This window comes from Paraburkholderia sp. WS6, assembly GCF_030464835.1.
GTDB lineage: Bacteria > Pseudomonadota > Gammaproteobacteria > Burkholderiales > Burkholderiaceae > Paraburkholderia > Paraburkholderia madseniana.
The window spans coordinates 114,604-172,274 of the sequence record NZ_JALQCK010000002.1 but is presented as its reverse complement, the minus strand read 5'-3'; the positions used below and the strand labels follow the sequence as shown (position 1 = coordinate 172,274).

Annotated in this window: 43 protein-coding genes (2 of these 43 only partly in view); 14 read left to right on the top strand and 29 right to left on the bottom strand. The window is 62.2% G+C overall.

The window, feature by feature from the left end; all coding sequences use genetic code 11:
• The 4 genes in view from M0D64_RS03255 to M0D64_RS03240 are tightly spaced (at most 16 nt apart) and all read left to right on the top strand, a layout consistent with a single transcriptional unit that may run on beyond the window.
• Positions 1–162, top strand: the 3' end of a protein-coding gene (locus M0D64_RS03255) for an efflux RND transporter periplasmic adaptor subunit (RefSeq protein ID WP_233464821.1). The gene continues 939 nt to the left of window position 1, outside the view; the window shows 162 of its 1,101 coding nt (coding positions 940–1,101); its start codon lies off the left edge, out of view; the stop codon is at positions 160–162.
• Positions 159–3,290, top strand: a complete 3,132-nt coding sequence (locus M0D64_RS03250; RefSeq protein ID WP_266256594.1) for an efflux RND transporter permease subunit — start codon at positions 159–161, stop codon at positions 3,288–3,290. The genes M0D64_RS03255 and M0D64_RS03250 overlap by 4 nt, the downstream gene beginning before the upstream one ends.
• 16 nt (positions 3,291–3,306) lie before the next feature.
• Positions 3,307–4,020 carry a response regulator gene (locus M0D64_RS03245; RefSeq protein WP_154559991.1) on the top strand — a complete coding sequence of 238 codons (714 nt, stop codon included), beginning with the start codon at positions 3,307–3,309 and terminating at the stop codon, positions 4,018–4,020.
• Positions 4,017–5,408 carry an ATP-binding protein gene (locus M0D64_RS03240; protein ID WP_266256593.1) on the top strand — a complete coding sequence of 464 codons (1,392 nt, stop codon included), beginning with the start codon at positions 4,017–4,019 and terminating at the stop codon, positions 5,406–5,408. The genes M0D64_RS03245 and M0D64_RS03240 overlap by 4 nt, the downstream gene beginning before the upstream one ends.
• On the opposite strand, the gene M0D64_RS03235 is transcribed toward M0D64_RS03240, so the two are convergent.
• Both M0D64_RS03235 and M0D64_RS03230 read right to left on the bottom strand, forming a co-directional pair.
• Positions 5,353–5,619, bottom strand: coding sequence for a hypothetical protein (locus M0D64_RS03235; RefSeq protein ID WP_154559989.1), 267 nt, complete (start codon positions 5,617–5,619; stop codon positions 5,353–5,355). The two genes, M0D64_RS03240 and M0D64_RS03235, sit on opposite strands and share 56 nt — an antisense overlap.
• 294 nt (positions 5,620–5,913) lie before the next feature.
• Positions 5,914–6,939 (bottom strand): SGNH/GDSL hydrolase family protein, encoded by a 1,026-nt coding sequence (locus M0D64_RS03230; RefSeq protein ID WP_171927498.1) that lies wholly within the window; start codon positions 6,937–6,939, stop codon positions 5,914–5,916.
• A 546-nt stretch (positions 6,940–7,485) separates the two neighbouring features.
• On the opposite strand from M0D64_RS03230, the gene M0D64_RS03225 reads away from it, so the two are divergent.
• Positions 7,486–9,045 carry a diguanylate cyclase gene (locus M0D64_RS03225; protein WP_308101714.1) on the top strand — a complete coding sequence of 520 codons (1,560 nt, stop codon included), beginning with the start codon at positions 7,486–7,488 and terminating at the stop codon, positions 9,043–9,045.
• Positions 9,046–9,367: 322 nt separating this feature from the next.
• Here M0D64_RS03225 and M0D64_RS03220 read toward each other — a convergent pair whose 3' ends face one another.
• From M0D64_RS03220 to bcsD, 10 genes are all read right to left on the bottom strand, one after another.
• Positions 9,368–9,814, bottom strand: a complete 447-nt coding sequence (locus M0D64_RS03220; protein WP_266256592.1) for a hypothetical protein — start codon at positions 9,812–9,814, stop codon at positions 9,368–9,370.
• Positions 9,815–10,009: 195 nt separating this feature from the next.
• Positions 10,010–10,930 (bottom strand): DUF72 domain-containing protein, encoded by a 921-nt coding sequence (locus tag M0D64_RS03215; RefSeq protein ID WP_266256591.1) that lies wholly within the window; start codon positions 10,928–10,930, stop codon positions 10,010–10,012.
• A gap of 36 nt (positions 10,931–10,966) precedes the next feature.
• Positions 10,967–13,678 (bottom strand): response regulator, encoded by a 2,712-nt coding sequence (locus tag M0D64_RS03210; RefSeq protein WP_266256590.1) that lies wholly within the window; start codon positions 13,676–13,678, stop codon positions 10,967–10,969.
• Between the two features lie 1,148 nt (positions 13,679–14,826).
• Complete coding sequence (locus M0D64_RS03205; protein ID WP_266256589.1) at positions 14,827–19,632, bottom strand: cellulose synthase subunit BcsC-related outer membrane protein; 4,806 nt, start codon at positions 19,630–19,632, stop codon at positions 14,827–14,829.
• A complete protein-coding gene (gene bcsZ / locus M0D64_RS03200) occupies positions 19,623–20,831 on the bottom strand; it encodes a cellulose synthase complex periplasmic endoglucanase BcsZ (protein WP_266256588.1) in 1,209 nt (402 codons plus the stop codon). The genes M0D64_RS03205 and bcsZ overlap by 10 nt, the downstream gene beginning before the upstream one ends.
• 10 nt (positions 20,832–20,841) lie before the next feature.
• A complete protein-coding gene (gene bcsB / locus M0D64_RS03195; protein WP_266256587.1) occupies positions 20,842–23,403 on the bottom strand; it encodes a cellulose biosynthesis cyclic di-GMP-binding regulatory protein BcsB in 2,562 nt (853 codons plus the stop codon).
• 3 nt (positions 23,404–23,406) lie between these two features.
• On the bottom strand, positions 23,407–25,611 hold the full coding sequence (gene bcsA / locus M0D64_RS03190; RefSeq protein ID WP_266256586.1) for a UDP-forming cellulose synthase catalytic subunit: 2,205 nt from the start codon (positions 25,609–25,611) through the stop codon (positions 23,407–23,409).
• A complete protein-coding gene (gene bcsQ, locus M0D64_RS03185; RefSeq protein WP_266256585.1) occupies positions 25,608–26,396 on the bottom strand; it encodes a cellulose biosynthesis protein BcsQ in 789 nt (262 codons plus the stop codon). The genes bcsA and bcsQ overlap by 4 nt, the downstream gene beginning before the upstream one ends.
• A complete protein-coding gene (gene bcsP / locus M0D64_RS03180; protein WP_266256584.1) occupies positions 26,393–27,400 on the bottom strand; it encodes a cellulose biosynthesis protein BcsP in 1,008 nt (335 codons plus the stop codon). The genes bcsQ and bcsP overlap by 4 nt, the downstream gene beginning before the upstream one ends.
• An 84-nt stretch (positions 27,401–27,484) precedes the next feature.
• Positions 27,485–27,940, bottom strand: a complete 456-nt coding sequence (gene bcsD, locus M0D64_RS03175; RefSeq protein ID WP_266256583.1) for a cellulose biosynthesis protein BcsD — start codon at positions 27,938–27,940, stop codon at positions 27,485–27,487.
• 560 nt (positions 27,941–28,500) lie between these two features.
• Here bcsD and M0D64_RS03170 point away from each other — a divergent pair.
• Positions 28,501–30,834: a bifunctional diguanylate cyclase/phosphodiesterase gene (locus M0D64_RS03170; protein WP_266256582.1), complete on the top strand. Its 2,334-nt coding sequence runs from the start codon at positions 28,501–28,503 to the stop codon at positions 30,832–30,834.
• A 366-nt stretch (positions 30,835–31,200) separates the two neighbouring features.
• On the opposite strand, the gene hpaI is transcribed toward M0D64_RS03170, so the two are convergent.
• The 7 genes from hpaI to M0D64_RS03135 all read right to left on the bottom strand — a co-directional run bounded on the left by hpaI (position 31,201) and on the right by M0D64_RS03135 (position 37,363).
• Positions 31,201–32,004: a 4-hydroxy-2-oxoheptanedioate aldolase gene (hpaI, locus tag M0D64_RS03165; RefSeq protein ID WP_266256581.1), complete on the bottom strand. Its 804-nt coding sequence runs from the start codon at positions 32,002–32,004 to the stop codon at positions 31,201–31,203.
• Between the two features lie 20 nt (positions 32,005–32,024).
• Positions 32,025–32,828 carry a 2-oxo-hept-4-ene-1,7-dioate hydratase gene (gene hpaH, locus M0D64_RS03160; RefSeq protein ID WP_266256580.1) on the bottom strand — a complete coding sequence of 268 codons (804 nt, stop codon included), beginning with the start codon at positions 32,826–32,828 and terminating at the stop codon, positions 32,025–32,027.
• 76 nt (positions 32,829–32,904) lie between these two features.
• Positions 32,905–33,303 carry a 5-carboxymethyl-2-hydroxymuconate Delta-isomerase gene (locus tag M0D64_RS03155; protein WP_266256579.1) on the bottom strand — a complete coding sequence of 133 codons (399 nt, stop codon included), beginning with the start codon at positions 33,301–33,303 and terminating at the stop codon, positions 32,905–32,907.
• Between the two features lie 21 nt (positions 33,304–33,324).
• Positions 33,325–34,188 (bottom strand): 3,4-dihydroxyphenylacetate 2,3-dioxygenase, encoded by an 864-nt coding sequence (gene hpaD, locus M0D64_RS03150; protein WP_266256578.1) that lies wholly within the window; start codon positions 34,186–34,188, stop codon positions 33,325–33,327.
• Between the two features lie 61 nt (positions 34,189–34,249).
• Positions 34,250–35,707: a 5-carboxymethyl-2-hydroxymuconate semialdehyde dehydrogenase gene (hpaE, locus tag M0D64_RS03145; protein WP_266256577.1), complete on the bottom strand. Its 1,458-nt coding sequence runs from the start codon at positions 35,705–35,707 to the stop codon at positions 34,250–34,252.
• A gap of 127 nt (positions 35,708–35,834) precedes the next feature.
• Positions 35,835–36,593, bottom strand: a complete 759-nt coding sequence (locus tag M0D64_RS03140) for a fumarylacetoacetate hydrolase family protein (RefSeq protein WP_266256576.1) — start codon at positions 36,591–36,593, stop codon at positions 35,835–35,837.
• Entirely contained in the window at positions 36,590–37,363 is a 774-nt protein-coding gene (locus M0D64_RS03135; protein WP_266256575.1) for a fumarylacetoacetate hydrolase family protein, read from the bottom strand. Before M0D64_RS03135 ends, M0D64_RS03140 begins: the two co-directional genes overlap by 4 nt.
• A 177-nt stretch (positions 37,364–37,540) precedes the next feature.
• On the opposite strand from M0D64_RS03135, the gene hpaR reads away from it, so the two are divergent.
• Positions 37,541–37,948, top strand: a complete 408-nt coding sequence (hpaR, locus tag M0D64_RS03130) for a homoprotocatechuate degradation operon regulator HpaR (protein ID WP_169488206.1) — start codon at positions 37,541–37,543, stop codon at positions 37,946–37,948.
• A gap of 166 nt (positions 37,949–38,114) precedes the next feature.
• Here hpaR and M0D64_RS03125 read toward each other — a convergent pair whose 3' ends face one another.
• From M0D64_RS03125 to M0D64_RS03115, 3 genes are all read right to left on the bottom strand, one after another.
• Positions 38,115–39,251 (bottom strand): DSD1 family PLP-dependent enzyme, encoded by a 1,137-nt coding sequence (locus tag M0D64_RS03125; protein WP_266256574.1) that lies wholly within the window; start codon positions 39,249–39,251, stop codon positions 38,115–38,117.
• Positions 39,252–39,255: 4 nt separating this feature from the next.
• Positions 39,256–39,933, bottom strand: a complete 678-nt coding sequence (locus M0D64_RS03120) for an HAD family hydrolase (protein ID WP_266256573.1) — start codon at positions 39,931–39,933, stop codon at positions 39,256–39,258.
• Between the two features lie 130 nt (positions 39,934–40,063).
• Positions 40,064–40,969 carry a LysR family transcriptional regulator gene (locus M0D64_RS03115; RefSeq protein ID WP_266256572.1) on the bottom strand — a complete coding sequence of 302 codons (906 nt, stop codon included), beginning with the start codon at positions 40,967–40,969 and terminating at the stop codon, positions 40,064–40,066.
• Positions 40,970–41,178: 209 nt separating this feature from the next.
• Here M0D64_RS03115 and M0D64_RS03110 point away from each other — a divergent pair, with 209 nt between their 5' ends.
• Positions 41,179–42,258 carry a hypothetical protein gene (locus M0D64_RS03110; RefSeq protein ID WP_266256571.1) on the top strand — a complete coding sequence of 360 codons (1,080 nt, stop codon included), beginning with the start codon at positions 41,179–41,181 and terminating at the stop codon, positions 42,256–42,258.
• Positions 42,259–42,429: 171 nt separating this feature from the next.
• The gene (locus tag M0D64_RS03105; RefSeq protein WP_266256570.1) at positions 42,430–43,953 is read left to right on the top strand and encodes a CoA-acylating methylmalonate-semialdehyde dehydrogenase; all 1,524 of its coding nucleotides are present in this window, start codon (positions 42,430–42,432) and stop codon (positions 43,951–43,953) included.
• Between the two features lie 103 nt (positions 43,954–44,056).
• Here M0D64_RS03105 and M0D64_RS03100 read toward each other — a convergent pair whose 3' ends face one another.
• The 6 genes from M0D64_RS03100 to M0D64_RS03075 form a co-directional block, all read right to left on the bottom strand.
• Entirely contained in the window at positions 44,057–45,421 is a 1,365-nt protein-coding gene (locus M0D64_RS03100; protein WP_266256569.1) for a glutamine synthetase family protein, read from the bottom strand.
• 363 nt (positions 45,422–45,784) lie between these two features.
• Positions 45,785–47,137, bottom strand: a complete 1,353-nt coding sequence (locus M0D64_RS03095; protein WP_266256568.1) for an MFS transporter — start codon at positions 47,135–47,137, stop codon at positions 45,785–45,787.
• Between the two features lie 52 nt (positions 47,138–47,189).
• Complete coding sequence (locus tag M0D64_RS03090; protein ID WP_266242473.1) at positions 47,190–47,753, bottom strand: isochorismatase family protein; 564 nt, start codon at positions 47,751–47,753, stop codon at positions 47,190–47,192.
• Positions 47,754–47,769: 16 nt separating this feature from the next.
• The gene (locus tag M0D64_RS03085; RefSeq protein ID WP_266242471.1) at positions 47,770–48,237 is read right to left on the bottom strand and encodes a MarR family winged helix-turn-helix transcriptional regulator; all 468 of its coding nucleotides are present in this window, start codon (positions 48,235–48,237) and stop codon (positions 47,770–47,772) included.
• A gap of 144 nt (positions 48,238–48,381) precedes the next feature.
• Positions 48,382–49,527, bottom strand: a complete 1,146-nt coding sequence (locus tag M0D64_RS03080; protein WP_266256567.1) for a porin — start codon at positions 49,525–49,527, stop codon at positions 48,382–48,384.
• A gap of 571 nt (positions 49,528–50,098) precedes the next feature.
• A complete protein-coding gene (locus M0D64_RS03075) occupies positions 50,099–51,013 on the bottom strand; it encodes a LysR substrate-binding domain-containing protein (RefSeq protein ID WP_266242467.1) in 915 nt (304 codons plus the stop codon).
• 121 nt (positions 51,014–51,134) lie between these two features.
• Here M0D64_RS03075 and M0D64_RS03070 point away from each other — a divergent pair, with 121 nt between their 5' ends.
• From M0D64_RS03070 to M0D64_RS03050, 5 genes are all read left to right on the top strand, one after another.
• Positions 51,135–52,019, top strand: coding sequence for a hypothetical protein (locus M0D64_RS03070; protein WP_266256566.1), 885 nt, complete (start codon positions 51,135–51,137; stop codon positions 52,017–52,019).
• A gap of 40 nt (positions 52,020–52,059) precedes the next feature.
• Positions 52,060–53,286, top strand: coding sequence for a Xaa-Pro peptidase family protein (locus M0D64_RS03065; RefSeq protein WP_266256565.1), 1,227 nt, complete (start codon positions 52,060–52,062; stop codon positions 53,284–53,286).
• A gap of 136 nt (positions 53,287–53,422) precedes the next feature.
• On the top strand, positions 53,423–54,418 hold the full coding sequence (locus tag M0D64_RS03060; protein ID WP_308101761.1) for an ABC transporter substrate-binding protein: 996 nt from the start codon (positions 53,423–53,425) through the stop codon (positions 54,416–54,418).
• Between the two features lie 105 nt (positions 54,419–54,523).
• Positions 54,524–55,492: a proline/glycine betaine ABC transporter permease gene (locus M0D64_RS03055; protein ID WP_266256563.1), complete on the top strand. Its 969-nt coding sequence runs from the start codon at positions 54,524–54,526 to the stop codon at positions 55,490–55,492.
• 32 nt (positions 55,493–55,524) lie between these two features.
• Positions 55,525–56,358, top strand: a complete 834-nt coding sequence (locus M0D64_RS03050; RefSeq protein WP_266256562.1) for a glycine betaine/L-proline ABC transporter ATP-binding protein — start codon at positions 55,525–55,527, stop codon at positions 56,356–56,358.
• A 37-nt stretch (positions 56,359–56,395) separates the two neighbouring features.
• On the opposite strand, the gene M0D64_RS03045 is transcribed toward M0D64_RS03050, so the two are convergent.
• Positions 56,396–57,671, bottom strand: partial view of a tetratricopeptide repeat protein gene (locus tag M0D64_RS03045; RefSeq protein WP_266256561.1) — the 3' portion only. 314 nt of this gene lie beyond the right edge of the window; the window shows 1,276 of its 1,590 coding nt (coding positions 315–1,590); its start codon lies off the right edge, out of view; the stop codon is at positions 56,396–56,398.

Below are 57,671 nucleotides of genomic sequence, written 5' to 3'. Positions count from 1 at the left end.
ATCGAAAAACGCGCGGTGGTCATTGGTGGCTTGTACGGTTCGCAGCGGGCGGTCACCTCGGGTCTCACCGCGAACGACCAGGTCGTGACCGGCGGTGCGCTGGCTGTCGCGCCCGGCGCCAAGGTGCAGGTGGTCGCCGCGGCGGCGCAGGGCCAGTCATGATCCGCTTCTTCGTCGAGCGCCCGGTCCTCGCCAATGTGATCGCGTTGATCGTGATGCTGCTCGGCGCTGTCGCGCTGATCAACCTGCCGATCGCGCAATATCCGCCGATCACGCCGCCGACCGTGCAGGTTGTCGCACGCTTTCCGGGTGCGAGCGCCGCGACCGTGATCGACCGCGTGGCGCTGCCAATCGAAACGCAGGTCAATGGCGTGGAAAACGCGCTGTACATGCAATCGACCAGCACCAATGACGGCACCTACACGCTCACGGTCACCTTCGCGGTCGGCACGGATGTCGATAAAGCGCAGGTGCTGGTGCAAAACCGCGTGTCGGCCGCCACCGCGCAATTGCCGCAAGCGGTGCAGCAGCAGGGCGTGACCGTGCGCAAACGCTCCACGGCGATTCTGCAGTTGTACACGCTGCAGTCGCCTGATCCAAAATACGATTCGCTGTTCCTGAGCAACTACGCGGTGATTTATCTGCGCGACACGCTCGCGCGTTTGCCGGGTGTCGGCGACGTCACCGTGTTCGGCACGGGGCAGTACAGCATGCGCGTGTGGCTCGATCCGCAAAAGTTGAGCGAGCGCGATCTGACCGCCGCCGATGTGATGCAGGCGATCCAAAGCCAAAGCAAGGACGTGAGCGCCGGCCAACTCGGTTCGGAGCCGAACGCGGGCGGCCAGGCGTTCCAGCTCACGGTGACGATGCAAGGCGCGCTGTCCGATCCGCACGAGTTCGACGACATCATCGTTAAAGCCGATCCCAACGATGGTGGCCACTTCGTGCGCATTCGCGATGTGGGTCACACTGAACTGGGTTCGTCGAGCTATGGGCAGTTCTTCAATCTCGACGGCAAACCGGCTGCGGGCATTGCCATCTATCAACTGCCGGAAGCCAACGCGCTGGAAGTCGGCAATGCGGTGAAAGCGACCATGGCGCGGCTGGCCAAAGATATGCCGAAGGGCGTCAGCTATCAATTGCCGTTCGACACGACGACCTTCGTGCGGCAGTCGGTGATCGACGTGTACAAGACGCTGTTCGAGGCCGCACTGCTGGTGCTTGCGGTGATCCTGCTGTTTCTGCAGAACTGGCGTGCGATGCTCGTGCCCGCCACGACGATTCCGGTGACGATCATCGGCACGTTCGGCGCGATCTACATGCTCGGCTTCTCGATCAACCTGCTGACGCTGTTCGCGATCGTGCTGGCAATCGGCGTCGTGGTGGACGACGCAATCGTGGTGGTGGAAGGGATTACGCAGCATATCGAGCAGGGCAAGACGCCGAAGCAGGCCGCCATCGACGCGATGCACGAGTTGCTCGGGCCGATCGTCGGCATCACGCTGGTACTGATCTCGGTGTTCCTGCCCTCGGCGTTTCTCGGCGGCGTCACGGGCCAGATGTACCGGCAGTTCGCGCTGGTTGTCGTCGCAACGACCATCATCAGCGCGATCAACGCGGTGACGCTCAAGCCAGTGCAAAGCGTGCGCTGGTTGCGGCACGCGCGGCCCGGCAAGCCGAACATCGTGTATCGCGTGTTCGACAAGGGGTACGCCCGTGTCGAAAAGGGCTATGTGCGCATTGTTTCGTGGTTCGTGCAGCGCTGTGGCCTCGCGCTCGGCATCGCGCTGGTGCTCGGCGCGGCGTCTGCGTTTTTGCTGACGCGTGTGCCCACCAGCTTCATTCCGCTCGAAGATCAGGGCTATATCCTGATCGCCGCGCAACTGGCCGATGCCGCTTCGCTCGGCCGCACGCGCGAGGCGAGCACGCAGATAGAAAAGCGCATCGGCGCGATTCCTGGCGTGAATCATGTGGTGTCGATCGGTGGCATCTCGCCGCTCGATAACAACGCATCGCTGCCGAATTCCGCGCTGATCTACGTCACACTCGACGACTGGAGCAAGCGCGGCAAAGGCGAGGATCTGCGTTCGCTGTATTTGCGCATGAATAGCGAACTCGCGAAACTGCCTGACGTGCGCTCCGTGGTGATCGTGCCGCCGCCGATCCAGGGCCTCGGCAATAGCGGCGGCGTGCAGATGCAGGTGATGCTCACAGACGGCTCGCAGAACTATCGGCGTTTGCAGGATGCCGCCGATGCGCTGATCACCAGCGTTTCGAAGCGGCCCGAACTGCAGCGCGTGTTCAGCCCGTTTCGCGCGTCGGTGCCGACCGTCGAACTTACGCTCGATCGCGCCAAGGCCGAGTCGCTGCAGGTGCCGGTCGGCAATGTGTTCGACCTGCTGCAGGATTACGTCGGCTCGAGCTATGTGAACCAGTTCACGACGTTCAACCATACGTTCCCCGTGTTCGTGCAGGCCGACGGCGCGTTTCGCCGCGAAACCGACGATATCCGCCGTTTGCAGATTCGCAGCAACAGTGGCCATATGGTGGAGCTGGGCACCTTCATCGATGCGCATACGAGCGTCGGCCCGGCCGTGGCGACGCTGTATAACCTCGCGCCGGCAGCGGCCATCAACGGCAATCCGGCGAACGGCTATAGCACCGGCCAGGCGATCGCCGCGTTCGAGCAGGAAGCCGCGCGCATACTGCCCGCGGGTATCGGTTACGAATGGACCGCGATGTCGTATCAGGAGAAACTGGTCGGCAATTCGGCCTATTGGGTGTTTGCCGTGGGTGTGTTGCTGGTGTTCTGCGTGCTGGCCGCGCAATACGAAAGCTGGTTGCTGCCGGTGGCGGTGGTGCTCGCCGTGCCGCTGGCGTTGCTCGGTACAGCCGGTACGCTTGCCATCCTGGGGGCTGCCAACAACCTCTACACGCAGATCGGCCTCGTATTGCTGATCGCGCTGTCGGCGAAGAACGCGATTCTGATCGTCGAGTTCGCACGGCATCTGCGCGCGCAGGGCGTGAGCATCGCCGAGGCCGCGGTGGAAGCGGCGCGCTTGCGGTTCCGGCCGATCATGATGACCTCGTTCGCGTTCATTCTCGGCGTGGTGCCGCTCGTGATCGCCACCGGCGCGAGTGCGAGCGCGCGCCGTTCGCTTGGGATTGCGGTATTTTCGGGGATGCTCGCTTCAACGTGCATTGCCGTGCTGTTCATTCCGTCGTTCTACGTGCTGTTGCAGCGCCAGGCCGAACGGCACGCGGCGCGGCATGCACCGCCCGACGCTTAAACCGAGGAGCTTTCGTATGGATCGCCCCGCAAAAATCATCGTGCTCGACGACGAAGCCGAACTGCGCAATATGCTGCAGCGTTTTCTGCGCGGGCATGGCTTCGACGTCCGGATCGCGGAGGACGGCAAACGGCTCGACCGCTATCTGGAACGTGAGCCATTCGATCTGCTGGTGCTCGATCTGATGATCGGCGAAGAGGATGGCCTCGCCATCTGCGCCCGTTTGCGCGAGCAAGGGCAGACGCTGCCGATCCTGATGCTGACCGCGAAGGGCGATCCGCTCGACAGGGTGCTCGGCCTCGAAACCGGCGCCGACGACTACCTCGCCAAACCCTTCCTGCCGCGTGAACTGGTCGCGCGGATCAATGCGCTGCTGCGCCGCCAGAAGATCGCCTCGGGCGATGTCACCGTGACCTCGCAGAGCGTGCGTTTCGGCGATTTCAGTCTCGATGTCGGCAAGCAGCAGTTGTCGCGTACCGGCGAACTGCTGGAGATTCATTCTGCGCAGATGCTGCTGCTGGTCGCGTTGGCCTCGTCGCCGAACCGGCCCGTGAGCCGTGACAATCTGCTGGCGCGCGCCCGTGGGCGTGATCACGATGCGCTCGATCGCAGCATCGACGTGCAGGTGCTGCGGCTCAGGCAGATTATCGAGGACGACCCGTCGAAGCCGCGCTTCATCAAGACCGTGTGGGGCGTCGGCTACATGCTGGTCGCGGACGTCGACTCATGACGCGCGCGTGGCTGCAGAGGGCGCTGCCGAAAACGCTGCTGGCGCGCAATATCGTCTTGCTGATCGTGCTGGTGATGCTGAGCCAGCTCTGCGCGCTTGCGGTGTTGCTGCACTATGTGCAGCGGCCCCGCGTCGAACGGGCGGCCACGGTGTTCGCCACTTACGTGACGACGCTCGATAGCCTGCTTCAAGCGACGCCGCCGGGCGCGCGCGCTCAATTGACGGCACGTCTCGACGCTCGCACGCAACTACCCGCCGATGCCGCCCTTGAACCGCCGCCCAGTCTGATGCGCGCTTACCGCACGTATCAGCGCAATGTGTTTCTCGACAGCTTGCGCGAGCATCTGCCCGCCGACATGCCCGCGCTTTGGCAGTCCGAAGGCGGTCAACGCTTGTGGATTCGCATGCATGCTCCGGCCGATGCGCCGCACACGCCGTACTGGATCGCGCTGCCGATTCCCGAGGACGCGCAAGGCAACGGACTCGACGCCGCGATTCTGCTATCGCTCGGTTTGGGCGCACTGGCGGCGCTGACCGGCTATGTGATCCAGCGCCACCTCAACCAGCCGCTCCAGGCGTTGACGCAGGCGGCGCGTCGCGTGAGTGCCGGTGAAACGCCCGCGCCGTTGTCGACCGACGGTCCTGTCGAGATCGCCACGGTAAGCAACGCTTTCAATCAGATGACGCATGCGTTGCAGCAGGCCGAGGCGACGCGCGCGCTGATGCTGGCGGGCATCTCGCACGACATCCGCACGCCGCTCACCAAACTGCGGCTCTCGATGGCCATGGCGATGCCCGACGGCAGCGACAGCAGCTTCGTGGTCGCCGCCGAGTCATACCTGGACCAGATCGAGACGATCTTGCAGCAGTTCATGGATTACGCCGGCAGCGGCGAGCGTGAAGCGGCGGAGCCCGGCGACCTCAATGCGTTGGTCGAGCGACTTGCCGGCGATTTCGCCGGGCTGGGCCATGAGTTCGAGCTGTCGCTCGCGGTTCTGCCCGCGATTCTCTACCGGCCGATCAGCATGATGCGGCTCCTGATGAACCTGATGCAGAACGCGATCGTCTATGGCGGCAGCGGACTCGCTGTGCGGAGTTGGGCTACAGGTGAAGCCGTGTATGTCGCGGTGGGCGATCGCGGCAAAGGTCTGTCGGCAGAGGAGCTGGAGCAACTGAAAGCGCCGTTTCAGCGTGGCCGCAATGCTCGCGCGCATAGCGGCGGCACCGGGCTGGGGCTGGCGATAGTCGAGCGGATCGCGCGGCTGCACGGCGGCAGCCTGCAGTTTCACGCGCGCGAGGGCGGCGGGCTGGAAGTGTGGGTGGTGTTGCCGCTCATTCCCGGTCCAGCCACGCATCCAGTCCCACCCGGAAGGCCACGCCCGCGATGACCGGCACGGTCAGCATGAGGATGATGCCGAAGTTGGGAATCTCGTCGCCGTAAGTGATCGGACCGTAGAGCACGACGGTCGCAACGATCGCGAAGACGATGACGCCGACGGCAACCATCAGAAGATTGCGCGCCACAATGGACAGATCCTTGCGCTTAGCCTTGCCCGGCGTGGTGCTGGTAGTGGGGACTTCGTCGTGTTGGGCGGGCATGATGGTTCTCGAGGCTGGAAGACCTGCCGCGCAAAACGCGGCTGGAAATGCAATTACAAAACGCTGCGGCGAAACGTGGCGATGAATCGAACGCCGACCGGCGTGCGATTGGCATCATACCAGGGGACGTTCGTGCCGCACACGAACGTCCCTAGCACTAACGTATCACACGCCAGACGAAGCGCAAGTCGCCGGAATTCAGCGAGAAAGCCTGACGTCGGCGCGGCGTCGCCCTCGCGCCCCGTTACAGCGAACCTGACGATTCTGTCGGCGAGTCGTCATCGTCCTGAAGGCTCAGTGCCCAAGACCGCTGCTGGCGATCTGCTGCTCGACGAATTGGGCGAACAGCGCGTGCAGATGCGTCGTCGGATGAAGGTCGTCGGCGAACATGTACGTCTGATCGGCATTGGCCGTCACATAGGTTGCCGACGAGCACAGCAATGCTGTGTCATCCGGCGTTTTCTTGGGGTCGCAGGCTTGGGCCGTGTTTGCCACGACGAAGCCATTAGCCTGAAAGTTCGCGATGATCTGGTCTACCCATGTATAGGAATCGATCTGGATGACCTTGCCCTGCAGGCCATCGGCCTGCAGGGCAGCGTTCAGGTCCTGGTTGAAGAGTTGCGATAGCTGGGTCAGATTGGCCCCGCCGTCGGCCGCGGCGAGGCCTTTGGGCGACAGGCCGACATTTGGAACATTGACCACCACCACATGCGTGGCGCCGTTCTGAACGATCTGCCCGACAAGCTGAGCGAGGGTGGTTGCCGCCGTTTGCACCGTCGGCGCCGCGGCCGGCAGCGAACCGGCGCGAAGCACGTCGTTCGCGCCGGCCCACATCAGGACCAGTTGACCGGAATTGAAACTCCCGTGCGTGGCCAGATAGCTCGAAACCTGCTGATTGACCGGCATTTCGACATTGCCGATCACGTCGGTAAGAAAGTCGTTCTGGTTTGCCGGCGTCGCCACTGTGGAGCCGCCCTCGGCATAGCCGAGACCGTTTTGCGCGTTCAACTTGTGCGTGATGTCGATCGTGAACGCGGCGCTTAGCGAGCCGCCGTAGTATTGCGCGACGTTCTGAGTCCACACCTGGCCCGGATTGGTCGTGAAACGCCCGCCACCCACCGCGCTCGCGAGCGGCGTATAGGTCCCGACGTCCGACAGGCTGTCGCCGAATGACACAACTTGCAGATTAACGCCGCCCGGTGGCGTGGCCGCGCTACTGCCGTTGCTCGAGCCTCCACCCCCGCCCCCGCCGCATGCTGTCAATAGCGACATCACCGTGGCAAGAATTACAGCACGTACCGTGTCATTGCTTCCCTGCATAGCGCCTCCCCACAGATTGAACGGGCGGTTGCCCTATGTGGCGGACGTATCGCCAGCCTGCATATCGTTCTCTCGACAGTACTTCTCGGTGAGCAAAAAGGATGCCTTATCGTCCTGATTGCACAATGTCGGCGGGGCATTGAGGCTGCGGCAGATCGGCGAAAGATAATTGACGATGCCCTGCGCTGGGCAACCGGTTAGGTGGCAGCTCGCTTGGCCGACTGCGTGCGAGGGTCTGGCCGTCAACGAGCAAATGGATTGCGCGGGCTAGCGCGCCGGCACGACGGCTGCGTCGTCCAGAAGGCCCATCAGCGTCCGCGCATTACGCTGCCCCTGATCTTCGAAGCAGCTGGTGCATATACCGCGTGCTCACCTGTGTCTGGTGGCGAACTCGCGGCGCGGTGCACAAGACCTCCCGCAAGCGGGCGAACGTCAAGATGTGCGCCTGGATGCCGATATACTCGCTATGCGTTTGCGATTATGGCGACTTTCCCAGCGGAAAACGCCTCGCCGCCAAGTGCATCCAGGCTGTCCACGGAGAATAGTTTGATTTTGAATAGACCGTCCATCATCTGGCGCGCGATAACCTTCGTGGTGATCGTCTGCCTGTCTCTCGTTGTGCTTGATGGCTGGCGAAGCTGGAATGCACGGGCAGTCGAGCTGGGCGAAATGGACGTCGCCACCTCGAATCTCTCGCGGGCAATGGCTCAGCAGGCCGATGACACGTTTAAGGAAGCAGACACGGCGTTGCTGGGCATCGTTGAGCGCGTGCAGCACGACGGGCTCGGCCCGGCCGCTCTTAAACGACTGCACGACGTCCTGGTGATGCGCCGACAGGGGCTTCCCCAGCTTGACGGTCTATTTGTATTTGACAAAAACGGAATATGGATCGTCAATTCCACATCGACGCCACTCAATCGATTCAATAACTCGGATCGCGAATATTTCGTCTTCCATCGAGACAACGCTGATCCTGGTCCGCACATTGGCGTCCCAGTAGTAAGCCGATCGAGTGGAAAGTGGGTTATTCCCGTTTCAAGGAGAATCATTAAACCGGACGGCAGTTTCGGCGGCGTTGTGTTGGCAACCGTCGATATTGATTTTTTCAAAGCCTTCTACGATAGCCTTCAGATTGGCAACGCGGGAGCCGTTGCGCTCGTCCTGAATAGCGGTGTGATGCTGATTCGTCGACCGTTCGATGAAAAAGTGATCGGCAAAAACATGCGGGGAACCGAGCTGTACCGCTATTACACAACGCAGGGTCCGGCCGGAACGGCGATCATCAAGTCGGCGCAGGACGGCGTCACGCGGCTGAACAGTTATCGTAGCCTCCCGAACTATCCGGTCTTTGTAGCAGCTGCGTTGTCCAAGGATGAGATTTTGCATGAGTGGTGGCGCGACACGATCTGGCATTCCGCTGGCGTGCTTTGCCTTGTCGTTGTGGTGGGCCTGTTCGGCTGGCATCTGATCCGGCAGATCGAATTGCGAACGACTGCCGAGGCGGAACTGACAAAGACGCACGCCTCCCTTGAAAAGCTCAATCAGACCCTTGAACGACTTGCAATGCAGGACGGCCTGACGGGGCTCGCAAATCGCCGCCAATTCGATGTCGCATTGCATAACGAATTCAGTCGCGCCACGCGTCACGCGAGTGCTCTCGCACTGATCATGCTGGATGTCGATTGCTTCAAGCAATACAACGACATTTACGGGCATGCAGCGGGCGACGAATGCCTGCGAACGATTAGCGGTCTCATCAGGGACCTGACAGCCGGACGTCCGGGAGACCTTGCCGCCCGCTATGGTGGAGAGGAGATTGCAGTGCTTCTTCCGAACACCGATGTAGCTCGTGCTGTAGCAATCGCGGACAATATTCGTAGCGCTATCCGTAGTCTGGAAATTGAACATTCGGGCAACCCAACTGGCTTCGTCACGATAAGCGCAGGTGTTGACGCCCGGATCCCGATTCGAGGCGCGGGCGAGCCTACGGAGCTGATACTGGCTGCCGACAAGGCTTTGTATGAGGCAAAGAGCACGGGGCGAAATCGAGTACTTGCCGCCAAGGGTAACTTTCCATCACCCACTACTGCTTCACATCGTAACTGAGCGCCCCAACCCGTTGCGTCTCGCGAAGGCCGCGTGCAATATCGGATTTAGGATTCTCCGAACTACCGGTGGCGGCAATCGCGGCGATATGGCTATCCCATGTGGGACGAATAGTCCTCCGTGCGCCGCTCCCCGGCGCTTGATGTATTGATGTCACAAAGTGCCCGGCGCTCATTGGGTTCGCTCGCCCACGAACCCGGAAGTTCAGCGCCGTCGGGATGGTGTTGGATTTCCCCTGGTGCCGAACTTCCGTAGCCGACCCGAAGCGGTCTTCCGGGGAACCCGATAGCGGACGTTCGTCGGTAACAGTTACGACTCGCGCTCAGTCTGAACTTGCGCCGATGAAAATCGTGGCATTCGAAGCACTTCGGAATATAAAGGCAAAGTCCCAAAAGACTGGATAGAACGGATGTCCTGCCTCAAATGCGAACGCTTCGACACTCGTTGCCTTCGCCATCAAAAGACGCAATTCCGACAAAAGCTCGCCCACCATTCCCGCTAGGACCTCCGATTCGAGAGCTTCTTTTGATGGTCCTGCCGAATTGTCGCCAGCATAGAGAAGACTGGATTTTACGGTCTCGACGACTGACTCAACACCTACCTCCGCGACATCAACTACGATTGTTCCCTCACCAAGCGCAGCCGAGATTAACTCGGCAGATTGATGAAGATTGGCGGCCGCAACCGTGTACGTCTTAAGAAACACACAGTAGTTCAAACCACCGCCCCAAAGCTCCTCTGAAATGTTGTCCAGTAGTACCTGATTCATAGTCGTCCCGTAGCGACGCGATTACCGTCGACAAACTCTAGTCCCGGTTAAAAAATATTGAATGTCGTGCGGCGTATCGGCGATGATGACGCGCCATCCAACTAGCCAGACGGAGCATTGTCGACGATCGGCACAACCTTGTCGAACGACCGATGCTGGCCGGTTGCTGCCTTTGCAGCCGGCCATCGAAACGTTTCATGGCGGGTTCGCCTCCGCCCCCAGAATGCTCATTAGCGTCCGCGCGTTGCGCTGCCCCTGGTCCTCGAAGCAGTTATTGAAGATGACGTGGGTGCGGCCCGCCCGCGTCGCGATTGCGCGGATCGAGGGGGCTAGTCCGGTCAGCTCGTCGTCGCTGTAGTCGTAGTCGAAGCGATCGGCCGCGCTCGCCGCGCCCGTTGCGCTCCATGTCTGCGTATTGCGGCCGTGCAGACGCACCATTGCGAGCTCAGGATGGGTTGCTTCCCAGATGGTGTGCACGCGGTTCGTCACATCCGGCGGTGCGTCGACGATCACGTGGACGAGGCTGCGCTCGCGCAGAAAGTTGAGCGTCCATGACGCGTGCTGATCGTCGAACCAGGACTGATTGCGAAACTCGGCGGCCATTATGTAGCCCGCCATGCGCGCCCGGCATTCTTCCACGAGCGCGAGACCGTCCGGCGCGCGGGTGATCCACGGCGCGAACTGGAACAGCACCGCGCCGAGCCGGCCGGTCACGCGCAACGGCTCCAGCGCTTCCAGATAGCGCCGCCAAAGTTCGTCGAGGATCTCGGCGGGCATGTCGCGGTAGTAGACGTTTTTCTTGCGCGGACCCGTGATGCCTTCCGGCAGCGCCATTGCAATGTCTTTCGGCAGGACGTCGGGCGAAGTCTGATGCCCGGTAAACAGCCGAAACGCCTTGCAGTTGAACGTGAAGCCTTCCGGCGTGCGTTCGGTCCACAACTGCGCGTTGCTTGCCGACGGCATCGCGTAGTAGGCCGAATCGACTTCGACCAATGGAAACTGCGATGCGTAAAAGCGCAGCCGGGCTTCAGCGCTGCTGCTGCCGGGCGGGTAAAACCGCTTGCAGGCGATCAGCGTTTTGTCGGTCCAGCCTGCGGTGCCGCAGCGGATGTCCATCGGCGGAGTCGTGTTGGTTGCCGGGTGTAGGCGAGCCTAGGAAGCCGCCTCCGTGTGATCGAGCCACTCCGCGAGTTCACGCCGCAACTGCGAGATATCGAGCGGCTTGCCGAGCTGCCGTGCGCCCGGGATGGTGTCGCCGATCTCGGCGTTCTCTCCATAACCTGACACCAGCAACACGCGGATGTCAGGCTGCCGACTCAGCACCGCGCGCGCCAGGTTGTCGCCGGACATGCCGGGCAAGGTCAGGTCCGTGAATAGGACGTCGAAACGTTGCGCGGGCACGAGCGGCAGCGCTTCTTCGGCGCTCCCGACCGCGGTGCAGTCGAGACCCAGCGCACCGAGCAGATCGCAGAGGGCGTCGCGCGAATCGGCGTCGTCTTCGACCAGCAGCACGCGAGCCGGCGTGCCGGGCGGGTGCGACGGCAGGCTTGCCATGGACTCCGCCAACGAACCTGTCGGCGAGTTGGCAAGCGAACTTTTTCCCAAAGCGGTTGGCTCGTGCAGGCTTCTGCGCGGATCGGACGTTACGCATGCCTCGGATGCTTCTGACGCTTCGGCTGCACTGGCCGGATCGTAGACCGTGCGCGGTACGCAGGGGGAAATCTGCCCGTCACTCACGCTGGCGACGCCGGCGCCGCGCAGCACGCTGCGCACCTTGCGCGCGAGGTCGTCGCGCCGGTAAGGCTTGGACAGCAGCGTGATGCCGGCGTCGAGCTTGCCGTGATGGACGATCTCGTCGCGCGTATAGCCTGAGGTGAAGAGTGTCGGCACCGCGGGCGAGCGCGCCGCTGCACGCTGCGCCAGTTCCACGCTTTTTACCTGGCCGGGCATCACGACATCGGTAAACAGCAGATCGATCGACACATCGCTGTCGATGAATTCGAGCGCCGCGTCGCCACTCGACGCAGTCAGGACTTTATAGCCGAGTTGAGCGAGCATTTCGACGGCGGTCAGGCGGACATCCGCATCGTCTTCGACAACCAGAATCGTTTCGCCGCCACCCACCGGCGCCGAGGTCTGATCGACAGCTTCGACTGTTTCCGGCTCGCAGCAGCGCGGGAAGAACAGCGAGACAGTGGTGCCGCGTCCCACTTCGCTGTCTATCACCGTATGGCCGCCGCTTTGCCTGACGAAGCCGAACACCATGCTTAAGCCGAGGCCCGTGCCGTGGCCGTCGGGCTTGGTCGTGAAGAACGGTTCGAACACGCGCTCCAGGATTTCGGGCTTCATGCCGGTGCCCGTGTCGTTTACTGAGAACACTACGTACTCGCCTGGCGAGAGTTCCGGCTTGCCGCGGCAAAACGCATGGTCCAGCACGCGGTTTGTCGCGCGAACGGTGAGCGTGCCGTCGGCTTGCATCGCGTCGCGCGCATTGATCGCAAGATTGAGCAGGGCGTTTTCGAGTTGATTGCGATCGGCCTGCACATTCCACAGGTCGTCGCTCAACACCGTTTCGATCTTCACGGTCTCGCCGAGCGCTCGGTGCAGCATCTCGCTCATGCCGGCGAGCAGGCGGCACGGATTCAGCACGGTAGGCGAGAGCGGCTGACGGCGCGCGAAGGCGAGCAGATGCGCGGCCAGTTTTGCGCCGCGTTTGACGGCATCCGTCGCGGCGGACAAACGCCGCAGCGTGGTCGGACTCTCACCGGCATCGGCCGCGAGCATCTGCAGATTGCCGTTGATCACTTGCAGCACATTGTTGAAGTCGTGTGCGACGCCGCCTGTGAGGCTGCCGATCGCTTCCATCTTCTGGGCCTGGCGCAACTGTTCTTCGGCGAGCGCCCGTGCCGCGACTTCATCCGCGACGCGTTGTTCGAGCGTTTCGGTCAACTGGCGCAGCGATTGTTCGGCGATCTTGCGTTCGTGGATGTCGATCAGCACGCCGGGAAAGCGCGTCGGCTCCCCCTGTTCGTCGAACTCGCACTGGCCGTTTGCCTGCACCCACATGTAATCGCCATCGGGGCGGCGAATCCGGTATTCGGCGCGAAACGGCTGGCCGGTGCGCATCGCTTCGACCGTCAGGCGGTCGTTGAGCGGCTGGTCGTCAGGATGGATCACTTGTGTCGCGGCATTGCGCTCAAGCCCTTTCGCGGCCTCGTCCAACGGAAACGAAAAGGTACGCGCGAAACGTTCGTCACCGGTGACGGTGCCGGTGCGTGCATCGAGCACCCATGTGCCGAGCACCGCGCCGGTATTGAGCGCGAGTTGCAGCCGTTCGTTGGTTTCGCGCAGTTCAGCCTCGGCATGTTGCCGCCAGCGTTCGGTCAGTACGCGCGTGGTGGTTTCGACGACCATCGCGAGGACGCCCGCGGGTGCGCCGCTGTCGTCGGCGACCGGGCTGTAGTAGAGGTCCATCCAGACGTCTTCGGGCTTGCCGTCGCGCAGCAGGACCAGTTCCTTGTCGCGATACGACAGGGTGCCGCCGGCAAGACATGTCGTCATCACATGACGGTTGAAATCGGCGACCTCCGGCCAGCCGTCCTCGACTGGACAGCCGAGCAGATACGGATGCCGTCCGCCTGCGAATATCGCGTAGGCGTCGTTGTAGATCATGTAGCCGGGTTTGCCCCATAGAAGTACGAGGGGCACGGGTGAGGCGAGCAGCATCTGGACGGTGGCGGTCAGACTGCGCTGCCAGTTTTCTATCGCGCCGAGGTCGGTGGCGGCCCAGTCGAATTCGCTGATGCGTCGCGCCATTTCCCCGTTCCAGCCGGGGCAGCCATGGTCTTGTGCCGGAAATGGCATAGCTGCGCTCCACAGAGGTCACGTCAATGAGTGTGTCCCCACTCTGCCGGCGCGCATGGGGCGCGTGAATGTTCAGCAGGAGGCGGGATGAATCTTCTGCCGTGCACAGCGGGCGCGAAGCGGCCACGCGGCAGGAATAATTGTAGGTCACAACGGTTGGGTGGGGACCCTCTCTAGAGGGCTTTGCGGGTTTAGCCGAACCGATGTATGCGGAGGGGTTGGGAACTTTTACCTGGCTTGTGCAGGCAGGGTGTTGAATAGCGGAAAGAAGGGCGGCTTTTTGTCTGTCTTTTGGTTTGTGTTTTTTTAATGGGGGGGCCTGTTCTTGAGCTGGTTGCCTGCGCGGCGCTTTTTGTCAGGGTTCTTAGGGCTTTGGCCTTTCCTTGAATTGTTAGTGGTCTATTAGCGTTGCCCCTGTGCGGGGCGGCACCTACTTCTCTTTGCCGGCTGCAAAGAGAAGTAGGCAAGAGAAAGCAGCTTAAACCGCTAATGCTAAGTGGGCACCGTGGTTTGCAACGGGTAGTGGTGCATCTGGAATCTGTGTTCTCGCGCATTCCGCGCCAGTGGCAAAGGACTCATCAGCTCCCACTCCGCACTGCGTGCGTCGCGGACGGGTCTGCCAGGGAAACCAGGGGCTTCGGTTGGGCGCAGCGGGGGCCATCGGCTTCGCCTCGGCGACGCGCCTCTGCACTCACCCGGAAACCCCCACTTCAAATGATTTTTCGGTGTGCTGCAATCACCGTCCCGGTCGCGGTTACAGTCACGGCTGCGGCTGCGGCTGCGGCTGCGGTGGTGCAATGACGAGCCACGGTCCGGTGGCGAGACGCAAGCGTCAAAACGTAGCGGGTGGTTTTAAGAAGTACTCTTCGGCGCGCGCAGCGTCGCCGGAAGTATGACGCCCTTGTCACTGACGTATGCAGGTGCACGAACACGGATTCCAGATGCACCACTACCCGCAGCAGACCACGGTGCCCACTTAGCAGTAGCGGTTTGAGCCGCTTTCTTTTGCCTACTTTTCTTTGCGGCAAGCAAAGAAAAGTAGGTGCCGCCCCGCACAGGGGCAACACTAATAGACCACTAACAATTCAAGGAAAGGCCAAAGCCCTAAGAACACAGACAATGCCGCCGCCAAAGGCAAAAGAGAACCGCTAGTTCGACAACGACAAATAAGGCGAACTGACCGGCGTAGGCGGAAACGGCTGCAACCCCGTCTGCTTGCTAAAGCTATACCGCACATAAACGGCTGCAAGCCACTCACGATACTCATAAGCATTGCCGAGCGACGCAGTCGCCCCAAACGCCAACTGCGGAGCCAGTTGATACTCCCCCACAGCGCTAAGCGAATAAGAAACCCCCGTCTTACTCTGCCCAGGATAAACCGCATTGCTATCCACGCCCGTGCCGATGAAATTCGCTTGCTTCGCCGCATTACTCTGGAGCTGAGGATCGATCGGGAAGTAATTCGACTGATCCTGCCGATAATGCTGCACGCCGATCGACCCCTTCATGTCATAAGTAAACAGACCATTGCGCCCAGTCCACTCCACCGGCAAATTCAGGATCATGTACTGCTGCGGACTGAAGTACCCGCCCTGACCATACGTGAAGTACGACAGGTTCCTGTTATAGGTCATCAGCGTCGTGTTCACACCGATAGTCAGCGTCTGATCGGCATCCTTCAACAGACGCGTGTAGATACCGCCGCCGCCTTTGTATGCGTTATTGCTTGCGACGTGATAGCCCATGTAGTGCTGGTACGCGGCGTTCACATACAGGCCGCTGGTGCCGTCATCCCATGCAAGGCTGGCGAGGCCGCCGTTGGAGGTGACGCCGCCCCACTCGAGGCCGGAGCCCGAATCGCGCGCACCAGCATACGACAGCAGGCTGTCCGTCACCGCGCGGCGCGCGACCGCCAGCGAATACGACACTTTGTCCGTAATGGCGCCGTTGTATTGCGCGCCCCCCACAATAGTCTTCTCGGGGAAACCGAGCGGCGTCACGCCAACATCGCCGCTGATGCTGCGGCCTTCGTAACCGAGTGACAAGCCCACGCCACTGGCGGTCTGGCTGCCATAGGTGTTGTTGCCCGCAATCGCCGCGTTCGCAGACGTGCTATTGGACAGTCCCGCGCCGAATCGCGCGAGCGTCGACAGATTGCCCGCGGCAGTGCCGGCATCGAGCGTAACCGGCGTCGCCGTCACAACGATGTGGCCGTTGCCGGCCTTGATGCGCCCCTGAATCGGCGCTTCAATATCCGTCAGCGTCGACAGACCGTCCTCGCCCGTGCGGTTGCGGAACACGATCCCGCCCGACACGGTGCTCGCCTGCTCGCGATTGACCTGCGCCAGCTCTTCGGCCACCCCGAGCGTCTGCGTGTTGGCGACATTCGGTTGCGTGTAGTTGCCGCCGTTACCGTTCGCGCCGGGTTGTTGAGGGTAATACGCCTGCGCGTAACCGGTCGGCGGTTGCGGAATATACGGCTGCTGTTGTTGCGCGTAATAACCCGAGCCCTGATTCGGGTACGGCTGATAGGGCTGCTGACCGTAGGCCTGTTGCGGCGGCACCGGCTGGTAAGGCTGCTGCGCGTAACCTTGCTGTGCGTAACCCTGCTGCTGCGGATAAGGCTGCTGGCCGTAATAGGGCTGTTGCTGCTGGGGATAAGCTTGTTGCTGCCCATACGGCGCCTGCGCATAGGCTTGCGCGTTGTGGTTGCTCTTCGACGCGCTTTGCTTCTTGCTGGTCGTGCGTTTCGTGCTCGTGGCCGAGCCTGAGTAACGCGGCTGTTGCATCGAACCGGCATTGGCCTGCGCTTCGCGTGCCGCAGGCGACATCGGCCACGGCGTCGTTGCATAGCCGTCCGGCTGCTGTGGGTAGGGCGCCTGCTGCTGATATTGCGCCTGTTGAGGATATCCACCTTGTTGCGGATAGCCGGCTTGCTGCGGATAAGGCGCCTGCTGCGGATACGCCGGGTTGTACTGCTGTTGTGGAGCTTGCTGCATCGGCTGCATCTGCGCCTGGCCTTGACCCGGGTATGGCTGCAACGGCGCGCCCGACTGGCTCGACCCGTTGGTCTCCTGGCCGTAGCCATCCGCGTTGGTGCCGGGACGTGGCGCGTTATAGGGAACGGCGGTGGGCGCGGCGTTGGGCACATACGGCTGTGCAGGCGCCGTATAAGGCGCGACGTACGGCGTGGGCTGCGAGGGCGGCGGATAGTTCGGCACGGTCTGGGACGGCAAGGAGGACTGCGAGTACGGGAGCGATGCACGCGCGGCATTGAAGCCGCCACCTGCGAGCGCGGCGTTGTCGGCGTCGGTCGGCGAGATCGTTGCGGTTTTACCTTCGAAGGGATTGACGCCCGGCAACGGCGTCGCGCCGATCCGCCGCATCGCGACTTCCCAGCCACGCGGCACGTTGCTCGGCGCGTTCGCGCGTGCCGCGTTGGCCATGAGCGGTGTATTGGCCGCGATCAGCGAGCGTTGCAGATAAGTCGACGCGAGCGACAGCTTGCCTTCGGCGCGATACATCCGGCCGACCGTCGCCAGCACGCCGGGGTCACTCGGCGCCGCTGCAAGAGCCTGGTTGGCGAGCGATTCGGCATAGCTGAACTGCTTCGCGCCGGCCGCCGCAGAGATCGTCGCTTGCAGCAGGTTCAGGTCGTCGGGCTTGCGTTGCAACGCGACGCGGTAACTGGCGAGCGCATTGCGATCGTCGCCGGCGCTCGAATAGAGGCGGCCGAGGGCGGCTTGCAGATCGGGATTGTCGGGCATCGCCGCCAGCCACGGCGCGATCACGTCGTAGGCGCTGGCGAGATCGCCGCGCTGACGCACCGCGTCGCATTGCTTGATGACGATCCCCAGATTCAGATTGCCAAAATCCGTGCGCTGCTGCGGCGTCAATTGCATCGATGCGAGCCGCCGCATCACCATGCTGAGTTCGGCTTCCTGCTGCGTAGCAGAGAGAATGCCCGCGTATTGCAGCAGCAAATCGGTGTTGCCAGGCGCCGCGTTCATGGCGCTGCGCACGAGGCCCAACGCGCGATTCGGGTCGCCGGCCTGTTGATACGCGGCAGCGATCACGCCGATCAGTTCGGGGTTGTTGCCGGCGACCGGTTCGGCGGTGTGCAACGTCGCCAGCGCTTGTTGCGACTGGCCGTTGCGCGCCATCCGCGTCGCGAGGTCGGCCTGCTGATGCACCCACAAGCGATGCTGCAAAGTGGTCATTGCGTCGGTGCGTTGCGCGGCCGGAATCCGTTCGAGTTGCGCGAGACCGGCCGTCCAGTCCTGCGTTTCCGCCGACAGCAACGCGCTCGCGTAGAGCGCGTCGGTCATGTCGGGATGCGCGGCGAGGAGACCGTCCATCATGCTGCGGGCATTCGCAACCGCGCCCTGGCGCACGTAAATACGCGCGAGGTCGAGGCGCAACCAGGGATCGTCAGGATCGTTCAACAGGGCGTCTTCGAACAGGCTGCGCGCGCTGCCGAGATCGCCGCGCGCTTCGGCCGCGCGTGCCTGCGCGGCCTGCGCTTCGCCACGCAGCCGGTTGATGCCGCCGGCCTTCGATTGTTGTTCGCTGTTCAGTTGATTGGCGAATTGCAGCGCTTCGTCGCCACGGCCTTGCGCGGCGAGCGAACCGACGAGGCCGCGAATCGCATCGGGATTGTCGGCCTGGCGGCGCAGTGCCATCCGGTAGGCCTGTTCCGCGCCGACCGGGTCGCCGTTCGAAAGCAGCATCTCGCCGAGCAGCACCTGCGCGGTGACGTCGGACGGATTCAGCGCGATCGCGCGTTCGAACAGCGACTTCGCCTTCGCCAATTCGCCGTTGCTGCGCGCGCCGATGGCGTCGCTGGTATAGGTCCAGTAGGTCGCGCTATCGAGCGCGGTTTTCCAGCGCGCAGGATTGCCGTTGCGCGACGCGCGCTCCAGATAGTTGCGGGCTTCGGCGAATTTTTCCTGCTTCAACGCGGCGATACCCATGCCGCCGAGCGCGTCGGTATCGTTCGGACTATTTGCCAGTACTGACGAAAACTTCGCGCGTGCCGTGCCGAGGTCGCCCCGATCGAGCGCGGCGAAACCGTCAGCGATGGTGCGGCCGCGGGCGTCGACGGCGGCATTTTCCTGGGCCCGATCGCGGGCTACCTTGTCCTGCTGAACCATCGATTCGAAGCGCGCCTTGACCGCGGCGTCGTCGGTTGCACCTTGCAGATACGCCTCGTACAGCGCGGCGTCCGAGGGCCGTGCGTCGAGCCACAACAGCGCCTGCCGCCAGCTCTTTTTCGCCGACGCGCCGACGGTGCTGTCGCCGGCAAGCTTCTGCAGCCGCGCGATACCGTCGCGGCGCGTCGTATCGCGATACGTCAGATGCTGTGCGTAGGCGAGGGCGTAGCGCGGGTCGTCGGGGTTGTCGCGTGCGAGTTGTTCGAGGCCGCGGCGCGCCAGGTCCCAGCCTTGCGGCGTGGCCGACAGCGCCTGGTAATACTCGAGTTGCAGTGCGGGCGTGGCCGGCTTGCCGTTCAACGCGCGCTGATACTCCTCTACCGCGCTCGCGCTTTGACCGCTTTGCGCGAGCCGCCGCGCGTCGTTGACAGTCTGGTCACGCAGACTCGATTCGCCGAGGCGCCGGCCCAGTTCGTCCAGGTTCGGATAGTTCGGCGCGACCGCTTTCAGACGCGCCAGATATTGCTGCGCGCCGGCGCCGTCCTTGCGGTCGGCGAGCACCATGCCCATGCCGTATAGCGCATCGGGTTGCTTCGGGTCGATGCGCAACACTTTCTGCCACGCCTGCTCAGCGAGGTCGCCGCGGTGATGCGATTGCCAGTACTTGCCCTGATCGATCAGCACGTTCAAGGGATCTTTCGACGTCTGCGCCAACGCGTCAGGCGAAGCCGTCGCCACGCAGCAGACGGCCGTGAGGCTCAGCGCGAACCGCAATGAAAACGCGAGGGCGCTCAATCGCATGCATTTCTCCAACTCGGCACGAGACGGCCGGCTTCGTCGAAACGATAGCGGCCGTCGATGAATCCGGTGCCGAACAAGCCCAGCACACGATCGTAATAAACCGGTTCGCGGCCCGGCACATTGGTGTCGAGCACGGCGAGATGGGTGCGCGCGAGACCGAGGCCGCGCTCGTCGTCGAGCGCCTTGAAGTACGGCGCGAGCGCGCCCCAGTAGCTCAACGGTCCTTCGCCGCTCGCCGTACCCGTGGTCGACGAAACCTTCTCGGGCGGAATGCCGCTTTGCGCAACCTTCGCGCGCATGCCGCCGAGGGCCGCGAGCCAGGGTTTGGCGAGCGGATCGGCGGGCGAGGTGAGTCCGGCCCACAGATAGACACGGATCGCGTCGTAGCTGCCGGTGTCGCCTTCTTTCGGATCGACCACGAACTGGCCGTTCTGCCACGCCGCCCAGTCGGGCGCGAAGCCTTGCGGCGCGGTGGTCTTGATCAGCTTGTAGGCGCTGTCGGCGAGCTTGGCCCACGGGCCGTTCGGCATGTCTTTGGCGAGCGCGCGCAGCACCGGCAAGGGCAGGTAGCTCGGATTCAGACGCGTCACGCCACCATTTTTGAAGCCCTGCGGACCGGGCAGCAGCATCGGGCCGACGCCCGGCAGCGTGGTCATTTCCTGGCGCGCGATCTGCGCGGCGAGCGCCTGGCCGAGTTGCGTATAACTCGCCTCATGCCACAGGCGGCCGGCTTGCAGCAGATCGTAGGCGATCCACAGGTCGGAGTCGGATGCGGAATTCGGATCGAGCACGCCGAACGAGCCATCCGGTTTCCTGCCCCAGAGCCACGACGGCAGCCGCACGTTTTGCGGATCGAACTGATTGCCCGCGAGATTGGTGCGAGTCCAGTTCAGGAGCCGGTCGAAGGTCGCGCGGTCGTTCGCGACCAGCGCGAAGAACAGGCCGTACGACTGGCCCTCGGAGGTGGTCTTCAGTTGCGGCGAGGAGTAGTCGATCACGCGGCCATCGGCCTGCACGAAGTGTTCGACGAAGAAGCGGTACGCCGGCCAGTCGATATTGCATTGACCCGCCTGGCCGGGCGTCGAAGTGGTCTGGGCCACCTTCGTGATATTGGCAAAACACGTGGCCGCCGCAAGGACAAGGCCGAAGCCAAGCCCGAGCGTCAGCGCCACACGTGTCTTATTGTTTCGAACCCGCATACCAGTCCTATCAGTCCTTTAGGCGGCGCGCGGCGATCGAGCGCAGCGTCCGGTAGAAGAGACCCGCGATGATCAGCGCGGCGAGCACGCCACCCAGCATCAGCAACAGCGGATGCGACGACAGCGCCCAGCGCAGATACTCCTGCGGCGACAAATGGCCGACATAGTACGCTTCGCCGTTCGACGTGATCGTGACGGTGCGGCCATGGATCACGGCCATCGCGCCTTGAATCTCCTGAAGCACGTCGGCGTCGAGCAGGGCGGCGGACAGATCGGCGTCCGACTGCCCGGCCGCGCTCACCAGCGCGACGGCGCTGCGGTTCTTCTGCAGCGGCGATTCGAAACCGGTCAGGAGCGCATCGCCGTTCGAACTCACGAGCGTCAGATCGGCGCGTGCCGGCGAGCGTTCGACACCGCGTTCGCCATGCCACCAGTCCTCGAGTTTGAAGGCCACGTCCGAGAGCGAGAAGGTGCGCGAATCGCCGTCGCTGGAGAACGGCATCGACTTGGCCCAACGCTGCAGCAGCGGTTGCTTGCCCGGCGCGCCGAAAATCAGCAGGTCCTTGCTGGCGTACTTGTCGACGTCGTCGGCCGTGCCGACGGTGACGCCGTTCACCGGATAACCCGTCGATGCGCCCATGCGGCCCATGGTCAGCAGAAACAGGCTGTAGTCGCTCGAATCGGCCTCGTTCGGCAGGACCACGGCGGTCTCGGAGAGATCGGCCATTCGTGTGAACGGGAAGCCGCTATTGGCAAAGGCCGCGAGGTCGGGCAGCGCCATGTAATGCGGGAACGACGAGAGGTCGATGGTCGAGTTCGGATCGATGGCGCCGACCACGTTTTCCAGCAGACGGCCGTGGCATTCGCCGGTGTTCGGAATGTCGTAGAAGAAATGCATACGCACCTGGGCGCGCGGCGTCAGCAGCAGCGGCGGAATATGCACGGTGCGACGGGCTTCGGCGGTCTTGTCCGGCAACACGCGCTCGAAGTAATGGCCCAACTCGAACACCGAGGCCGACTCGGCCGGAATCGGCAGGGCCTGCACGAAGCCGTCATTGACGCTGACGTTCAGCGACGAACGGTCGCGCAGCGGACGCACCGTATAGCGGTAGCGCAGATCGATCGGCGCGCCCAGGGTGTGCCACATGAACAGATCGGGCGGCACGCGCAGATTGACGCGCACGGCGTCGGCGTCATAGCCGGACACCGTCAGGTCGCGCGGGTCGGCGAGTTCGCCGAAACGCACCGGACGGTTAGTCGGCAGCCAGTTTGGCGCGTCGTACGGCGCACGCGGCATGAGTTCGTTCAATTGCGTGATCGTCGCGCTCGGGCCGGCGAGCGTGTTCTGGCCGATACCGAGCGCTTTGGCAGCGGTTTTCAGTTCGGCCTCGGTCCGGCCGAGCACGAGCAGCAGCTTGCCGCGCGCCGGCGCTTCGCGATCCACCACCGCGATCGTAGGGCCGGAAATCGCCGGAATCGTCACACCGGCCGGGCGCTGGTCGTCGGTCGCGAACACGACGGCATTACCCGACAGCGGCGCGTTATCCAGTTGCGCCGGAAACACCGCGCCGCGATAGCCGGCGAGCGCGCCGAACCAGGATGCGACGATGCCGCCCGCTTCGAGCGTCGCGGCGCCGGGTTTTTGCGGGAACACGAACGGCAGCTCGAGACGGCGCACGTCGCGGCGGTCGAAGAACGGCTGCGGCAGGGCGGCGAGATCCGGCTTGCTGGCGAGCGACGCGTAGGTCAGATCGAGCGAACTCGCATTGCTGACGGTGGCCCACAGCGACGAATTCGCCGGGTCCTCGCAACTGGTCGTGTAATGACCGATCAACTGCACGTTCAGGTGGTTGAATTCGGTGATGAAACGCGGATCGATCGAGACGTCGCGCGCCACCAGCATGCCGGCCTGTTCGTGCGGCACCGGCAGCGTCGCGGCGACTTCGCCGTTCACCAGCACTTTTAGCTGGGAAATATTCGCGAGCAGCGCGGGCGAGTAGCTGTAGACCAGATGCAGGATCGCGCCGGTCACCACTTCGTCGCCGCGCACGGAGAACGCGACGCCGTTCTGGCCGTCGGTGCCGCGCAGTTGCAGCGGATCGTGCGCGCCGAGGTCGGCGAACGTGAGCGTTTGACGGCGGCCGCCCGGCACCACCGTGCCCGGTTCGGCGGTGGTCGGCGTTCTGATCCCCAAGGCTTTCACCGACGAGGCGGCGAGCGCCGGTGTGGGCGTGGCCAGTTGCGCTTGCGCGATTGTGTTCGAATCGTAGAGGACGGCCGCGCTCGGCGCGGGCACACTGCCCACGCCGGTGGCGACGCGCGCAGCCGGCGCGCCAGGGGCCGCTGCCGCTGGCGACGTTTGCGACGCACTCGCGCCGCTCATGGCCGCCGCGGCCACTTCAGCCGCCGAAGCCAGCGGCGCCGCCAACGCGGTTTGCAACGCGAGCCAGCAGGCAAGCCCGCGCATCAGTCGTTGCGAGCGGGGGCGTCCAGACAGACGCGCCTCCGTTTCCATTCCATTGCGCTCGTGATTCGAGCGTTCGACGTGTCCCTTCGCCATCCTGTTGCCCATAGATCAGTCTTTGGTTTTTAGCTTCTTGACGTCCACCGGACGGCTTTTCATCGAGCTTCGAAGGTCGGCATAAAGATGCTCGAAGAGCCCCACGATGCCGCGTGCGCCGACCGCCAGCACATGCGACAGACCGCGCAACGGCGTGTCCTGCTGACGCCCTTCGGCCCAGCCGGTCCACGCGTCGGCGCGCGCGAACGTGGTCTTGACGAACTCGTATTCCTGTTCGCGCGTCATCGCAGAGAAGCGCAGACCCACGCGGCCCGGCTCGGTGAAACCGACGGTGGCCGGGAAGGCGTATTCCTCGTCGCCGCGAAACAGCGACACGGTCACGCGTTCATGCATCGGCACTTCGATCTTCGCGGGCAGCGCCACGCCAACGCCGCCTTCCGAGTAGTCGATGGTCTCGCAGGCGAGCGTGCGGCCGGTCGAGAACTTCAGCATCACCGGCATCGTCATCGCCACGCGGTGCACCGCGCGAATCTGCCGGCGCTCGCTGGCCGCGGCCACGCTCGCGCCGAGAATCAGCATGTTGTAGGTGGTCCAGCCGAGATTCAGGATGGTCGTCTGCACCACGCTGCGAATGTGCCAGTTCAGATAGATGTGCACGATGCCGACCACGAAGCCGATCAGGTTCAGCAACAGCAGGAACAGGTACGGCCGCGAGATCGCCCAGTCGAAGTAGTTCTTTTCGATCTGACCGCCCTTGGCCGTCACGTTGAACTTGCCGAGCTTCGGGTTGATCAGCGCGAGCAACGTCGGGGCGGTAATGTACGACGCCAGCACCGATTCGTAAACTTCGGCCCAGAACGAATGGCGGAACGAGCGCTGCATCCGCGAGTTGGTGATGCTCGCATGCATCATGTGCGGCAGTGCGTAGATCGCGATCGTGCTGGCGGCGGCTTCGATCACGTGCGCGCCGAAGAACAGATACGACAGCGGCGCCGTGAGAAACACCAGACGCGGGATGCCGTAGAAGAAGTGCATCATCGCGTTCAGATAACAGAGCCGCTGGCCGATTTTCAGGCCCTTGCCGGTGAGCGGATTGTCGATCCGGAAAATCTGCGTCATGCCGCGCGCCCAGCGAATCCGCTGGCCGATGTGGCCGGAGAGACTTTCGGTGGCGAGACCTGCCGCCTGCGGGATCGCCAGATAGGCGGTGGTGTAGCCGAGGCGGTGCAGCTTCAACGCGGTGTGCGCGTCTTCGGTGACCGTTTCTACCGCGATGCCGCCGATCTCTTCGACCATTGTCCGGCGCAGCAACGCGCACGAGCCGCAGAAAAAGGTCGCGTTCCACAGATCGTTGCCGTCCTGCACGAGGCCGTAAAACAGTTCGCCTTCGTTCGGAACCTTGCGGAAGGTGCCGAGATTGCGTTCGAATGGATCGGCGGAGAAGAAGTGGTGCGGCGTTTGCAGCATCGACAGCAGCTTGTCGCGCAGGAACCAGCCGAGGCCGATCTGCAGGAACGAGCGGGTCGGGATGTGATCGCAGTCGAAGATCGCGAGGTACTCGCCCTGGGTGATCTTCAGGGCTTCATTGATATTGCCGGCCTTCGCGTGGCGGTTGTGCGTGCGGATCGTCCAGTTGACGCCGACTTCCTCGCAGAACGCCTTGAACTCGGGACGGCGGCCGTCGTCGAGCACGTGGATCGCGATCTTGTCGGCCGGATAGTCGAGCGCGAGCGCGGCGTAGATGGTCGGCTTCACCACCGAGAGCGGCTCGTTGTAGGTCGGGATGAAGACGTCGACGGTCGGCCACAGGTCGCGCGAGGCGGGCAGCGGCATCGGCGTGCGCTTGAGCGGCCAGGCGGTCTGGAAGTAGCCGAGCAACAGCACGATGGTCGAATAGACTTCGGCCGACACCAGCAGCAGACCCCACGCGGCGTCGAGCGGATGTTCCCAGTAAGTTGTCGAAGTGAGCCGCCAGTACATATAGCGGCCCGACGTGACCACCGAGAGCATGATCATCACCATCGTCGCGTAACGGCCGTGCAGGCGTCGGAACAGCAGCGCGGTGACGAAGCAGCAGGTCGCGAACGTCAGTTGCTCGTAGAACGCGAGCGGCACCGTGAAGACGAAGTACAGCATCATCAGCGCGAATAGCGTGACCAGACCCGTCACGATCCGGCTGTTCCAGAAGCGCGCGTCGACGATGCGTTCGAGCCGCGACGGTTCGCCGGCCTCGATGTCCTGCGACTGGGACGTACTCATGCGACGTTCCTCGGCGAGACGGCGGCCGCATCGACCGCCGCCATCAACCAGTTGCCGCACGAGCGAAAATCGGCGGCCGCCTGGCTGAGTGGATCGTAGTGAGTCAGCGTGGTGTCGCAGGCGAGCGCTTCGCTCACCCCTTCATCAAGATGGACCACGCCCGGGAAGAGCTTGTCGCCGAGCATCTGGCGCAAGACCTTGAGGACGTCTTTGGTCAATTGGCGCGACTGATCGATCTGGTTGACCACGTAACCTTCGCCCCCGAACTCGGGGCGCGGCGCGGCATACGCTTCAATCAGCCGTTCCATTAACGGAATGGCCGCGTAGGAAGCCGCGTCGGCGAGCACCACGTTCAGCGTGAAGGTGGCCGCGCACAACGCAGCGCGTACATACACGGACGAACCTGGCGGCGTATCGATGATGACGATGTCGGACGCGTCGAGCCGGAGCGTTTGCAGCGACTGCGCGAGCCACCTCGGCTCCTGGTCGATATACGCTTCGAAGCGGCGGCGATCTTCTTCGAGCACGGCGCCATAGGGCAGCACGGTCACACCGTCTACGCCGTCGAACATGACCGATTGCCACGGATCGCCCGTCAACGTCGCGCGCGACAAACCGTCGATGCTGTCGAGCGGCACGCCGAAATGCAGCCGCAGCGCATTTTGCGGATCGAGATCGAGGGCGATCACGCGGCGGCCGCTGGCGGCCAGCACGGAAGCGAGATTGGCGGCGAGGGTGGTTTTACCGACCCCGCCTTTGGCGGACACGACCGCAATGACTTTCATGAGCGACGAGGGCCGTTGATCAGCCACGAGTTGGAGGCGGCGGGCGCGGCGGCGCTAGCAGCGCGTGCCGGCGCGGGAGCCGTTTGAGCGGGTGTGCCGCGCAGACGGTCGAAAACCGATTGCAGCGGTGCGGTTTCGCCAGTGGGCGCGGTGGGTTGCGGCGGCGTCGGTTCGAATGCCGGGGCGAACAGTTTGCCGAGGATCGACCCGGGCGGCTTCGGCGCTGCGGGCGCAGTCGTGTAGGTGGGGGCCGGCGCCTGTGCCCATGTTGGGGTGTGCGCCTGGGCGGGTGCTTGGGCCCATGCGGGGACCGGAGCCGGTGCTTGCGCCCACGTCGGCGTGGATGCGGAGACCGGTGCCGGTGCAGTGGCGCGCGGTGTAAGGGCAGGGATCTCGGCGCGTGCCATTACGGCGGCTGACGACATGCTCGCGGTGGGTTGCGATACCGGCGTGGCCGGCCTACGGAACTGGGTCACCGGCGGAATACTTACAGCCGGCATGACAGGGGGAACAGGTGCAGTGGCAACCGGTTTCCCCTGTGCCGGGGCGACGGCAACTGCAGCCTGCGTGGCCACATCGACCCGCGCCGCGGCCGGCGTGGTTTGTGCGGCTGGCGCCGCAGCGTCACCCTTCGTTTCGAACGCGCCGAATCGCGAAGCGCCGCGCGGCGCGCCAACGTGAGCGGCGACGACGACCGGTGGAATGTCCCGGCGATGCGAGCGGGCGAACAGCGGCGCCTTCGCGCGCGTCACCGAGGCGGCGTCTTTCGGCGTCGTGTCCTGACGATCGACTTCCGGCGCCGCTTCGAGCGCCGATGCCTCGCCAGCAAGCTCACGGCGTTGCCCGATCGCGGGAATCGCCGGCTGTGTCAGATCCAGCGTCACCAGCAGCGGCCAACGCGTGCGCGCCGAACGCGCTTCGTTTTCGCGGCCGATTTCCTGGTACGCGCTGGCGTCGCCGCCAAAATGGTCGAATAGTTTTTCGATGTCGCTGGATGAACTCATAGTGCCGCCGACTTTTTAATGAATTGCGTTGCCCCGATCGGTCCGCTTAGCGGGTCCGCTTACTTGGTCCGCTATCCGGTCCGCTCAACCAGGATGCCGCCCCAGCCGAAACTCGATCGAGGTGTCCGTGCCGTACGCGCTCGTTTGCGCCACCGACAGGCCTTGCGCGCCCAACGCGCTCAACCAGGTCTGATAGACGCCTTCGAGAAACGCCGGGGTCCACGCGAGCGCCGCGTTGCCGAATGCCTGCAGTGGCGCGCAGTAATGAACGATGCGTAGCGCGTCTGCTTCGTCGGACAGTTCGACGTAGCCCCAATCCATGTCCTGCCAGTACAGATTCAACGCCTGAGCGAGTTCAGCCGTCGACCCGCACGCGGGCAATTGATGCGCCGCCGCAAACCGGCAACCGACGCGGTACATCAGTTGGCGCAGTTCGTCGCGATCGATCTGCGCTTCGAACTCTGTCGCGAGTGCAGTCAGCATGCCGCGCCATTGTGGCGAGATCTGGCGTTCCAGCAGGTAATCGAGAATTGGGACCATGTTTTCCGGGAAATAGCCGCTGCCTCAGTCCGTGTACAAAACGGGTGCCGACGGCCGAATAACTGAAAGTGTTACGGGAAGGCGCGCGTTGCACGCGTCTTAGGTTACTTTTACCGAGTTAGTCTGCTCTATCCGCCACACTTCGCAGGAGTCTACTTAAGACATTAATTTTTAGCCACTTTACATTCGTCTGCTTTATACGCGCAAACGATTGCTGCAGATGCTCGTCACCTACGTAATTTTTGCTGGCTGAAATGCCTTGCTCGCTTGTCCACATATGGATGTCCGCCGGGAAGGTGTTTTCGATAATTTTATTAACGGTAGATTGCGCCAAGGTTTTAGCTTTCTGGTTTCGTGGTAAATGCAACGGTCTGAGTCGGGTTTGGCGGAAAGAGCCAGGCATTGGCCGCCACCAGAGCCTCCGGACGCGGTCGCGCGATGGCGGCGTAGCCCTGCCGGAGCGGGGTGCACTTCTATTTGCGGGCAGGGCATAAATATTTGTCAGACGGTTGCCGTTATACATCGGTGGAGTAACCGGAGCCAGCCTGATATCTATCAATATGCTTTCCACCTCAACGAAGCAACTGTCCGATTCCGGTTTGCGCGATCGCTTTCATCGACGATCGCTGGAACATCAACGTCCCCTTTCGACGGTGACGATGGCGTTTACGGTTGTCGCGTTCCTGTGTTTAGTGGGGGCGCGCAACATGGTCAACGGCCCTGCAACGCCGCTCGCCTACCGGCTCACCTGCGCGTTGGTGCTCGCCCTGCTGGTGATGGTGATTCCACGCACCGGCTCGACCTGGACCTTCGGTGCAATCGGTGTCGCTTACTCGCTCGTGCTGGTGGCTGGTCTCGCGCTGAACGTCTCCGGCGTCGAGCAACCGTTGTTGTGGGTCCTGCCGGCCATGGTGGTGATCCCGGTCTGCGCCGCGCCGCTGTGGCTCACGCCGCTGCATTTCTTCATCGGCAGCGCGCTCTTCTATGGTGCGGCGTTTGCCTTGCTGTTCGGCGGGCCGCGCACGCATGACGTCGACATCGTCGTGTGGATGTGGATCGTGGCGATCGGCGTGCCGACTTCCGTTGTGTTTCACTTCGGCTTCTACCGGTTCCGGCGTAACCACTTTCTGCTCGAGAGCCAACTGGCGCAGCTCGCCGCGACCGATCCGCTGACCGGGCTGCAAAACCGCCGCGCGTTCGTGAAGCAGGGCGAGCGCCGCCTCGAAACGATGGCGCCCGGGGCGCCGGTCAGCGCGATTTTTCTCGACATCGACAGCTTCAAATCGCTGAACGACCGCTTTGGCCACGCACTCGGCGACCATGCGTTGTACAAGGTCGCCCAGGTGTTGATGGAAGAGACCTCCGCGGACGACAGCGTGAGCCGGATCGGCGGCGAGGAGTTCGCCGTGCTGCTGCGTGACGGCCTGGCCGGCGCGCTGGCCCTGGCCGAGCGCCTGCGCGCTGCGATTGCCGCGATCGATCGCCCTGACGGCTATCTGACCGCGAGCTTCGGCGTGGCTGAACACCGGAGCGGCGAAAACATCATGGTGTTGCTCGATCGCGCCGACGAAGCCTTGCTGCGCGCCAAGCAGTCGGGCAGAAACCGCGTGTGCGCCGAACGCGCGTTGCCGATCGAGCCGCTGCACATGCTCGCTGGCGATGTGTTCGCGAAGGACGGGGCGCTGGTGTCGCGGCATCGCTGGGAGGAGTATTTCCTGACCTCGCACTTCCAGCCGCTCTACAGTTTGTCGCATCAGAAGCAGGTGGGATTCGAGGCCTTGCTGCGAGGCGAGCAGGACGACGGCACGCTGGTGCCGCCCGTGGTGCTGTTCGCGCCGAGGCCGTCCAGCGACGAAGGCGCGCTCGATCGCGCGAGCCATGCCGTGCATCTGGCCAACGCGCGCAAGTCGCTGCCCGACGATGCGTGGCTGTTCCTGAACATTCTGCCCGCCACGTTTATCGCCGAGGGCTATGCGGATCAGCTCGCCATGATCGTGCGGGCGGTCGGGCTCGAACCCGAGCGGGTGATTCTCGAGATTCTCGAATCGCATGGCGGCAGCGTCGACGACATGTCGCGGGTGGCGGCTTTGTATCGCGAGCATGGCTTTCTGATCGCCGTCGATGATTTCGGTGCGGGTCAGTCGAACCTCGACCGGTTGCTGCGGATTCGCCCGGATCTCGTGAAGCTCGATGGCGAGCTGATTCGTGCGACCGGTCATGGCACCGAGCAGCCGATCTTGCCGAAGCTCGTTTCTTTGTTACATCTGGCGGGGATGCTGGTTGTTGTTGAAGGCGTGGAAACCACTGAGGAATTGATTCTTGCTGTGGAGTCGAATGTGGATTTTGCGCAGGGTTTTCTGCTCGGGCGGCCGGCGGCCGAGATTGCGCCGCCAGACTCGGTGCATCGGCGGATCGATGATGCTTTCGATGTGATTGCCCAGGGGAGGGCGCATCAGCATGCGTTGTTTGAGTCGGAGGTTGAGCCTTATCGGGTTGCTTTGAGGCTTGCTGCCGATGCTCTGATTGCTGGTGGGGCGATGGGGGAGGCGTTTGCTTTTCTGGCTACGTTGGATCGGTGTATCAGTTGTTTTATTCTTGATGATTCGGGGCGGCAGATCGGGTTTGAGGTGCGCGGGCCCGCGTGGAGTGGTGATGGGGCTTCGCTGCAGCCTGTGGCTAATCCGCGAGATGCTCGTTGGGATCATCGGCCTTATTTTCGTAACGCGGTTTTGTTGCCTGGGGTGGCTGTGGCTAGTAATCCTTATCTTTCTTTGGCTAGTGGGCGGCCTTGTGTTGCGGTTACTTTGGCTGTGCAGGTTGCTGCTGAACGGTCTGTTATTGGGGTGGAGTTGGATTGGTCGGTGGTGGGGTTGCCTTGGCCGGCGGGTGAGTGATTTTTTTTTGCCTTTGGCGGCGGCATTTGGCCGTGTTCTTAGGGCTTTGGCCTTTCCTTGATCTGGCTTTGGTGCCTTTCCTTGAATTGGTAGTGGTCTATTAGTGTTGCCCCTGTGCGGGGCGGCACCTACTTTTCTTTGCCGGCTGCAAAGAAAAGTAGGCAAAAGAAAGCAGCTCAAACCACTCCTGCTAAGCGGGCACCGTGGTCCGCTAGGGGTAGTGGTGCATCTGGAATCTGGGTTCGTGCACCTGCACGCGCCTGTGACAAGGGTGTCATTCTTCCGGCGGCGCTGCGCGCGCCGAAGAGTACTTCTGAAAACCGGTCGCTGCTGGTTTGTTTTCTGAAACCCATCGCGGCGGCTTTGTTAATAGCCGCCCTTCGTCGGTGTTGCCGTTGGTGCCGTCCTTTTATATGAGGCCGCCAGATCTGCTGCTGCCTTGCTTAGTAGGCCCGTGTCTGTGCCTACCGCCACAAACGTCGCGCCTGCTGCCAGGTACTCAGCGGCAATCCCCGCATCCGGCGCTAGCACGCCCGCCGCCTTGCCGGCGTCCCGCACCTTCCTGATGCCACTGCATATCGCCTCACGTACGCTCGCGTCGCCAGGCTTACCCAGCAAGCCCATCGATGCGCTCAGGTCGGCGGGGCCGAAAAATACGCCGTCAACGCCTTGCACGTTTGCGATTGCCGGTAGGTTTTCCATCCCCTGCACGGTTTCTACCTGGACGAGTACACACAACTCTTGTGCCGCCGCGGTCAAGTAGTCCGGTATCCGGTTCCAGCGCGATGCCCGCGCCAACGCGCTCCCCACGCCGCGTATGCCCTGCGGCGGGTAGCGCGTCGCCGCGACGGCTTCGGCGGCCTGGTCCTGCGTGTCGATCATCGGGAGCAGTAAGGTTTGGGCGCCTATGTCGAGCAATTGCTTGATCAATGCGCTGTCGCTTCGTACGGGACGTACCACCGGATGCGATGCGTAGGCAGCTACCGCCTGTAATTGCGCCAGCGTGCTGCGGACGTCGTTCGGTGCGTGCTCGTTGTCGATCAACAACCAATCGAAGCCGGCCGTGGCCAGCAACTCAGTCACGTACGCATCGGCAAGCGCCGCCCATAAGCCGAATTGCGGCTTGCCCTCTGCTAGCGCACGCTTGAATGTGTTTTGCGGTAAGGACATGTCGATTGACTCAAATGAGCTCAAATGAAATTCAAACCAATGCCGCCCAGCGGGCCATAGTCGACGTGGAAGGTGTCGCCCGCTCGTGCCGGGATCGGGCTCGTGAAGGAGCCGCTCAGAATTACGTCGTTCGCGTTCAGGACTTCGTCGTATGGGGCGATCTTGTTCGCGAGCCATGCAACACCGGTGGCGGGGTGGTTCAGTACCGCGGCGGCGAGGCCGCTTTCTTCCACGGCGCCGTTCTTGTAAAGCAATGCGCCAACCCAGCGGAGGTCGACGTCCAGCGGACGTACCGGTCGTCCGCCCAGTACGATGCCGGCATTCGCCGCGAAGTCCGAGATTGTGTCGTAGACCTTGCGCGGCGCCTTCGTCTCGCGGTCGAATTGTTCGATGCGGGCGTCGATAATCTCCACGGCCGGGGTCACGTAGGCCGTGGCGTCCAGAACATCGAAGAGCGTGACGCCAGGGCCCTTCAAGGGCTTGCTCAATACGAAGGCCAGTTCGACTTCCACGCGCGGCGCTATGAAGCGGTCGGCGCGGATGTCCTGGCCGCCTTCGATGAACATGCTGTCGAGCAACGGCGCGTAGTCGGGTTCGTCAATCTGTGACGAACGCTGCATCGCGCGTGACGTCAGGCCGATTTTGCGCCCCTTGATTACATGGCCTTCGGCCAGTTTGAGCTTTACCCACTCGCGTTGGATCGCGTAACCGTCCTGTACGGTCATGTCGGGATACTTCGCCGAGAAGTGGCGCAGTTGGGTGCGCGTTTTCTCGGCGTTGTCGAGTTGCGCCGCAAGCTCGCGGATTGTCTGTTCGTCTAGCATGATGGATTCTCTATGAGCGGCTGCCAGGCCCAGCTAGCGGGTGCGGATATTTGGCCGGAGCCGTCAAGCCCGGGTCTCAGGCCTTAAGCCGCGCGTGCAAATTGTTCTGTTTCCACGTGCCGGCTTCGCTGAATTCATTGATCTCCAGCGACAACGCCAGGCCGTGTTTTTCAAACTCTGCAGCGAAGTGCTGTTTGATCGCTTCAAACAGTGCGTCGCCGGTCGCCCTTTTTACGGCGTCCGAGCGGCCCGCGGCGATCTTCAGGTTCGCATGCAGGAAGGCGGCGTCGGGTCGGCCGTCGGCGATGCAGTACTGGTCGCAACGCAAGGCGCGCACGCGGATACCGCCGAGCGGAAAAACGCGTTGCTCGTTGTCGCGCTGCGCATCGAGGCGAGCCGCGAGCGAGGTGCAAAGCTGTCCGATGCTTGCTTCATCAGCAAGGTTGGCGCTGTATTCGAGTGTCAAATGGGGCACGGTAAGCTCCTTTCTCAGGACTCAAGCGGGCAGGGGCGTCACGGGGAAGATCGCATTGATCTGGCCAGTGCCCGAACTCCCGAAATACGGGGTGACGACTTCAACCTTGCCGTCGTAATGATCCCAACCCAGTGCGCCGAGCAGCATGGCGGTGTCGTGCATGCCGCCTTCGCCCCAGCACTTCTCGTTATAGAGCGGCAGCATCTCGCAGAAGGTCTTCCAGTCGCCGGCTTCCCACAACTCGACCACCCGGCGGTCCATCTGTTCGAGAAACGGGCTCCACACCTTGTGCATGAACTGCTCGGCTGTGCCGTTGTTGGCGAAGTGATGGCTCAACGAGCCGCTCGCCAGAATCGCCACGGTGCCGTCGTAACGCTCCTCGATGGCCTTGCGTACCGCGAGACCGAAGCGGGCGCTTGTTTCGAGGTCGTGCCACATGCACCAGCCGGCTACCGAAACGGTCTTGAAGTGCTGGTCGCTATTCATGTAGCGCATCGGCACCAGCGTGCCGTACTCGAGTTCGAGCGTGGTCTCGCTGTGGGCGCGGCTCTTCACGCCCATTTCGTTGGCGACTTCCGCGATCAGATCGCCGAGGCCGACATTGCCGGGATACGCGTACGGCATGTTCTTGATGAAATGCGGCAGTTCGTTGCTCGTATAGATGCCCTCGAACTTCGGCGCGCAATTGATGTGGTATTCGCTGTTCACCAACCAATGCACGTCGAAGACGACGATCGTATCCACACCCAATTCGCGGCAGCGCCGGCCGATTTCATGGTGGCCGTCGATTGCCGGCTGACGGCAGCCCTTATGCGGACCGTCGAGTTCGGATAGATATAACGACGGGACGTGAGTGACTTTTGCTGCCAACGCGAGTTTGCCCATCGCGGTCTCCTGTTCTGTGTGGCGCGAAGCGTGATGCCCTCGCGCACAAATGACCCGCGTTTCAGACACCCCAGCGCGGAATGTGATGGGAGCCGAGCGATACGCACACGTTTTTCGGTTCGAGGAACACTTCATAGCTCCACGTACCGCCTTCGCGGCCCACGCCCGATGCCTTGGTGCCGCCGAATGGCTGGCGCAGATCGCGCACGTTCTGGCTGTTCACGAAGCACATGCCGGCTTCCACAGCCGCGGCGACGCGGAGCGCGCGGCCGGTGCTCTCGGTCCAGATGTAGCTCGACAGGCCGTAGGAGATGTCGTTGGCGAGTTTGATTGCGTCGGCTTCGTCGTCGAACGGAATCAGGCAGGCGACCGGGCCGAAGATTTCTTCCTGCGCGATTCGCATGCGGTTGTCGACGTCGACGAATACCGTCGGCTGCACGAAGTTGCCTTTGCGCATGGATTCGGGCAAGTCGGGCGCATCGAGTCCGCCGCACGCGAGCGTGGCGCCTTCCTTCGGACCCAGTTCGATGTAGCTGCGCACCTTGGCCAGATGCCCCTGGCTGATCATCGGGCCGACGATCGTGCTGTCGGCCAGCGGATCGCCCACCGTCAAACGTTTTGCGCGTTCGATGAAACGCTCGGCAAAGCGAGCATAAATCGAGCGCTGCACCAGAATGCGCGAACCCGCCGTGCAGCGTTCGCCGTTGTTCGAGAAGATCATGAACACGGCGGCATCGAGCGCGCGTTCGAAATCGGCGTCGTCGAAAATCACGAAGGGTGACTTGCCGCCCAGTTCCATCGAAAACTTCTTCAGGCCGGCCGTTTGCACGATGCGGTTGCCGGTTGCCGTCGATCCGGTGAACGACACCGCGTGCACATCCGGGTGCGCCACCAGCGGCTCGCCCGTGTCCTTGCCGAAGCCGTGCACGACGTTCAGCACGCCGGCAGGAATACCGGCTTCGAGCGCGAGATTGCCGAGCATCGAGGCGGTGAGCGGCGACAGTTCGCTCATCTTCAACACGGCGGTATTGCCGAACGCGAGACAGGGCGCGACTTTCCACGTTGCCGTCATGAACGGCACGTTCCACGGCGAAATCAGTGCGCAGACGCCGACCGGATGGAACAGCGTGTAGTTCAGATGCGTATCGGTGGGATACGTGTGGCCGTCGACGCGTGTGCACATCTCCGCGAAATAGCTGAAGTTGTCGGCGGCGCGCGGCACGAGCTGCTTGCGCGTCTGCGAGATCGTTTGACCGGTGTCCTTCGTCTCGGTCTCGGAGATGTCCGGCACGTTCTTCGCGATCAACTCGCCGAGCTTGCGGATGATTTTTGCGCGTTCCGCTGCGGGCTTCCCGGCCCATGAAGGAAACGCCTCTTTGGCCGCGCGCACGGCGGCGTCGACTTTTTCCGCTCCGCCACGCGCCACTTCCGCGAGCACCTCTTGCGTCGTCGGATTGACGGTCTCGAAGTAGTCTTTCGCGGCGCTCGATTTGCCGTTGATCAGATGTTCGATTCGCATTGCCTTGTCCTTTTTCTCTCGTGTCGATCGGAGTTAGTGCTTCAGCTGTCGACCAGAGTTCGCGCTTTAGCGCGTTACTCTGGTCCGATGCAAAGCTCTTACTCCGATCCCATGCAAAGCCTGTCAATCAGGCGCGGCCAAAGTCCGCGTCGGATGCAATCGTATTGACGAGACGGCCAAGGCCGTCGATTTCGCAGACCACTTGGTCGCCCGCATTGACGTTGACGATGCCTTCCGGCGTGCCGGTCAGAATCACGTCGCCGGGTGCGAGGGTCATGAAGCTGCTCAGGTATTCGATCAACGCTGGGATACCGGTGACGAGATCGCGCGTGTTGCCGTGTTGCTGCCGCGTGCCGTTCACGAAGGTGCGCAATTCGAGTTGCGTGACGTCTTCAACATCGGCGGCATCGACGAACCAGGGGCCGAGCACCGTGCCGCCGTCGCGATTCTTCACGCGCAGGTTGGGGCGGTAGTAGTTTTCCAGGTAGTCGCGGATCGCGTAGTCGTTGGCGATCATGTAGCCGGCCACATGCTGCATGGCGTCGTCGCGCTTGACGTTCTGCGCGGTTTGGCCGATGACCACCGCCAGCTCGCACTCGTAGTGCATGAAGGTGACGTCGCCGGGGCGGCGCGTGAAGCCGCGGTGACCGATGACCGCGCACGGACCCTTGAGAAAGACCAGCGGCTCTTCCTGCTTGTTGAACTGCAATTCCTTCGCGTGCTCCGCGTAGTTCAAGCCAAGCGCGAAGATCGTGCCGACCTCGATCGGCGCGAGCCAGACCACTTCATCCTCGCGACGCACGCGGCCGTCGGCGAGGCGCACGCCGTTGGCGTCCGGATAGGCTTCGTGAATCGCTCCTGCATACGCAACACGTCCGCGCATCATTGCTGTTCTCCATCTTGTTCTGCTGCACCGACAAACGACACCTCGAGCGGCGGCAATCCGCCAATCGATAGCGTGGCCGTGTCGCCGATATGGGCAACTGGCGAACCATGAGGCACGCCGAGCGTAATGACATCGCCGGCACTCAGTGTCATGAAATCGGTTACGTCCGCAAGCAATTGCGCCACGTTGCGTACCGACGACGCAGTATTCGCAGTGAAGACCTCGCGTCCTGGAAGCGAAACCGTGATCGCCAGATTGTCCGGCGCAGCAATATGACGCGCTGCAACCACCGCCGGTCCGATCACGCAAAAACCGTCACGCGCCCGGAACCGCACTGAAGGCCGGTACACGCTCGCATGCGGCACGCTCAGATCGGCGACCAGTGTGTAACCGGCGATGTAGTCGAACGCTTGATCCGCGCTAACGCGTGTTGTAGTGCGACCGATCACGATACCCAGCGAAGCGCCAACTTCCACGCCCAATGCATCGTCAGGCACGACGACTCGTGCGCGATGACCGGCGAACGTATTGCGCGGCTTCAGATAGAGAATCGGCGCTTTGGGCGGGGCTTTGTAGGGCGCGGTATGCACCGCCTCGCCCAATGCCTCCAAAGCGGCCCGGTCGTTCAGCAAGGTTCCATAAACTGCGCCGGAAACCGGCGCACGGCAGGCAATGCCGCGTGCGAGCAGCGCGGCAACGGTGTGCGCATCCACGTCGCGAGGCAGCGCGTCGCCTTCCGGATGCAGCAGGTGATCGGCAAGTGCAAACATAAATTAGCTGTCTCTCGGCAAAAATACTAACATGTTAGTAGTATTGCGCTTGATATCATCCACGGTCAATAGCCTGTCGGCCGATCGCGGGTTTTCCCTTAAGCTTCGACAGTTGCTTTTAACTTATCCGCCATGTCCGCATCCGCTTCTACCCGAGTTTTGCACCGCAACCTGCCGATGTTGTTGCTGCGCGCCAGAGAAAAAATGATGGAGCGTTTCCGGCCGTTGATTACCGCACACGGACTGACCGAGCAGCAATGGCGCGTGATTCGCGCGCTCAATGAGCACGGGCCGATGGAGCCGCGTCACATCTCCGATATCTGCACGATTTCGAGCCCGAGCATGGCGGGTGTGCTCGCGCGCATGGAGAGCATGGAACTGGTGACCAAGGAGCGTTTCGCGGAAGACCAGCGCCGCGTGCTGGTGTCGCTCACCGATACGAGCGTGGACCTGGTGCGCGTGATCTCGAAGGATCTCGAGGCGCACTATCGCGAGCTGGAGCGCAAGGTCGGGCCGGAAATCGTCGAGCGCGTGTATCGCGCGGTCGACGATCTGCTTGCCGGCCTCGAAGAAGAGGATGAGTGAAGCGGAGGCTCAATCGCCCTGGTCGGGCGCCGAGGGGTTTGTGGCAGCGTTCTCTCTCAACCCGCGAAGCCATGGAATCTGGCTTTTGTCGTGCATGCCGAGCTTTTTGTAAGCGCAGCGCAGATAGTCGCGCACGGTGGCACCGTGCCGCGGTTTGACCCGCTCCTCACCACCCTTGAAAGCGCCGCCACTCGACGCTGTCGCCATTCGCCGACACTGCGTGATACTCGGGGAACTGTGCGCCGGTCGCGCATGCATGATTCGGCAGGATGCGCAGCTTCATCCCGATCGGAAAGCGCTGCGCGATGTCGTCGGCATGCGCGCCTTCTTCCGATGACGACAGAATCCCATGCTCCTGATTGGCGCCGCTCACCACATAACCGCCAAGCGGTGTTCCGTTCAGCAGACAGGGCTGGCCGTAGCCAAAATCGTGCGACTGCTTCGAGGTGCCACGATCCCGGCTCATCGCCATCCAGCCGGCGTCGAGAATCGCCCAGCCTTTATCCTCCTGATGCCCGATTACGGTGGCGAGCACGCTGAGCGCGATATCTTCAAGCGCGCACACGCCTACGTTGTGCATCACCAGATCGAAGAAAACGTAGACCCCGGCTCGCACTTCGGTTACGCCATCCAGTTGCCCGGCGGCCAGCGCCGTGGGCGTCGACCCGACGCTGACGGCTGGGCACGGAATGCCTGCGTCGCGCAGCCGTTGGGCCGCGCGCACGCAGCCGGCGCGTTCCTGCTCCGCCAGCGCGGCGAGCGCCTCCGGCGTATGAAGCTCGTAGCTGGAACCCGCGTGGGTCATCACGCCGCCCACCTTGACGCCGTTCTCATGCAGAATCCGACCGACTTCGAGCAGCGTGTCCTGTTCCGGCGTGATCCCCGAGCGGTGACCATCCGTGTCCACCTCGATCCATACGTCGAAGGATTCGCCGTGCTGGTCCGCGAATGCGGCGATGGCCGAGGCGGCGGTCGGATTGTCGACCACCAGTTTCAGATCGCAACCCTGGCGGCGCAGCGCCAGTGCTCGCGGCAGCTTTGAAGGCGCAATGCTGACCGCGTAGAGAATATCGCTGACGCCGGCCGCGAAGAAGGCCTCCGCCTCTTTGAGGGTCGAGACCGTGATGCCGCGCGCACCGGCGGCGATCTGTGCACGGACCACGTCGACGCATTTGGTGGTCTTGACGTGCGGACGGAATGCGACCCCCAGTGTGTTCATATGTCCCTGCATTCTCGCGATGTTCTTCTGCATCCGGGGGATGTCGATCAGCGCGGCAGGGGTGTCGATGTGCTCGAGTTTCATGGTTTCACCGGGGAATGGAGTGGCTTTCGGTCTGGCCGAACCGGCTGAGCCATGGGATCAGCGAGTCGAGCGTGGGCGCTTCGATGTCGGGCGGCTGTGCTCCCGCCACCAGCGGCAGACCTACGCGGTTGTGCCAGTATGTCCTCAACCCGACCGCGGCTGTGCCGAACATGTCGTAGCTGGAACCGGCCACGAACGCGGCCTCATGGGCACCCACGCCAAGTTTGCCGAGCGCGAGCCGGTAAGGCAATGGGTCCGGCTTGTACATGCCGGCTTCTTCAGCGGTGACGATAGCGTCCCAGTGGATCGGGAAAAGCCCGGCAGCCTGCGTGCCGAGGCGGATGGAGCAGTTGGTGACGATCGCCAGTTTGCAATGCGGGCTGAGCGCCTGCAAGGCGTCGAGAGCGCCACTCCAGGGGGCAAGTTTCAGCCAGTCGGTTTCGAGCGCGAGCGCGGCGGATTCGGGCAATCCAACTTCAGCCGCCGCCTCGCGCACCAATTGTTCGTACGCAACGTAGCGGCCGCAGCCGTAGGTCAGGCGCAAATAGGCGGCGCGCCACGCACGGCCTAGCTGTTCGGAGCCCGCGGCGTGATTCCATGACGTCCACGAATCGAGCAGGGCGGTCAGGAGGTCGAAGAGGACGGCCTTGGGGTAGGCGGTCGGAGTCGATACGGAGGTCATGATTTAACCGGCGAGGAACGGTGAGCCGATTATAAAGTTTCATTGCTCGCGTGGAGTTCAGCCAAGGTAACTCTAAAATTCAGTTTGAATGAATCTGTCATTAGCGGCGTGATTCGCCACGTTTCGCGCGTTATCTTCTCCACGGCGGCTGCGGCCTGAATCTACCTTGCAGGTACTGCATGAAATGCCGCGTGCGAGCGGGCATTCCCGTTCGCTGATGCGTGAGCGCGATCACGTCGGCGTCCGGTGCCTTCCAGCCTTGCAGCAACCGTACGAGTCTTCCCCTCGCGATGTCCTCGGCCACGTCCCATTCGGAGCGCAGGATCACGCCGCGGCCTTCGCAAGCCCACTGGCGGATCACGTCGCCGTCGTTGCAACTCAAATGCGGAGAAACGCGCACGCTGCGGCGCGTGCGGCCCTTGCTGAACTGCCACAGCGAGACGTCCTCGTTGTTCTCGCGCAGCACGATGCACGGCAGCTTGCTCAACGCTTCCGGTGACTCCGGCTGACCAATACGTTTGAGCAGCGCAGGCGCGGCGCACACGAAGCGCGCATTCGGCGCAATCGCATAACCGACCAGATTCGATACCGGCAAGTCGCCGATATGCACGACGATGTCGAAGCGGTCCATCGTTTCGGTCAATGGCTGGTCGGACAGTGTGAGCGCCACGTCGATATCCGGGTTCTGCTGCTGGAAGTCGGCGATGGCGGGCGCCAGGTGGCGGCGGCCGAATCCCAGCGGCGCATTGATTTTCAGCGTGCCGATCAGACCGCCCCGGCGTGTGTGCAGGTCTTCGAACAGCGAATCGAACTGCTGGACCAGTTCGGCGCCGCGTTCGCACAGGAGCATGCCTTCTTCCGTGAACTGCAAACGGCGCGCCGTGCGGTTCACCAACTGCGTGTTCAGTTTCTTTTCGAGCTGCTGCAGGCGCTGGGTCACCGCCGAGGGCGACAGCCCCAGTCTTCGCGCCGCGGCGATCAGGCTGCCACTTTCGCGGATGGTCAGCAGAAACCGGATATCGGCCGAGTCGTTCATAGCGGCAACTTTTGAATTCGGGAGTCTGGCAGCTTAAAGCGTTTGGATGCGCTGTTCCAGTGCGTCACAAGACGTTCTTGCAAGGTAGACTGATACCTCCGTAACGAAGTCGACAGCTTGACTCGCTAAAGTGGGCGATTGAGCGAGATGGGGCAGGCAGCACCTGCCGTCCGTCGAATCGTTACTACTTCCATTTGAAGAGAAGTCCCATGCCGTTGTCACAAGGACCGAGTCCTGGCGTCGCCGCGCAACAAAGTGCCCCGAAACAGGGAGTATTTCTGCACACGGGCTGGCGCAGCGCAGGAACGTGGGTCTGGTCGCGTCTGCGCGTACTTGATTCCGTGACTGGATTCTATGAGCCGTTCAGCAACGTACTCGCCGATCTGAGCCTCGCCGACGTTTCCGCGTCCCGTCCTACGTTGACCTCTGGACACCCGCCGCTCGCCGCGCCGTATTTCGAAGAATACCGGCCGTTTCTTCAGGAGGGCGCGCGCGGCGTAGCCGGATACAGGAAGCGCTTCGGCACCGATCGCTTTGCACCTGCACCCGACACGGAATTCCCCGCCTTGCAGGCCTATCTGGCCAACCTGTGCGAACGCACCGCCGAGCATGGCAGCGTACCCGTCTTCAAGTTTTGCCGTTCGTCGGGCCGGCTGCCGTGGCTCAAGCAAGCCTTCCCGCAGGTCATGCATGCAGCCGTGTTGCGAAATCCCGCATCGCAGTTCGCCTCGGGGTGGCTGCTTAATCAGCAATGGAGCAATCCGTTTTTCGTGGCCGCACCGTTTCGCGTGCTGGGCCTGAACCAGACGGAGCCCTTGGTCCGGCAGGCCATCGAAATCTGCGGCGTGAGCTTGCCGCCTGCCGTGCCCACTTCGGATGACGCTTACGCCATGGCGTGCGAGCAATACGCGCGCACGGCGGAAGGCAATAACGCGTATCGAGCCTTCGTTGCGCTATGGATTCTCTGTGCGTTGCGTATGGCCGACGGCGTTGATCTGATGATCGACGTCGACCGGCTGGGGCAGTCGCGTGACTATGCGGCCGGATTGCGCGCCGGGTTCGAGGCGCAGACCGGCCTGTCACCCGACTTCAGCAGCGCGCGCGATCTGGTCGAGGAAACGCGTCGCAGCGCGGCGCGCATGGCCGGGATCGACGGCCGGTCGATGCGAGCCGTTCATTCCGCGGCGCTGAAATTCCTCAAGGCGCAGAACGGCGCGGACGCAGACTTTATCGAGCTCGTCCGCGAGAAGATGGTGCTGGCCAATGAATTGACCGAGCAATGGCGCTAAGTTGGGCGTCTTTGCCTGACGTTGCGCCGGCCCCACCGGCCAATACAGTTGCCTCGTGAAAAACAATACAGTGAGGCGCGGTTTTATTGTGCTGTATCGGGAATATGACCGGCGCCGTCGATACAGTTGGCGGGTCAACCCTTGCGGCCTATCCCGTACACGAGGAACGAAATGAATGCAGTGAACGAACAAGCGAAGTTGTCGGTGCAGCAGTTGGGGCATTACATCAGCGGTGCACCGGCTGCATCGACCAGCGGCCGCTTCAAGGACGTGTTCAATCCCGCCACCGGCCAGGTGACCGGCTCGGTCGCTTTGGCATCGGTTGAGGAAGTGGGCGCGGCGGTGAAGGCCGCCAAGACTGCCTTTCCCGCCTGGAGCGAAACCGCGCCGATCAAGCGTGCCCGCATTCTGTTCAAGTTCAAGGAGCTGCTGAACAAACACCACGACGAACTGGCGATGCTGATCACCCGCGAACACGGCAAGGTGTTCACGGACGCGCAAGGCGAGGTGGTGCGCGGCATCGAAGTGGTCGAGTTTGCTTGCGGCATTCCGAATCTGCTGAAGACCGATTTCACCGACCAGATCGGCGGCGGCATCGACAACTGGAATCTGCGTCAGGCACTGGGCGTAGTGGCGGGGATCACACCGTTCAATTTCCCGGTGATGGTGCCGATGTGGATGTTCCCGGTTGCGCTTGCCTGCGGCAACACGTTCGTGCTGAAGCCGTCGGAGCGTGACCCGTCGGCGTCGTTGCGCATTGCCGAACTGCTGAAGGAAGCCGGTTTGCCTGATGGCGTGTTCAACGTCGTGAACGGCGACAAGGTGGCCGTGGATGCGTTGATCGAACACCCGGACGTCGCGGCGCTGTCGTTTGTCGGGTCCACGCCGATCGCCGAATATATCTATACGGAAGCATCGAAGCGCGGCAAGCGCGTGCAGGCGCTCGGCGGCGCGAAGAATCATCTGGTGGTGATGCCGGACGCCGATCTGGACCAGGCGGTGGACGCCTTGATCGGCGCCGCGTACGGTTCGGCAGGCGAGCGCTGCATGGCGATCTCGGTCGCGGTGGCGGTGGGCAATGTCGCCGATGAACTGATCGAGCGCCTGGTGCCGCGCGTGAAGTCGCTGGTGATCAAGAACGGCGAGAACCTCGACGCTGAAATGGGCCCGTTGGTTACAGCCGAACATAAGGCCAAGGTGGCCGGCTATATCGACTCGGGTGTGGCGGAAGGCGCGAAGCTGATCGTCGATGGCCGCGCGCATCCGGTCACGAACGCAGACGGTTTCTTCATCGGCGGGACGCTGTTCGACCAGGTCGGTACCGAGATGAAGATCTACAAGGAAGAGATCTTCGGCCCGGTGCTGGCGGTGGTGCGCGTGCCCGATTTCGCGAGCGCGGTCGAGTTGATCAATGCGCACGAGTTTGGCAACGGCGTGTCGCTCTTTACGTCGGATGGTGGTGTGGCGCGCGCGTTTGGCCGGCAGATTCAGGTGGGCATGGTCGGCATCAATGTGCCGATTCCGGTGCCGATGGCATGGCACTCGTTCGGCGGCTGGAAGCGTTCGCTGTTTGGCGATCACCATGCATATGGCGAAGAAGGCGTGCGTTTCTACACGCGCTATAAGAGCATCATGCAGCGCTGGCCGGATAGCATCGCGAAGGGTGCCGAGTTCACGATGCCGGTGGCGAAGTAAGCAATAGAGCAGTATTGCCGTAGTTAAAAAGCCGCGCCTGATTTTTCAGGCGCGGCTTTTTTAATGAATCAGCAGCGTGCAGGCGACACGCAGTGACAAGCAATCAAGCCTGGTTCAGATACCAGCGCCAGTCCTGTTCACCGACTTCGCCCATGAACTGCCGGTACTCGGCGCGCTTGATCGCCAGGAACACCTTAAGGAATTTTGCGCCAAATACGTCCCTCGCCCAGTCTGACTGTTCGAGCGCGTTTAAGGCGCTCAACCAGTCGGTGGGCAGCAGTGTGGTGGCTTGCGCATAACCGTTGCCTTCGATCGGCGCGCCCGGGTCAAGGCGTTCGCGAATGCCGTGGTGTGAGGCCGCGAGAATAGCCGCGGCAGCGAGATACGGATTCGCATCGGCGCCGCACACGCGATGTTCGACGTGCCGGCTCGGCGCCGGACCGCCCGGCACGCGCAGGCTGACTGTGCGGTTGTCGACGCCCCATGTCGGCGTGCACGGCGCGTAGCTGTTTGCCTGGAAGCGGCGATACGAGTTCGCGTTCGGGCAGAACATCAGCATCGAATCGAGCAGACCGTGCAACATGCCGCCCACGGCCTGGCGCAGCAGTGGCGTGCCGGCTTTGTCTTCTGAGGCGAACAGGTTGTCGCCGGCTTCATTGGCGAGGCTCACGTGCATGTGCATGCCGGAACCTGCGATGTCGGCGAACGGCTTCGCCATGAAACATGCGCTCATGCCGTGCGCGTTCGCGACCCCTTTGACGATGCGCTTGTAGCGCACGGCATGATCCATCGCTTCGACCGCGGGGCCGTGTTCGAGTGTGATCTCCACCTGGCCCGGTGCGTATTCGGAAATCGCAGTGCGTACCGGAATGTTCTGTTCGCGGCAGGCATCGTAGAGATCCTTCAGGAACGGTTCGATCTGTTCGAGTTCGCGCAGGCCATACACCTGGGTTGTTCGCGGACGGCGGCCGTCGGTATCGAGCGCGGGTTGCGGACGACCCTGTGCGTCGAGTTTTGCATCCAGCAGATAGAACTCGAGTTCGCACGCCATCACCGGAAAGAAACCCTCCGCTTGCAGATCGTCGACGATGCGCGCAAGCAATTGCCGTGGATCGGCGACGCTGGCGGGCAGGCCTTCTTCGGGGTGCATCTGAACCTGCACGGCGGCGGTGGGCATCTTGCGCCACGGCAGACGCACGAGGCTACCCGGCAGCGGATAGGCGCGGCAGTCAATATCGCCCACGTCCCAGACGAGGCCGCTGTCTTCGGTGTCGTCGCCGTTGATGGTCAGATTCATGATCGCGCTCGGCAGCGGCCGTCCGCTGCGATACACGGCGAGTAGTTCTTCACGATGAAGCAGCTTGCCGCGCGGCACGCCGGCGGCGTCGACGATAAAGAGTTCGATCAGATCGATATCGGGATTCTGTTCGAGGAAACTTAGCGCTTCCTGTTCGTGGGCGAATTGCATGTCGGTTCTCTCTGCGCGTTGGTGCGTGCATCGTCCTCCGCATCAGGCGCGCGGAGTGACGAAAAAATCGGAAGAGCCGCGCGGATGGCGGCGCCGGATTCAGTTCAGGCGAGCGGATGCAGAGAGAACAACGGGGGCCGTGCGTGACGGCAATGCCAGATCGCCCAGAAAGCGAGAATTACGTTCAGCAGGGGATTGAGGCGCGCCGTGGCGAGGCGCGCGTGCGCGCACGCCGGATCGGCTTGGCAACTGCGGCTGGATGACCATGCGGCGGGCTTCATGATGCACACGAGTATAGCTGCGGGCCGGCCGCGTTGCTCGACGAAATAACGGGGCGCTTCGTTGCGCTTTGCGCAGCGGCCCTTAAACCCCAGCGGACGAATCCTCTTCCTCTTCCTCTTCCTCTTCGCTCAACACGGCATTCCGTACTGCCGTAACAGGACTGACATAAGGCGGCGCCTGGCGCGGGTCGTCAATGCTGTAGCGCAAACGCCCCGCCTCGACATACACGCGCAACTGGCGGTACCTCACCAGATACATCAAGCCGACGATCGCCGCGGCGAAGCCTGATGCAGCGCCGACGCCAAGCGCCCAACGCGGGCCGAAGTGGTCCGCGACCCAACCCACCACCGGCGCGCCGAGCGGCGTGCCGCCTAGCGCGATGGCCAGCAGGATCGCGATGACCCGGCCACGCATGGCCGGCTCGGTGGAGATTTGCACGAGGCTGTTCGTCGACGTGTTGAACGTCTGTGTCGCCACGCCAACCACGACGAGTGCCAGGCCGAACAATACGTAGTTCGGCATTAGCGCGGCAACCGTGCAGCCCACGCCGAAAACCGCCGCTGCGCCGAGCAGAAGAGCCATGCGAGGTTTCGCTCTGCGTGCGGCAAGCAGCGCTCCGGTTACCGAGCCGATTGCCATGGTCGAGCTCAGCACACCGTATTGACTCGCACCCGCATGAAAGGCGGTGACCGACATGGTCGAGATGAAGATCGGGAAGTTCAGCCCGAACGTACCGATCAGAAACATCATCAACAGCGCGGCTTTCAGATCGGGACGGGTCCACACATACTTGAAGCCTTCCACGAAGCTGCCGCGCGTGCGGGTCGCAGGTGGTTTCAGATTCAGTTCGCTGATGCGCAGCATGCGCAGCGAACCGAGCACGGCGACGAAGGAGAGCCCGTTGATCAGAAACACCCAGCCCGTGCCCACTGAGGCGATCAACAGCCCCGCGACGGCAGGCCCGATCATGCGCGCCGCGTTGAACGAGGTGGAGTTCAGCGCGACCGCGTTCGACAGATCGGCTTCTCTCACCAGATCGGAGACAAAGGTCTGACGCGCCGGTGAATCGAACGCGGTGACACAGCCGAGCAAGCCCGCGAACACGTAGACCTGCCATAACTGCACGAGGCCGGTCACGGTGAGAAGCCCAAGGCATAACGCCAACGTGCCCATCGCCCCCTGGGTGGCGAACAGCAGCTTGCGGCGATCGAAATGATCGGCCGCATAGCCGGTTAGGGGCAGCAGGAGCATTTGCGGCCCGAACTGCAGCGACATCACAATGCCCACGGAGGTTGCATTGTGATGCGTGAGTTCAGTGAGCACGAGCCAGTCTTGCGCGGTGCGTTGCATCCATGTCCCGACGTTGGAGACGATTGCGCCGCTGGCCCAGACCCGGTAGTTGAACGTGCGCAGTGAACGGAATGTGCCACTCACCGGGACATCCCCGCGTGGACGATTCGCACTGTGCAGCGGTTCAGACACATGATCATGCGCGCGATGTCTCGAGCAGATCGAGGACGTCCTGCGTCGAGCCGGTTTCGCCGAGGCGCGGGAAGATTCGCGTGATGCTGTTGGTGTGAGCGTCCAGGTTCATGTCCGTCATCGCGTCCACCGCGAACGTGACGTTGAAGCCGAGTTCCTGTGCGAAGCGCGCGGTGGACTCGACGCCGATGCTGGTGGCCACGCCGACCAGTACCACTTGCGTGACGCCTTGTTTGCGCAGATACGCTTCGAGGTCGGTGTTCGTGAACGCACCCCAGGTGCGCTTGGTCACCAGATGATCCGACGGCTGCTGATTCAGTTCGGGAACGAGGTCCGCAAAGCCGGCGGGAAAGTCACCGGCAGGACGCGACTGTTCCGCGCGGCCGGGCGCGCCGCCCGCCACGTTGACGAGCACGACCGGCAGACCGTGACGGCGAAATGCATCGATCAGACCAACCGAGCGCTTGACGACCTCACTGGTGGGGTGGGCGGTGGGCAGCGCGACGATGCCTTGCTGCAAATCGATGACGACCAATGCGGTCTTTGCGTCGAGCGTAGTGAGGGCCATGGTGTTTTCCTGAGAGTTACGAGTCGATGAGGCGTTTGAGCAAGTCGACGCCAATCGCGAGTTGTTTCTGTTCGGCGGCGGAGAAGCGGGTCCGGATGGTACGGAATAGCCAGTCTTCGCGTGCCGCGCGGCTCGCCTTGATTTTCTTGCGGAAGGCGGGCGTGAGGGAGAGAACGGTTTGCCGCCCGTCGTTCGGGTCTGGTGCGCCACTCACGAGCCCGGCCGCTTTCAGAACTGAAAGGGTCTCGCCCATGGATTGCGGCCGCATACCGAGGATGCGCGCGAGCGTGGTGACCGTTGCGGGACCTTCGCGTTCCAGCAGACTGAGAACCTGCACCTGCGACGGCGTGAAATCGCCCACATGGGCTTCTTCGCGCAACCGGCGGCGCAACTTGCCGACAAGTACGCGCAAATCTTCCGCCGTTGCATGCAACGCGTCGGGATCGGAGAAGGGTCGTGTGGGCTGAGTGTCGTTGCTGGACATACCGGCAGATGTGAAGGTTACCTTCGTAGGTTACCTTCGTATCTGCCGGGAGTCAAGTTGAGCGGATTGACAGCGGAATGCAAGGCGAGCCACGCATTCCGTGTTTGCCTTGAGTGATCGAGCTGACGCGTGACGACGCGCCTTTTAGAACTTATGGCGAAGTGCCACGCGCGCCACGACCTGAGTCTGCGTTGACGAGGGAGACTGCGTGCCTGGGATGAATGCGTCGTCGAGAATCGAGTTGGTAGAACTGCCGGCGACCTTCTGATACTCGCCTTGAACATAGATGTCCGTGCGTTTGGACAGGTTGTAGTCCGCCATTAGTCCGACGGAGTGGATTTTTGGCTTCACACTGCCTGTTGAGGCGTCGTATGTCTCCATCGTGTACACATACTGTGCGCCGACAAAGAACGCGGGTGTGATCTGGTATTTGCCGTTGACTTCGAAGTTCTGGTATTTGAGCGTATTCAGCAGGACGCCGTTCGCGGCGAGCGGGATGCCGATATAGCCGTTACCGGTGGGGTCCTTGTAGTTCGAATTGGTATAGGCGAAGCCGACGGTTGCTGAGCCGAACGTGTAATTGATCCCGCCGCCGAACACGCGCATGCGGCCGGCGATGAAGCTTGCATCGTTGGCGGTAATTGCGCCGTTGGAACCCACGCCGGGATTATTCGCCTGCAAATAGGCCGCCGCGACCAGCAGACCGCCGTTTGCGTATTGAGCGCCGAAGCTGTACTGACGATTGTTGGCGAAATTCGTATCGTTGCTGAAGCTATACGTGCCACCGAACTGAAACCCCGAGAAATCCGGGCTTGCGTATTTGATGGTGTTATCGACACGGAACGAGTTATCGGTGTTGTCGTTATCGTACGGGTGTGCGAACAGATAGCCAGCCCAATTGCCGTTGGCGGTGGTTTGCGCGAGATAGTCGACGACCGAATCGTATTGACGGCCAAGCGTAACGGAGCCGAAGCGATCGCTGCTCAGCCCCACATAGGCTTGCCGCCCGAACATCCGACCGCCTTGATTGAGCCGCCCGGAATTCAGATCGAAGCCATTTTCGAGTTGAAAGATTGCTTTGAGACCACCCCCGAGATCTTCCGAGCCTTTCATGCCCCAGCGACTGCCTTGAGCGTAACCGCTGGCGAGTTCCACGACGCTACCGTGCCCCACGTTATTCGTATAGTCGATCCCTTCATCGATGACTCCGTACAGCGTCACGCTGCTTTGCGCGAAGGCGGGGGAGGCGACGACGCCGACCAGGGCGACAGCGAGGACTTTCTTTTTCATAAGATCTCCGGAATGGTTTGGCAAGTGGCCGACGCATGATTTTCCGGACAATACTTTTTGCAAAGCGAGGAATTCTGATGGCACCAATCGGAAACACCGATGGAGCAAGTGCGGGGGAGGTGACAACCGAACCGCGAACCGTTTGCGATCCGAATTATTCGATTGAAGATCGTGCGAACAACACGCGAGGCAAGCCAAGTTAAGGCGAGGTACGGCGCGACCGAACGAGATGCAGGACGAAGCGAGAAGGGGGGCGAACCAGACGGTGTTAAGAAGTACGCTTCGGCGCGCGCAGCGCCGCCGGAAGAATGAGTCCCTTGTCACAAGCGCATGCCGGTGCACGAACCCAGATTCCAGATGCACCACTACCCTATGCAAACAACGGTGCCCACTTAGCAGGAGTGGTTTGAGCCGCTTTCTCTTGCTTACTTCTCTTTGCGGCGGCAAAGAGAAGTAAGTGCCGCCCCGCACAGGGGCAACACTAATAGACCACTACCAATTCAAGGAAAGGCCAAAGCCCCAAGAACACTGACAAACAAGCGCCGCGCAAGGCAAAAAAAACAGCAAAAAACTAAGCAGCAACTCCAACAACAACGTTGCGCCTCTCCTCCACCATCTCCTCAATCAACCCAGCAAGCACATCCACCGCAGGATCCCGATTAACGGAAGCCCGATGCAACTCAAGGTCAGCCGGAGGCAAAACCGGCAGCCCTTCCTGAACTCCTAGCACCCGCCAGTTATCGGGCAAAGTACACCGATCGATAATAGTGACAGCCGCCCCATGATTAACAGCAACCTTAATCCCTGTAGGACTCTGACTGGTATAAACAACCTGATACTGCCGCTCAAGCGCGGCAAGCGCTTCAAGCCCCCGTTGCCGATAACAGCAAGTCTCAGGAAACAAAGCCAGCGGCACAGGAACCCCAGGTTCCAAAACAAAATCCCGATGCGCCGCCCACACCACCTCCTCACGCCCCAGATGCCGCCCGCTAGTCTGCGACCCATGCCGCACCACTAGCGCCAGATCCAACTCCCCAGCCTGCAACCGTTCCAGCAACTCCAACGACATCCGGCAATGAATATGCGGCCGCGCGCCCGGCCTAAGCGCATAAAACTTCTTGAGCAACTCAGGCAGCCATAACTCCGCATAATCCTCGGGCAACCCAAACCGGATCACCCCATCACTATTACTCCGGTTCAGCGCAGCAATCGCCTCGTTCTGCACCTGAATAATGCGCCGCGCGTGAATCAAAAAATTCTCGCCATCGCGCGACAAAGCCAACCGCCGGCTGTTACGCAGAAACATGTGCGTTTCCAGCCGGTCCTCCAGCGTGCGAATCCGCAGACTGATGGTCGACTGTGTGCGGTGCAGCAATCTGGCCGCCGCGGTAAATCCGCCGCTATCGACCACGGCAACGAACGCCCGCACCAGTTCGGGGTCAAGAGAACTCAGTTTCGACCAATCGGGTCCGCTGATGGAAGCCATCGGAATTACTCGCTTTCCAAAGAAATTTGGCGATCAAAACATGGGGGCGTCAGTGAGGTGATTGTTGTCGAAAACAATTCGCGTCACAAATCAGTCTGAACCCCTAATCTGGAGTCCCGCCGTGTCAGTCCTTCCTCTTGCCGATGCCGAATGCAATGATTTGAGCGACATCGTCGATACCGGGCGCTATCCGTTGCACGATCCGGACCACCCCCGTATGCGCGAGCTGGTCGCAAGCTGCCGCGCCCACCTGGCGGGCAACGGCAGCGCGGTGCTGCACGGTTTCCTGCGGCCTGAGGCGCTCGTCCAGGCGCGGGCCGAGGGCGTGGCGCTGGCGGCCAAGACCTACTTTTCGACTCGTAAGGTCAATGCCTACTTCACGGCGGACGATCCGTCGCTGCCCGCCGACGATCCGCGCCGCGTCTTCATGGACCGCACCAGCGGCTTCGTCACCCGCGATGTCATTCCCGCCGATGCGATCGTGCATCGCATCTATGTGGCTCTCGCGATGAAGCGCTTCGTTGCCGCCTGCCTCGGTGAAGCGCGTGTCTGGGAATACGCGGATCCCTATGCCGGACTGGTTCAGAACGTCATGCCGCCGGGCACCGAACAGCCGTGGCACTACGACACCAACGAATTCATCGTCTCGATGATGACGCAACAGCCGGAGGCGGGCGGCGATTTCGAGTATTGCCCGAACATCCGTTCTCCCCAGGGCGAGAACTATGGCGACGTGGGCAGCGTGGTGCGCGGCGAGACCCGTGCGCCGATCAACGTGATCACGTTGCAACCCGGTGATCTGCAATTGTTCAAGGGACGTTTTTCACTGCACCGCGTCACCAGGGTGCAAGGCGGAATCGACCGGCATACGGCGATCTTCGCGTACTCGCAGAAGCCCGGTGTGATCGGTCGGCTCGAACGTACGCGCCAACTGTATGGACGAGTTTCCGAAATGCATCTGGAAGCCGAGCAGCGGCTCGTGCGCGCTGACAACCTCGTCGATTGAAGCTGTTTTTCTCAAACCACCCCACGTCCCCTTCAAAAACATGACGATTATTCGCCCGACCCACCGCCCGGAAGATTGCGAACCGACCGTGGAGGAAATCGCGCAGATCCAGCGTGACCGGCTTGCCGCCGTGCGCCGCGAACTGAAAAAACGCGATCTGACCGCCGCGATCCTGTTCGACCCCACGCATATGCGCTACGCGACCGGCTCGCGCAACATGCAGGTATATTCGATGCGCAATCCGGCGCGCTATCTGTTCGTACCGGCCGAAGGCAAGGTCGTGCTGTTCGAATACGCCGGCTGCGACTTTCTCGCCGACGGACTCGATACTGTCGACGAAGTACGGCCCGCCATCGCGATTTCCTATTACTTCTGCGACGACATGCTGGGTCGCGTCACCGAACGCTGGGCCGACGAAATCGACGAGCTGGTCAGGCAGAGCGGCGGCGGCAAACGCATCGCCATCGAAAGCGCGACGTCGGCGGCGGCCTTTGCGTTGCAAGCGCGCGGCTATCAGATCAGCGACGCACAGGAACCGCTCGAACGGGCCCGTTCGATCAAAGTGCCCAACGAGATCAAGATGATCCGTTCATCGTTGCGTGCAGCGGAAGAGGGCGTGCGCAAGCTGGAGGCCGCGCTCGTGCCCGGCGTCAGCGAAAACGAACTCTGGTCGCATCTGCACAAGCACATCATCGAAACGGACGGCGACTACGTGGAGACACGTTTGATCAGCTCCGGTCCGCGCACCAATCCGTGGTTCCAGGAAAGCAGCCCGCGCAAGATCCAGACAGGCGAACTCGTTGGCCTCGATACGGATGTAGTTGGGCGCTTCGGTTATTACGCGGACTTCTCGCGCACGTTCCTGTGCGGCGACGCTCCCGCCACGGCGGCACAGAAAACGCTCTACAAATTGGCCTACGAACAGGTGCATTCGAACATGGAGAACGTGCGCGCCGGCACCACCTTCCAGGAGTTCATCGCAAGGGCCTGGAAGATTCCCGGCCCTTACCAGGCGCGCCGCTATTTCGCGCTCGCGCACGGCGTCGGCATGACCGGCGAGTATCCGTACATCGTCCATCGCGAGGACAACGACGCCAAGGGCTATGACGGCGTGATCGAGCCCGGCATGACGCTATGCATCGAAAGCTATATCGGCCATGAAGATGGCGGCGAAGGCGTCAAGCTGGAAGAGCAGGTGTATGTGCGCGACGACGGCCGCGTGGAGCTGCTGTCGGACTATCCGTTCGAGAAGCGCCTGCTCGCTTGAGCGCATGGCGTGTCCTCACCGGCATGTGAGGCAGAGGTTCGGCCTCTCGCGCGTGCCGGCTCAATGCAATTCAACGCTCCAAGGGTGATCGACGATGCAATTCAGACAACTTCGGGCGGTGCTGTGCGCCGCCGCCATGACTTTGACCGGCGTCACCGCGCACGCTGCGGATAGCTGGTGCGCGCAAGGCAAGACGGTGCATTTCGCCGGCATTACGTGGGAAAGCGGCTCCTTCGCGACTGAGGTGCTGCGGCAGATTCTGGAGAAGGGCTACGGTTGCAAGACCGATGTCGTGCCCGGCAGCACGGCCGCCACCGAAACCGCGCTCGCGCACAACGACGTGCAGGTGTGGGCCGAACAGTGGACCGGACGCAGCGAGATCACCGCGAAGGCCGTGGCCTCGGGCAGCGTCAAGCTGGTAGGCGACACCTTGCCGGGCGGCACGAAGGAAGGCTGGTTCGTGCCGGAATACGTGGTGAAGGGCGATCCCAAACGCGGTATCAAGCCGGTCGCCGCAGGTCTTGTTTCAGTGACCGATCTGCCCAAGTACAAGAGCGTATTCGCCGACGACGAGGAACCGGACAAGGGCCGCTTTCTCAACTGTCCGACGGGCTGGGATTGCGAACGGGTCAACACGCGCTTGCTGAAGGTGTTGAATCTCGATGCGAGCTACACCAACTTCCACCCAGGCACGGGTGCCGCGCTCGATGCTGCTATCGCTTCCGCGTACCAACGCGGCGCGCCGATTGTGTTCTATTACTGGGGCCCGGCTGCGTTGATGGCGAAGTACAGGTTCGTCGAACTGAAGATGCCTGCCTATAACGACGCGTGCTGGAAGACCTTGCGCGACGAAAGCAGTACCTCGCAATGCGCTTCCTCGTACATGGTCTCGCATGTCACGGTAGGCGTATCCACGCCGTTCTACGACGCCGACCCGCAACTCGTGTCGATGCTCGGCAAGGTCAAGTTTCCGATGGACTTCCTTAACAGCACGATCCTCGAAATGAGCACGAAGAAACTCGACGGTTCAGCCATGGCCACACAATTCCTGCGCGAGCATCCGGAGATGTGGAAGCAATGGGTGCCTTCCGACGTCGCGTCGAAAGTGCAGGCCGGACTTGCTGGCGCCTGACAGGCTGTAACGTCAGGCAGATTTCGACGGCACGAGCTCTTGCGGCTTCGTGCCGGACTGCAGGTGTTGTACGTCCTGTGGTCCACCTGTAGTGGAGGAGGGGTCATGCATTCGTTTTTTCTGCATCTTTCGATTGCCGACTGGGTGAACGACGCCGTGCAATCGTTCGTTACCCGCTACGGCGACAGCTTTCACCAGTTCAGCATTGCACTGCTGCGCTATGTGCTCGTGCCGCTCGAAGGCGCATTGCGCGCATTACCGCCATGGCTGATCCTGCTGGCGGTCGGCGCGGTGACGTGGAATGCGACGCGGCGCCTGAGCATTGCCGGTTTCTTCATGCTGCTGCTCTATGCGATCGGTTGCTTCGGTCTGTGGGAAAAGCTGATGCAGACCCTCGCGTTGATGCTGGTGGCGACGGTGCTGTCGGTCTCGCTCGGTGTGCCGCTCGGCATTCTCACCTCGCGCAGCGCATGGCTGCGGCGCGTGCTGTTACCCACGCTCGACGTCATGCAAACGTTACCCAGCTTCGTCTATCTGATTCCGGTGCTGATGCTGTTCGGCCTTGGCAAGGTGCCGGCGATCCTCGCCACGATCATCTATGCGCTGCCACCGCTGATTCGCCTGACCGATCTTGGCATCCGCCATGTGGATGCCGAGGTGGTCGAGGCGGCGCGCGCCTTCGGCACGACGCGCTGGCAGTTGCTGGTGAACGTGCAGATGCCGCTGGCGCGGCCCAGCATCATGGCCGGCATCAACCAGACGACGATGATGGCGCTCTCCATGGTGGTGATCGCCTCGATGATCGGTTCGCGCGGCCTCGGCGAGGATGTGCTCGCCGGCATTCAGACGCTCGACGTGGGCAAGGGGACGCAGGCAGGCATTGCCATCGTGATCCTCGCAATCGTGATCGACCGTATCAGCCAGGGCTATGGGCAGGACCGCCGTGCGCGACGGGTGTTAGCACAGCGCAGAAAGGCCCGGGCGGCTTCGCGCATTCCTTATCGCGTGAACAGCACGAATACGGATGAAACATCGGCGGCTGAAGGCGGGCTCGAAACCCGCACGGCCAAATGACAGGAACAGCAGGAAAAAGCGAGGAGAGCGACATGGCAGCGATTGAAGTCAACCACGTGTACAAGCTTTTCGGCCCGCCGGCCAGTCATACGCGCGTGCTGGACCTGTTGCGAAGCGGCAAGGGCAAAGCCGACGTGCTGGCCCAGACCGGTTGCAACGTCGGCCTGAACGACGTCAGCCTGAATATCGGCGCGGGCGAAATCTTCGTGATCATGGGACTGTCCGGTTCCGGAAAGTCGACCCTTGTGCGCCATTTCAACCGGCTGATCGAGCCGACCGCGGGCGAGATCGTGATCGACGGCTCAGATGTCATCAAGCTCGGCGCGCAAGGCCTGCGTGACCTTCGCCGCTATAAGGTCAGCATGGTGTTCCAGAATTTCGGACTGCTGCCGCATCAGACCGTGCTCGACAATACGACGTATGCATTGCGTGTGCGCGGCGAAAGCAAGTCAGAGGCCAATGAGAAAGCCCGTGTCTGGCTCGGCAAAGTGGGTCTGAACGGTTACGACGAACACTATCCGGACGAGTTATCCGGCGGCATGCGTCAGCGGGTTGGACTTGCCCGCGCGCTTGCCGCGGATACGGACGTCGTGCTGATGGACGAAGCATTCTCCGCGCTCGACCCGCTGATCCGCACGGAAATGCAGGACCAGTTGCTGCAACTGCAGGCTACGCTAAAGAAGACCATCGTGTTCATCACGCACGATCTCGACGAAGCACTGCGGATCGGCAACCGCATTGCGATTCTGCGCGACGGCAAACTCGTGCAGGAAGGTACGCCCAACGAGATCCTGACGCGCCCCGCGGACGACTACGTGAGGCGTTTTGTCGAGCGCCGCTCGGATCGCGACACAGTCAGCCATTGATACAGAGCTTGTATGCGCTAGGATGTTGAGCCCGGTTTCACGGAGCAATCTCCGGAAAGCCGGGCAAGCCATCTTCGGGCGCGAGTCTGTCGTCGACCGCGAGGCCGCGGCAGTCCGGTGCCGGAGGCGCCGTCGCTGAAACGGTCTCGATTCCGGCATGACTTCCTGCGTTGGCGACACGGGTTTTTTCGGCTTGCATGGCGACGCTGCAACCTTGCGCCTCGAGCAGCGAGGTCGAGTTACTCGCGCTGCATTCCTTGTGCAAGTTGTCGGCCCAGCTCGCAAAGCCGAGGAGCTTGCTCCGCTCTTTCAGATCCCCGGCCAGTTCGGCATACCTGGCATAGGCGAGCCCCGCGTGTGTCGGATCCATCTTGATGGCGCTCACGTATTCGCGGCGCGCGCCGTTGTCGTCGTCGAGCAGCTTGAGCGATTCCGCCAGATTGACGTGCGCTTCCTGGTAATCTGGTTTCAGATAAACGGCGATACGGAAATCGTCGCGCGCGTTTTGCAGGTCGGACTTCGCTTCAGTGGAATGACGGTCCGGCGCTTGCCTGGCCAGTGCCAGCCAGGCGCGGCCAATCGCATTGAATGCCGCCTCCCGTGACGAATGCAAGGCAATGGATCGTTCGAACGCGCCGATCGCCAGCTTGTGGCAACCGAGCTCGCTGAGCGCAACGCCCCAGTTATAAAAGCTCCAGGACGACGGGTATTCGGCGGATAGGCGGCTGACCGCGCTGATTTCGCCTTTGTAATCGTGGTACGCCTCGTCGATCTTCGATAGTCCGAGGAGGGCCCATTTGTAGTTCGGCTGTTCGTCTCCGGCGTCGACGATGCTCGAAAATATCCGTTCAGCCTCGGAGAAATTGCAGGCTCCCTTGCCGGCGTAGCAGCGCGCCTGAGCTTCGGCCGACTCGTACGAAGCGTAGATATAGGGACTGTGCTTCTTCAGCACATCGAGGGCGAGATCGGAGAGATTTTTATCCAGATCGGCGATTGCGCCTTCGGGCGTGTCGAAACGATAAACCTGGCCGCGTTCCACCAGGACCAGATGCAGAACGTAGTGGTCCGGGGTGCCGGTTACGCTGCCCGAGATGGTTGAAACCGGAAGCGGCAGCGCCTCGCGCACGTACTGCAGGATCGTCTTCGCGGAAATGGACGTGCCGGGCACCGAGAAATCCGGCATATCGGAATCGAGCCTGATTTCTTCTTTGGCGGAGGCGGGTATCACGTCTGCCGCGCGCTCTTCGAGGGCGATCAGATGGTCCGCGACGAATGACTGGAACGCGTCACCGGAGTAGCCGATTTTGGCGAAC

Bases quoted from the DNA above. Each gene is read 5' to 3' on its own strand.
- M0D64_RS03250 (WP_266256594.1), top strand. From the start codon at position 159: ATGATCCGCTTCTTCGTCGAGCGCCCGGTCCTCGCCAATGTGATCGCG.
- M0D64_RS03245 (WP_154559991.1), top strand. From the start codon at position 3,307: ATGGATCGCCCCGCAAAAATCATCGTGCTCGACGACGAAGCCGAACTG.
- M0D64_RS03240 (WP_266256593.1), top strand. From the start codon at position 4,017: ATGACGCGCGCGTGGCTGCAGAGGGCGCTGCCGAAAACGCTGCTGGCG.
- M0D64_RS03235 (WP_154559989.1), bottom strand. From the start codon at position 5,619: ATGCCCGCCCAACACGACGAAGTCCCCACTACCAGCACCACGCCGGGC.
- M0D64_RS03230 (WP_171927498.1), bottom strand. From the start codon at position 6,939: ATGCAGGGAAGCAATGACACGGTACGTGCTGTAATTCTTGCCACGGTG.
- M0D64_RS03220 (WP_266256592.1), bottom strand. From the start codon at position 9,814: ATGAATCAGGTACTACTGGACAACATTTCAGAGGAGCTTTGGGGCGGT.
- M0D64_RS03215 (WP_266256591.1), bottom strand. From the start codon at position 10,930: ATGGACATCCGCTGCGGCACCGCAGGCTGGACCGACAAAACGCTGATC.
- M0D64_RS03210 (WP_266256590.1), bottom strand. From the start codon at position 13,678: ATGCCATTTCCGGCACAAGACCATGGCTGCCCCGGCTGGAACGGGGAA.
- M0D64_RS03205 (WP_266256589.1), bottom strand. From the start codon at position 19,632: ATGCGATTGAGCGCCCTCGCGTTTTCATTGCGGTTCGCGCTGAGCCTC.
- bcsZ (WP_266256588.1), bottom strand. From the start codon at position 20,831: ATGCGGGTTCGAAACAATAAGACACGTGTGGCGCTGACGCTCGGGCTT.
- bcsB (WP_266256587.1), bottom strand. From the start codon at position 23,403: ATGGGCAACAGGATGGCGAAGGGACACGTCGAACGCTCGAATCACGAG.
- bcsA (WP_266256586.1), bottom strand. From the start codon at position 25,611: ATGAGTACGTCCCAGTCGCAGGACATCGAGGCCGGCGAACCGTCGCGG.
- bcsQ (WP_266256585.1), bottom strand. From the start codon at position 26,396: ATGAAAGTCATTGCGGTCGTGTCCGCCAAAGGCGGGGTCGGTAAAACC.
- bcsP (WP_266256584.1), bottom strand. From the start codon at position 27,400: ATGAGTTCATCCAGCGACATCGAAAAACTATTCGACCATTTTGGCGGC.
- bcsD (WP_266256583.1), bottom strand. From the start codon at position 27,940: ATGGTCCCAATTCTCGATTACCTGCTGGAACGCCAGATCTCGCCACAA.
- M0D64_RS03170 (WP_266256582.1), top strand. From the start codon at position 28,501: ATGCTTTCCACCTCAACGAAGCAACTGTCCGATTCCGGTTTGCGCGAT.
- hpaI (WP_266256581.1), bottom strand. From the start codon at position 32,004: ATGTCCTTACCGCAAAACACATTCAAGCGTGCGCTAGCAGAGGGCAAG.
- hpaH (WP_266256580.1), bottom strand. From the start codon at position 32,828: ATGCTAGACGAACAGACAATCCGCGAGCTTGCGGCGCAACTCGACAAC.
- hpaD (WP_266256578.1), bottom strand. From the start codon at position 34,188: ATGGGCAAACTCGCGTTGGCAGCAAAAGTCACTCACGTCCCGTCGTTA.
- hpaE (WP_266256577.1), bottom strand. From the start codon at position 35,707: ATGCGAATCGAACATCTGATCAACGGCAAATCGAGCGCCGCGAAAGAC.
- M0D64_RS03140 (WP_266256576.1), bottom strand. From the start codon at position 36,593: ATGATGCGCGGACGTGTTGCGTATGCAGGAGCGATTCACGAAGCCTAT.
- M0D64_RS03135 (WP_266256575.1), bottom strand. From the start codon at position 37,363: ATGTTTGCACTTGCCGATCACCTGCTGCATCCGGAAGGCGACGCGCTG.
- hpaR (WP_169488206.1), top strand. From the start codon at position 37,541: ATGTTGTTGCTGCGCGCCAGAGAAAAAATGATGGAGCGTTTCCGGCCG.
- M0D64_RS03125 (WP_266256574.1), bottom strand. From the start codon at position 39,251: ATGAAACTCGAGCACATCGACACCCCTGCCGCGCTGATCGACATCCCC.
- M0D64_RS03120 (WP_266256573.1), bottom strand. From the start codon at position 39,933: ATGACCTCCGTATCGACTCCGACCGCCTACCCCAAGGCCGTCCTCTTC.
- M0D64_RS03115 (WP_266256572.1), bottom strand. From the start codon at position 40,969: ATGAACGACTCGGCCGATATCCGGTTTCTGCTGACCATCCGCGAAAGT.
- M0D64_RS03110 (WP_266256571.1), top strand. From the start codon at position 41,179: ATGCCGTTGTCACAAGGACCGAGTCCTGGCGTCGCCGCGCAACAAAGT.
- M0D64_RS03105 (WP_266256570.1), top strand. From the start codon at position 42,430: ATGAATGCAGTGAACGAACAAGCGAAGTTGTCGGTGCAGCAGTTGGGG.
- M0D64_RS03100 (WP_266256569.1), bottom strand. From the start codon at position 45,421: ATGCAATTCGCCCACGAACAGGAAGCGCTAAGTTTCCTCGAACAGAAT.
- M0D64_RS03090 (WP_266242473.1), bottom strand. From the start codon at position 47,753: ATGGCCCTCACTACGCTCGACGCAAAGACCGCATTGGTCGTCATCGAT.
- M0D64_RS03085 (WP_266242471.1), bottom strand. From the start codon at position 48,237: ATGTCCAGCAACGACACTCAGCCCACACGACCCTTCTCCGATCCCGAC.
- M0D64_RS03080 (WP_266256567.1), bottom strand. From the start codon at position 49,527: ATGAAAAAGAAAGTCCTCGCTGTCGCCCTGGTCGGCGTCGTCGCCTCC.
- M0D64_RS03075 (WP_266242467.1), bottom strand. From the start codon at position 51,013: ATGGCTTCCATCAGCGGACCCGATTGGTCGAAACTGAGTTCTCTTGAC.
- M0D64_RS03065 (WP_266256565.1), top strand. From the start codon at position 52,060: ATGACGATTATTCGCCCGACCCACCGCCCGGAAGATTGCGAACCGACC.
- M0D64_RS03060 (WP_308101761.1), top strand. From the start codon at position 53,423: ATGACTTTGACCGGCGTCACCGCGCACGCTGCGGATAGCTGGTGCGCG.
- M0D64_RS03055 (WP_266256563.1), top strand. From the start codon at position 54,524: ATGCATTCGTTTTTTCTGCATCTTTCGATTGCCGACTGGGTGAACGAC.
- M0D64_RS03050 (WP_266256562.1), top strand. From the start codon at position 55,525: ATGGCAGCGATTGAAGTCAACCACGTGTACAAGCTTTTCGGCCCGCCG.